A 52,169-nucleotide genomic window follows, 5' to 3' on the forward strand; every position below is an offset into this window, starting at 1 on the left:
CAAAGGTGTTGGGATATTGAGGCTATATTTGGAAATATCAAGCACAATATGAACTTTAAACGCTTTATGCTAAGAGGAATTGATAAAGTAGAAACCGAAATAGGACTCATCGCAATGGCACATAACCTGAAAAAAGTGACTCTAGCGATGTAAGGATCCCTAACCATACTTTTAGCTCTTAACGAATAACTCAATAACTGAGTTAAAAACTGAAAGAACCAAAATCTTCAAAATACAAAAGACCGCCTAAATTGTTTTTAGACGGCCTCTTTATTATATTATTCTTATAACACCTTCCTTAGAAAGGAAACTGAATCTATAGTTTACTAGCCGCCTCACGTAACAGCTCATTGCTATCTTCTTTGGCTTTCTCAACAAAGTCTTCGGCACCTGGAATGTCTTTAAGTGATTTTGAATGCGCTTTCGCGAAAGCGTACAGACTCTCAATCCCCGCCATACGAGTACCTATCTTCTTTGCCGATGTATTAAAGAATCCTATCACCTCCTCTTCTGTTAAATCTAGAGCTAGTTTTTGGATACTCTCCATAGTCGCTAGACGTTTTTCTTCTGGAAGATTTGCTAGTTTTTTACCTAACTTATTGATTTGACTCAACGCTGAAGCTTGTTGCTGTGGAGCCACTTTTTGCGGTTGTGCATTGTTTTGCTGTGGCTTCGGTTTTTGTTTTGCCCAAGAGTCACGCAATCCTACGGTGCGGTTAAATACTAATTTTTCTGGTGTACTGTCTATATCAACATTAAAATATCCCATACGCTGAAACTGAAAACGGTCTCCTATTTTGGCATCTGCCAGAAAAGGCTCTAGGTATCCCGTAATCACTTTTAGAGAGTCAGGATTGACGTATTGCATAAAATCGGTGTCCTTGTCTCCATCTGGTGATTCGTGGTTAAATAAACGATCATATAAGCGTATCTCTGCTGGAATCGCATGAGCGATAGATACCCAATGTAAAGTTCCTTTCACGTGTCGCTTAGAAGCCTCTGTATTGCTTCCTGATCTACTTTCAGGATCATAGGTACAATGAATTTCTGTGATGTTTCCGTTAGCATCTTTTACAACGCTTTCCCCTTTAATGATATAGGCATTTTTGAGACGTACTTCGTTTCCAAGCGTCAATCTGAAAAAATTTTTTCCAGCATCTTCTTTAAAATCTTCTCTTTCAATATACAACTCCCCACTAAAAGGTACTTGATGCTCTCCAGCATTTGAATCCTCAGGATTATTTTCGGCAACAACCATCTCTTCTTTACCTTTTGGATAATTGGTAATGATCAATTTTACAGGATCCAATACCCCCATCACACGTGTTGCAGTCTTATTAAGATCTTCTCGAATATTGAATTCTAATAGAGAGACATCTATAATATTTTCTCGTTTGGCAACACCCACAGTATCTATAAATTTACGAATAGCAGCGGGTGTATATCCTCTTCTACGTAATCCAGAAATCGTAGGCATACGCGGATCATCCCATCCAGAAACGATATTTTCTTCTACAAGGCGTAATAACTTACGCTTACTCATAATTGTGTAGCTTAAGTTTAAGCGGGCAAATTCACGTTGTTTTGTACGTACGTCTTCTCCTGTATACACCTGATCCAAAAACCAATCATAGAGTTTTCTATGAGGCTTAAATTCAAGCGAACATAAACTGTGTGAGATTTGTTCTATATAGTCGCTCTCACCATGCGTCCAGTCGTACATGGGATAGATACACCAATCATTTCCTGTGCGATGATGTTCTTTATACATAATGCGATACATCATAGGATCTCGCATCAACATATTGGGATCTTCCATATCAATTTTTGCACGCAATATATGTTCTCCAGCCTCAAACTCTCCATCTTTCATTCGGGTAAAAAGATCTAGGTTTTCTTCTACAGAACGATCGCGATAAGGACCTGCAACACCTGGTTGTGTTGGGGTTCCTTTTTGAGCCGCTATTTCTTCGCTCGTCTGACTGTCTACGTAGGCTTTTCCGTCTTTAATCATTTGGATTGCCCAGTCGTATAGCTTCTGAAAGTAATCACTAGAAAAACATACTTTATCCCATTGATACCCTAACCAAGCAACATCTTGTTTGATCGCATCTACATATTCCTGTTCTTCTTTGGCAGGATTGGTATCGTCAAAACGTAAGTTGACGGGAGCATTGTACTTCTCCCCTAGCCCAAAACTAATACAAATCGCCTTGCAATGCCCAATGTGTAAATATCCATTAGGTTCTGGTGGAAATCGAAATCGCAATTGGTCTTTTGTATACCCATTTGCCAGATCATCTTCTATGATTTGCTCTAAAAAATTAAGTGGTTTTTGTGATTCTGTCATCTCCCTAAAAATTGAAGACGTAAAATTACGGAAATTCCTGCTCTTGAAGTCAAAAAGAAATGATGGTGTTAAAAGCGCTATTGCCTTTAGGAAAGAATTAATTGTAACAAAGGTCTTATAACTGTTACTTATAAATAAACTACAACCTATGAAACATTTAAATTATAGCTGTCCAAAATGCAATCATCGTGAATATACTGTTGGTCAAATGAGAGCTACTGGAGGTACATTGTCTAAAATATTTGATATACAAACAGAAAAATACACCTCTGTTACATGTCAAAAATGCACGTTTACAGAGTTTTACAAATCAAAAACGAGTGCTATAAGTAATATCTTTGACTTGTTTGCTGGCGGATAAAATTATGCTTTCGCAAAAGCGTTTTACTAAAATCAAAAATCATTCTTTAATTTTTGAAGTAACTTTGTATTGAATCAAAAAAAGATTCCCGCCTGCTCGGGAAATAAATATGGGGAAAATTAGAGTCAGCAATATTAGAGTATATGCCTACCACGGATGCTTAACTGAAGAAAAAAAGATAGGATCTGATTATCGTGTAGATGTTGAGGTAGATGCAGATTTATCTAAAAGTGCACAAACAGATCAGCTAGGAGATACGGTAGATTATGTGCTTCTTAATCATATTGTCAAAGAAGAAATGTCTATGTCTTCTCACCTTTTAGAAACGGTTTGTGAGCGTATTTTGAAGCGATTTATAGATCAGGAGCCTTTAATTAATCATGCCACAGTGATGGTTTCTAAACTAAATCCGCCGATTGGGGGTGATGTAGAAATGGTTACTGTAGAACGGAGTAAAAGTCGGGTATAGGTAGTATGTAGTAAGTAGCGCTATAATTTTATTCTATATTCTTGATTCTATATTCTATACTCTTAAAAAATATATTACATTTGTAATCACCTTAAAAAAGGTATCGTGGCCGAGTGGCTAGGCAGTGGTCTGCAACACCATCTACAGCGGTTCGAATCCGCTCGATACCTCAATAAAAAAGCAACTTCGTTTGAAGTTGCTTTTTTGGTTTTACTCGATAATCGAGAATTAAATATGCCGAAGCTGCCTCAAAAGCAAATGGTTCTTTCCTTAAAATGCCTCGTGGGCTTGCAGCTTGCTCCGAAGTCGTTTACTAGATTTCACGAAAGTGAGAAAAAATTACCACGCAACCTTTCTAATATAAATACATCTTATCTGTAAACTACACATCATAATGAACAAATACATAATTATTCTGTTTTCTTCTATTTTTATTTTTTGCAGATGTTCAATGCCTGATGATGGAGAGTTGCCTAATCAAGAAGAAGATTTTGCTATGTTACAAGAATTGTTTACAGAGTTTTCGACTATAGCAAATGCGTCATGCACAAATGCCGAAGTATGGGAATTTGTCGCTTACGGATCTAAAGCGTGTGGTGGTCCTCAAGGATATATTGCATATCCTACCACGATTGATGTAGAAGCTTTCTTAATTTTAGTTGAAAACTATACTACCGAAGAAGCTATCTATAATGCTACTTATGGTATTGTTTCTACCTGCGATTTTGCAGTACCACCTGTAAATGTGGTGTGCGAAAACGAAGCGGCAGTACTTATTTATGAATAGTCTACTCTCTACTATCCCGAAAGTTTTCAAGACCTTTTTTGATATCCATTTTATCTTTTGGTAAAAAGCCTTTTATTGTAAGGATGAGTCCGCAGATAATTAAAATAAGCCCTAGCAATTTTTTTACTTTAAAGATACGTCTAGGTGTGAGGAATCTTTTCAATTGTTTGGCAAGTACAATCTTTCCTAAATCAACAACAAAATAGGTAGAAATCATAATTCCTAAAAAAGTAAACAGTCTCACAGGATCATTGTCTACTGTGGGTCCTACAACAATAATGACACCTAGCCAAATAACTAACACGCCTATATTGATAAAATTGAGAAAAAAACCTTTGATAAAGAGTTGCAGGTTTCCGTGTTTTCCACTTTTTACTCTGGAAGGATCTAGCATATCTCGTGTGGGTCTTTTTAAATACATCATCAGACCGTACACCATAAGTATAACACCACCAAAAACGTATAGTCCTGGTGCATTACTAAGATTTTCTAATAATTGATAACTACTTAAATAAGCGATCCCGATAAAGAAAATATCGGCAGTAAAGACTCCTAAGTTAAAGGTGATAGCGGCTCTAAATCCTTTGGTAGCTGCTGTTTCAAGAAGTACAAAAAACACTGGACCGATCATAAACGCTAGTATGAGACCAGAGGTAAGTGCAGCAGGAAAATCTTGAAACATAGTGTTAAATCCTTTTACACAAAGTTAGGGAATGCGTTTCAACCTCCAAAGAACTCTTTATTTTATCCTTTCGTTGAGTCATATACGCTATACAATGACAAATATATGCTTTCGTACTTCGAGGAGCTTAGTGTAAACTTTTAGGTTGTTTTATCCGCTTTCGCGAAAGCGTACCAAGTATCATAAAAAAATAAGGCATATACGAGATTGTATATGCCTTTATTCTTTTAAAATTTGTATGATTTACATCACTCTGATGCGTCCTCCAAAGGTTCTGCTTCGCTTTACTTCTGCTGGTTTGCCGTATACATCTACATCGCCTCCGGCACGTATGGTAATGTCTACTTTTTTAGAAGCATATACTTCTACTTCTCCCCCAGCCTGTACAAATACTTTAGCAAATTCTGTTTCAAAATCTCTGCCTTCATAGACACCCCCTGTATTCACTGTAATATCTTGTGAGGTTGCAAGTCCTGAGGCTTCTATAATCCCTCCTGTTACGGCACGCATCTCAGCATTTCGTACTTTTAATCCTACTTTGATACGGGCGCCTTCCTGCATTTTGATTTCAATTTCGTCCTGCTCTATGAGTTCGTTAGAAGTAATTTCTGCGCCTTCATTACCATCAATCGTTTTTAGGTTGTTATAATACACGTTGACAAACGTGTTATTTCCGTCAAAAATCAAATCAAATTCCATACGGATTTTTAATTTTCCATCTTTATTGATGACTTCTACCTGACTAGCGTCTGCTCCAGAAACGACTACTTTATTTTCTTCAGATTTGACGAGGTTAACGACAATACGGTCATATACTTTTACTTCTGTAAAATCATCTACATTTTTTGTGATAGGGTCTTGTGCAAATGTAATGGCTGATATACTTACAGCAATTACGATTATTATGATCTTCTTCATTGTGTGCTTGTTTGGTATAGAGACAAGAGAGACGCGAAAGTGTTACAGTTTTTAGAAAAAAAGGTTCCCACTAACCCCCAAGGGGGAATATTTTAGAACATAAAATAGAGTAGTGTTCTATTTTAGAGTACTACGCTATTTTTACATGGTATGCGTATGAAATGATATCTTTGTAAAATATAGATGTTTTGTTACTCACACGTGCTCAGTATAAGCTTCTCTATCATATATTCCTTGAAAGCATTTTTCTAACAATAAAAAATAGTGTTCCCCCTTTGGGGGTTAGGAGGATTAATGTCGCTTCCCTTTCCATGTACCACCATAGGTATATCCTGAACCTGTACGGTGAATATTACAACAGGATTCACAAACAAAGACCCAAGCTTTAGACGTAGCTATTCGGACACGATAGGCTACTGTAATTTCTTTTTGGCAGGTATGACAAATTTTTGTTTTCAAGAAGTCTTAAATATCTTAAAAGATACTTTTACTTAATTAAGTTCTAAAAATATGAGGTTCCCTTGCTTTGTGAGATTCCCTCCTTCGAGGGAATTAAATTACTCCTTCACTCCTATTAAATGGAAATCTAGATGTTTTTTTACCAGATCAGCTTCTTTTACTTTGACAATCACTTCATCTCCTAAGGTGATTTGCGTTTTGGTACGTTGTCCTATAATCGAATAACTTTCTTGATCAAATTCATAATGATCTCCTTTGATATCGCGTAAGCGAACCATGCCTTCACATTTATTAGAAATGATCTCTACATAGATTCCCCATTCTGTCACACCAGAAATAACGCCTAAAAATTCTTCATCCTTATGATCTTGCATAAACTTGACTTGCATATATTTGATACTGTCACGTTCAGAACTAGTTGCTAGCTGCTCCATGGAGCTTGAATGCTTGCACTTTTCTTCATATTCTTCTTCACTTGCCGACTTCCCACCATCTAAATAGTGTTGTAATAATCGGTGTACCATGACATCGGGATACCGACGGATGGGAGATGTGAAATGTGAATAATAATCGAAGGCGAGTCCGTAGTGTCCTATATTGTCTGTAGAGTACACGGCTTTTGACATGGTACGTATGGCAAGCGTGTCTACTAGGTTTTGTTCTTTCTTGCCTTGTACGTCTTCTAAAAGACTATTCAGCGAACTCGTGATGCTCTTACGATCTGTGAGATTAAGTTTATACCCAAACTTACCTACTACAGTTTCTAAAGCAGCTAATTTCTCATCATTGGGTTCATCGTGAATTCGATAGACAAAGGTATGTTTTGGTGTCTTTTTTCCTATAAATTCAGATACTTTACGATTGGCGAGTAGCATAAATTCTTCAATCAGCTTATTGGCATCTTTTGAGGTTTTAAAAAATACGCCTGTTGGATTGGCATCTTTATCTAAATCAAATTTTACTTCTACTTTATCAAAAGAGATCGCACCATCTTTCATACGTTGTCTACGCATGATTTTGGCTAATCTGTCTAACTCTAAAGTAGCTTCAACAAGGGTATCATCTACTTTATACGCTTTTCCAGTTAAGGATACTTCAGCTGGAATTACATTAGTTCTAGATTCAATGATCGCCTGCGCTTCTTCATAGGCAAAACGAGCATCGCTGTAGGTTACGGTACGTCCGAACCATTGGTTATGTATTTTCGCGGAAGCGGGATTCATTTCAAACACAGCAGAAAACGTATATTTCTCTTCATGTGGTCGTAAGGAACAGGCGCCATTACTTAATATTTCTGGAAGCATCGGCACAACTCTATCTACGAGATAAACCGAGGTTGCACGTTCATAAGCTTCATCATCTAGAATGGTTCCAGGTATCAAATAGTGACTTACATCTGCAATGTGGATTCCTATTTCGTAATTGCCGTTTTCTAATTTTTTAAAGCTTAAGGCATCATCAAAATCTTTGGCATCTTTAGGATCTATGGTAAACGTAAGCGTATCACGCATATCACGACGCTTAGCAATTTCCTCTTTTTTGATGGAAGTATCTATCTTATTAGCAAAGTCTTCAACCTCTTGAGGAAACTCGTATGGGAGTCCGTATTGTGCTAAAATAGAATGAATTTCGGTATTATGTTCGCCTGGTTTTCCAAGTACCTTAGTTACTTTTCCAAACGGAGAATCGGCTTTATCTGGCCAATCTTCTAATTTGACTACTACTTTATCGCCGTTTTCAGCTTTTCCAATTTTATTAAGGGGTACAAAGACATCTGTGTACATCTTGTTCCCTTCTGAGGTATGTACAAAGGCAAACTTTTTCTGAATCTCAATCACGCCGACAAATTCATCGGTTTTACGTTGTAAGATTTTTACGATTTCACCTTCGTGTTTCTTATTACGGCGTTGTCTGTATACATATACTTCGACTTCATCACCGTTTAATGCTTTGTTTAAGTGATGTGGAGGAACGTAAATATCCTGTTCCATATCTTCTACCATTACATAGCCACCGCCTTTACCAGAAACATCTAGGATGCCAGTATGGTAATTGCGGTTAGGGATGAGTTGGTATTTACCACGTTCAGGTTCTATAATCTGATCTTTGGCTTTTAATTGGGCTAATTTTTTGATCACCATATTCCGACTACTCGTATCATTTACGTCTAATTTTGCGCAAATTTGTTTGTAGTTGAATGTTTTATGGTGGTCTTCTTTAAGGATCTTCATGATCCTTTCTGTGAGGTTATTGATGGTTGCAGAACTGTTTCGTCTGCGTCTTTTTTTTGTCATTTAATTGTAATCATATTGTATTTCTATATAAAATAGAAATGTACTTATTTTTTGCTTAATGAATGTATGGTTATGCATGAGGAGAAGAATGCATTGATATCGTGAAGTTATTAAAAACTTGTATGAATTCATAGATACTAAATTCATTAAGATTGGTGCAAAGCTACGCTTTAAATATTAAATGATGTATTTAGATTATTATTTTAAGATTAAGAGACTGTTTTCTTAGTTTTATGAAAGAGAAAAGCGCACCTATTTTTAGACACGCTTTTGATTTTTTTAAAGTATTCGCTTTCGCGAAAGCGTACTTAGAATCTATAATTTTCATTGTTTGCCTAAAATCCTAAAGGATGGAATAAAAATTTCTTCAATTCGCCTATGTTATTACTCTATAATCAATTTTTTAGAAGCCATTCCTTCACTTGTAGTGACTTGAAGAATATAGATTCCTTTTGTAAATTGAGAAGTGTCTATGGTTGTATTTTGTGTAACAAAAACACGTTGACCTAAAGTATTATAAAGTGTGATTTTTTGAAGTACTGCTGTGTGTTCTCTTGGCAATTCTATAGTTACTGTAGAAGGTGCAGGATTTGGAAAAAATGTAAAACGAGAGGTGGCAGATTCTTTAACAGATAGTATAAATTCGTTATTAAGATCAAATATACGTACTTCACCTTTCCCAGCTTTACTCAAATTAGAACCTACAGCTATAATAGTACCATCTGAAGAAAGACTCACACTAATACCAGCTTGATCTCCGGACATTTGACCATCTATATCATTTCCAATTTGTTTCCAAACGTTATCTTCATTTTGAAAAATACGAGCATTGCCTGCAGCAAGTCCATTATCATTATTAAATCTTGCACCAATGGCAATTATAGTACCATCTGAAGAGAGGCTTAGTCCTCTTCCAAACTGATCGCCTGGCATTTCTCCACTAATAGTATCTCCTATTTGTACCCAATTTTCTTCTTCTTCTTCTTTATAAATACTCACCAAACCTATATCTTCTTGCTCAGAATTCATCATCATAGAGGATACAGCAAGTATTTTACCATCACCAGATAAACTAATTTCCCTTCCATACTGATCGCCATCTATTTGACTGCTAATATCTTGACCTGTCTGAACCCAAAATCCTCCTTGATTCTTATATATTCGAACATGACCAGATAAAATACCATTACCCAGATCAAAAGAGGTTCCTACTGCAATAACATTACCATTATCTGAAAGACTGACTGTAGTTCCTAAAACATTAACTCCAACAGCATTGTTAATAGTATTACCTATTCTATCCCACGTTCCTCCTTGATTTATATATACATCTACTTGACCAGAAACTGGAGAATTTGTATTGATATGATTTGCACCTATTGCTACAATACGTCCATCACAGGAGAGGCTTACGCTTCTTCCAAAAAAGAATTGTGATGGGATACCATCAATATCTTGACCAACTTGAGTCCAAAATCCACCATGGTTTTCATAGACACGTACATGACCTAAATTATTATTATTATTACTAGCTCCTATAGCTACAATGCTTCCATCACAAGAAAGACTTACACTGATTCCAGAAAGATCACCTATCGCTTCTCCATCTATATCTTGACCTATTTGGATCCAAGTACCATTAGAGTTTTCATAAACTCTTACGTGTCCAGAATTGGTACCATTACCATCATTATCAAAAGCGCCTATAGCTACAATGTTTCCGTCTGAAGAAAGACTGATACTAGTTCCGGAAAGGTCACCTATCGCTTCTCCATCAATATCTTCACCTATTTGGATTTGCCCAAAGGTCACAAAAGGAATTAAAATAAAAAGTAATGGAATTTTCATTTTACCATTATGTTTTTGTAAAGAACGGAAATATTTAGTATTAATAAAAAATTGTTCAACCAAATATCCAATTAACAATTCTATAATATGAATAATTTAAACAAAAAGAGATTAATTCTTAAAAAAAACTTAAATTTAGTGTAACATTAAGTAAAAAATTACGTCTCTATGAAGAGACTTTCTAATGGCTTCTATAAAAAAACTAAATAAAACCACTATTCTTTTTATCCTAATATTTGTATTAGGGCTTGTTGTTATTGGCATATATGTAAACAATTCTTTTAATGAATATGGTCATCATACCTCTACTACTACTACTCAAGTAGAAACTATTGCTAGTTAAAAATCGAGTCGTACTTTTATTCTTTATATGTATTTTTTTCACTAAATAATCCTCGACCATAACCACGAGGTATTTAAAGAACCATCATTTTTTAAGTTTTAAATGAACTTTATTAGATTAGCTTAACTAGCTGTTTAAAATTTATTACTTCACACTATTTTATAATAGCATTTCACTATTAAAATCAGTTATCAACATAGTATATAATTACATTTTCTTTTTCTTTAATAAATTTAAAAAAAATGATGGTTATAATAGTGTGTGAATAGCGGTATAACTTTTAGATCATTTTTTTTGATTTATCACTTACTATGAGTTGTTCACTATTTATGAGGTATAAAAAAAGAGTTAGATACCTTAAAATTAAGTGTTTTATGAATCGCTATTCACAATTGTTAAAAACTCTAATTGACAACGTTTTGAAGACAACTATTTTTGTGAGTTATTAAATTTGAGTTTAAAATAGACTCATATAATTGATAAGAACTAATCAAATAAAAAGTTGTGAGATTCTTATAGCCCCTGTATTGTAAAAAAAAGCATAGTATCCTATTTGAGTTATTACTAAATTTTAAAAGTTATTGACAATAGCTATACACAGTTTATAAACAGGATATAGGTTTACTACTATCGTAAAAGATCATTGTTTATTAAAAGTGTATACGCTTTCGCGAAAGCGTACCCTACAAACCTTATAGTTTATATAAATTTGCAGAAACAAATACGAGACACTCATGAAAATTGCTATTGGAAACGATCACGCAGGTCCAGATTACAAACATGCTATTGTAGCGTATCTAGAAAGTCAAGGACACGAGGTGACTAATTACGGAACAGATACAACAGACAGTGTAGACTACCCAGATTTTGGACATTTGGTGGCCAAAGATGTAGAAAATGGTGTTGTAGATTTTGGGATTGTTATTTGTGGAAGTGGCAATGGGATTGCGATGAGTGTAAACAAACACAAAAATGTACGCGCAGCACTTTGCTGGATAAAAGAAATAGCAGCATTAGCCAGACAACACAATGATGCTAACGTCATTAGTATTCCTGCGAGATATACGTCAAAAAATCAAGCAGTAGATATGGTAAAAACTTTTTTAACTACTGATTTTGAAGGAGGTCGTCATCAACGACGTGTCGATAAAATATCACAGTGTTAATTTTCTAAAAACCGCTTCACGGATTAATTATGAAAACCAAACCACTTCATTTTGAGGTAAAGTCTTATAATGAACTCACAACAGACGAGTTATATAATATGCTTCAATTACGTGCTGAAGTTTTTGTTGTTGAGCAAGACTGCGTGTATCAAGATATAGACGGTAAAGACAACATCGCTTTGCACGTACTAGGATATAAAGATAAAGAGCTAGTAGCGTATACACGTGTTTTTCCGCCAAATACCTATTTCGAATATGCGAGTATTGGTAGGGTAGTGGTACGCGCTTCAGAACGCAAACATAAATACGGATATGATGTAATGAAGGTATCTATAGAAGCTGTAGAAAAAGCCTATAAAACAACGACGATTAAAATTTCGGCACAAACGTATCTGAAATCATTTTACAATCATCTTGGATTTAAAGAAGTAGGCGAGGGGTATCTAGAAGATGGGATTCCTCATATAGGGATGATAAAAACCACTTAGAACTCTTTATTCTTTATAGTTTACACTCTTATCAAAAGGGAGTTTTAATTGATATTTTAGCACATCTGTTTGTGTCTCATCAATGATATCTAATCCAAATCTTACTTTACTAGGATCATCGTATAAAAAGGTGCCAAATAAACGATCCCAAATAGAGAGAATATTTCCATAATTTGTATCCGTCCACGGTAGTTCTCTATGATGATGAAAACGATGCATTCCTGGTGTCACGATGATATAACTTAATGCCCTGTCTATTCTTTTTGGAACATGAAAACTAGTGTGCGTCCAATACGTAAAAAAGATCGTAATAATCCGGTATAAAAGATAAAAAGAAATAGGCATTCCTGTGATGACCACGGCAAAAAGTGCGGCGAGTTCTCTCATGATAAAATCCATAGGATGATGTCTAGTACCAGAGGTGACATCCAGATGTGTATCACTATGATGTATGGTATGTAAGTGCCACAACCATTTATTTTTATGTAAAAAATAATGAACACCGTATTGAGCTATAAGATCTAGTAGTAATAAAGCAATACCAAGTTCTATCCATAAAGGCGCTTCAAACCAATGTAGTATTCCAAATTGTGCTTCTTGTCCCCATAAAAAAACACCTACTGTAGCGATTCCAAAAATAGTATTAATCACCATTGTAAAAGAAAGAAGTATCAGGTTTGTTTTAGCATGCTTCCATTTTTTATAGATAGCTTTTTGAAAAGGATAATAGCCTTCTAAGATCCAAAAAAGAGTGATTACCGCAACGAGCCAGATGAGTTTTTGCCAGATAGGCATTGTTTCAAAAAAATGAAGAAAAGCATCCATTTACTTTTTCTTAGATTTCTTTACATAGGTTACAAGAATCTCGACACGTCTATCTAGGTTTGTGTCACCGCCTAAGGGATATTTACTTCCATATCCTTCATACCGCATCCTTTTTTTTGCTACGCCATTTTTAGATAAATAATCATATACAAATTTTGCGCGAGAGACAGAAAGATTACGTTTTCCTGTTCTTAGATCAATTGCATCACGACCTCTGCCTACACAGCATACATGACCTTGTATTTTAAAAATGATATTATCATTTTCTTTAAGGAATTTTGCAAGTTCCCTTAAGCTTTTGTAAGAACTACTTCGGATATAACTGTAATTGATTTTAAAAAGAATATTTTCTAGTAAAATACGATCTCCTTTCTCAATCGTATCTGTAAAAGATTTATATCGTTTTTCTACAGCTGCGGTAACACGTTCTTTTTCAGAAGCTTCTTCTTCTGGTGTTACATTGCGAGGAGGGTCTTCTTTTATAGAAACAATGATCTCAACCTTACGATTGAGTTTACGTTGCACCTCGTTGGTAATATCATCGAGTCGAGTAAGTAATAATTCTCCTTTTCCATCAGAATTTTTAATGATGGTATCTGAGATTCCTTGTGCAGAAAAGATAGCTTTAATAGCATCTGCACGTTGTTGAGAGAGCTTATTATTATAGGCATCACTACCCCTGTCATCACAATATCCGTAAATAGAAATATCTTCTATTTTGTCTTTTGGTAAGCTTGTAATAAAACGGTTGAGTTTTGCTATTTCTGAAGGTGTAATATCATATTGGTCTGTATCAAAAAAAGTTTCGTGTGACCGATCTACTTGCGCCACAGCGATTACCGTATACAATAAAAAGACAATATGTATATAAAAATGCTTAATAGGCTTATTTTAAGGTGTTTTCATAACGCTTAGCATCATTTAAAATCGTAATTGCTTCGGCTATTTCTTTATTATTTGCTATTTGATATTCATACAATCCATCACGATAGAAATATCGTTTTACAATTTCGTCAACGAGTAAATTTTGAATCTCCTCTTGACGATCATCTAGTTCTTTATTTTTAGCTACCTCTATGGTTTTTTGTAACTGATTGTAAACAGATGCCACTTCATTTTTTAAACCGTCTTTTTCTGCTTGTTCTAACGCTTTCGCGAAAGCGGTTTCCGTCTCCGTTTCAAATGTAAATTGCGTCTTTTTTAAGAATTTTTTAAAATCCTCATAATCGGCATCACCAAAACGAAACTCTTCTAGATTTGAATACTGATGCTTATAATAATAATCTGTTGCATATTCAAAAATAGCATTGTCGTTATTCAGCGCTTTTGTAATGGGGCTCATCTTAGCAGATGTTATTTCTACATCTGGAAAAACACCACCTCCATCAAATACTTTACGACCATTTCTTGTTTTAAACTCGTTATAATTTTGAGATGCTGTACGGACTGCATTTCCTTTCTCATCTCTATTCCAATAATCTAATGCTTGTATACAGCGACCACTTGGCGTGAAATAGCGAGAGATGGTTACTTTAAGTTGTGTGCCATACGTTAACGGTTTGGGACGTTGTACGAGTCCTTTTCCAAAACTACGAGCACCTATCACTACCGCACGATCATAATCCTGTAATCCTCCAGTCACAATCTCACTAGCTGAAGCACTACTCCCATTTATTAATATCGCCAAAGGAATCTCAGTATCTACAGGTTCTTCTTTTGTTTTATAGGTTTTATTATACTTCTTTACCACAGATTTTGTCGTTGTAATTACCTCTCCTTTAGGTAAGAATAAATTACAAATACGAATGGCTTCTACCAATAAACCACCTCCGTTTCCTCTAAGATCTAGAATAATATTGTCAGCGCCATCATTTTTGAGACTGATGAGCGCTTCTTTTACTTGAGCAGAGGCTTTTTTATTAAATTTAGTCAATACAATATATCCTGTATTGCCATTAATTAACTTATAAAAAGGGACAGCATCTACATCGACCTCAGCTCTTTTTATGGTCGCTTGTGCTGTTTTACCTTGTCGGATGTAGGTCACATTAAGGTCACTTCCAGGAGCTCCTTTTAATAAATCACCAGCATCTCCTTCAAAATCTGTTAGGGAGATATCTCCAATTTTTATAATCTGATCTCCAGCTTTTAGACCTGCTTTATCAGCAGGATATCCTTTACGAGGCTCTATGATCGTCATCACGTTATCCTTTGTACGTACGGAAGATCCAATACCAGAATAGTCCCCGCTTCTATTAATCTTTGCATCCTCTACTTCTTGCTCTGTCCAGTATTTTGTATACGGATCCAGATCGTTGAGCATCCCTTCTATTGCCGCATCCATAAGTTCTGCAGGATTGGTCTCATCTACATAATTCATGTTAAGTTCCTTAAAAAGAGTGGTGAAGATTTCAATTTGCTTTGCAATCTCAAAGAAATCACTTTTAAAACTTACGGTTGTAAAAAGGATCACAACAGCAATAACGGAAATACTAATTTTCTTTTTCATAGATTCATTCTATCTTCTATATGACAAAGGATTACGTACATCATACACGTACGTATATGTAAAACCCAATATCGGTATTTATATTGTTTACACTTTCGCGAAAGCGTACTATTTCTTCTTTCTTTTCTTGAGCCAACGACGAATCATAAAAATGCTAAGAGCCACTAAGATAATAAAAGGCCAGATGTGTAGCAACCCAAGGAAAAATTCTGAGACGTTGCTCCATCCATTTTTAAACGCATTAATCATTTTACGTCCATAAGATACGGTAACGCCTCTTTCTGAACTTATTTTATAATAATAAATAGTGATGGTACTTTCTGAAACCTGACTCTGTAAGTATTTTAATCTTCCTTCTCGCGCTTCTATTTCCTCACGTATTTTTGATAGTTCGCGTTCTATCTCCAGCATTTCTTTTACATTCTTGGCTTTAGAAAGTAGTTCTAAATAACGCTTTTCTAAAGTCCGTTTGGCTTTAAGACGAGCGTTGAGGTCTACAAACTCTTCAGTAACATCACGTTGTGAAATCGTCTTTTCTTCAAAAAAAGAAACACCATCAGAGATGGCTGCAATGACAGTATCAAAGTTTTCTGAAGGGATTCTTACGGTGAGATTATGATATTGAGAATTGTAGTTTTTACCTGTATTATCACGTTGCACATATCCATTTACTTTTTGTACAGCAGCGAGTATTTTTTGATGTGTTTTTTCAAGTTCTTGTGTCTCAAAACGAAGGTTCCCTGTTTTAATGATTTTTTGAGAAGTCGTTTGGCTAGGCGGAGGTGGTGTTTCTAAAGCAACTTCTTCTGTAATTTCAGCTTCTTCATAATACACATCGTCAGCTTCTATAGAGGACATAAGTCCTAGAATACCATCAGAGTTTTTTGACTCCCAATTAGAAGTACCAGATTGTTCGCAAGAAACAAGGATAAAAAAACTAAGGGTGAGGAGTAGTAATCGCATCATTAAATCGTTTTAAGAGTTTGACCATGGTACGTTCCATTTCTTGATAAGTAATGACGTCACGTCCTGTATAGATGATAAGTATAGCAAATGTAGTGCCTTTTGTGTCTATCATATTTTTATGAATCCGATATGCTTCTCGCATTAATCGTTTGATACGATTACGTGTGACTGCTAGCTTATGATTGCGCTTTGACACAGAGACACTTGCTTGTATTGTAATTTCTGGATAGGGGAGTGGGGTTTCTATAAAAACGATACGCAATGGAAAAGCTTTTACAGATTGCCCCTCAATAAAAAGAGCATCTATTATCTTTTTAGATGTAAGCTTTTCTTTTTTTGGAAATGTGTGCTGTTGTATCATTCAATATCGTACGTAGAGAAATATATTTTTTATAGCGTTTTATTATCTAGGTAATTGAGCAGAGGTATCTAACGTAAGTGTTAGTTTATAGTACTTAGTAACACCATCTTGTACATAAGAAACTACAGCTTCATTTCCTGTTAATTCAAAAAGAGTTTGGATATTTTCTTGTTTAGGAGCCTCTTTTATTTCTGAAGTTCCTCCATAAACAGGCATTAAGACTTCCTTATTTTTTCCATTATCAATATAACCAGAATATAAACCAGCACCGTTTCCTACGAGAGACGCACTATATTTTTCAAAGTAAATACGATCAAGTTGTACGCTATCGTGAGTTGGATCTAATAATAGATTGATGGTATATCCAGCACCACCGCCTTTTACTCCAGCGACCCATTTTGCATACGTAGCTTTTTTGAAAGTTAAGGCATCTTGTTTTTCAAATAGAGAATTTTTTTGCCCTCCACAGCTAGCAAGAATGATTATAGCAACCATAACAATAGGTGAAATAACTAGTTTCATGAGTTGTTTTTTATAGTTTATAGGGTTCAATTTTGATGCCACAAAACAAATGAAAAAATACAGTATAAATCTAGCTGAAATTATATAGTCTGACAAGCCTTACATATAGTATTAGCAACTCTCTTAAGAAGGATACTATATCAGAGATATAAAGAGTATTTATTTGTGAATTTCTACTATACAGATGTATCTATAAATATTTCTGATAACTGATCAATAGTAACAGGTTTAATCAAAAAATCTTTAACTAAGTTAATTGATTTAGAACGTTCTATATCAGAGGGATTAATAGAAGAACTTACAATATATAAGGTAGCATTTTTTAACTCTGGGAAATTATATTCACTAAGACTGTTAAGAAATTGCCATCCATTCATAATGGGCATATTTAAATCTAAAAGAATGACTTGAGGTATTTTGCGTTCTTCTAGCTTTTTAAGTGCGCCTACAAAATAGTCTAACGCTTCTTTTCCGTTTTTAAATATGAGGAGATTTTTTACAAGGTTTTTCATATCGAGCACCTTGGTAATTAAGTTTACATACATATCATCATCATCAATAATGCATGCGATTTCTATAGGATATTTCATTTTAAGGGGGTTAATGAAATTTATAATTTAATTTTTAGTTTTCTATAGTTGTACTGTAAATTTTGAGCCTTTTCCAACACGACTTTCTACTGTAATTTTCCCTCCTAAAGATTCTACTTGGCTTTTTGTGAGGAATAATCCTAATCCAGTAGCATCTTCATTATTGTGGAAGGTTTTATACATCTGAAAAAGCTGACTTCCATGTTTTTCAAGGTCAATACCTAAGCCATTATCTTTTACGACAAGATAACTTTTATTATCTTCTTCGTATGTAAATATATTAATTTCTGGATCTCTATCCGGATGTTTGTATTTAATAGCATTTGTTATGAGGTTGTGTAATATACTTTCCAAGTAGGCAGAGACATAGGGAAACTCCTCTACTTCAGAGAATTCTGTATAATACACAACTTTATTTTGAAGACTTATCTGTCTAATAGAATCTATAACTCTTTTATAGACCTGTTCTATATTGATAATTTCTTTTTCTTTATTTACATTGGTTTGAAGCGTTACGATCTCATTAAGATGTTTTAGAGTAACGTCAAGATTGGTAGCGATTTTTGAGAAATTATCAAAAAGTTCTTTTTGATCTTGGTTTAAATTTTTGGTTTCAAAAAGAGCCGTAGTGAGCTGTAAATTACTTACGTGTGACCTTAGATTATGAGATACGATGTGTGCAAAATTATAAAGTCGCTTATTATGTCCTTCTATGATATCTAAAGAAGTTTCTATTTGAATTTCTTTTTTCTTTTCTTGATCTATACTTTGGAAGACTCCTCGTATACCAATGATTTCTCCTTTTTCATTTTTTACTGGTTTTCCATGTGCTTTTGCCCAAAAGACTTCTTTGGTATAAGTCACCATTTTGATCTCTGCAGAAAACGAATCTCCTTGTGCACATGTAAAAAATAAATCAGTTGCTTTTTGTAGATGCTCTTCGGCATAAAATAAATAAGACTGACTTAGTGTAGGTATGTAAGTGTCAGGAACTTTTAATATTCTTCTAGCTTGCTTGTCAAAATAGCTTTTCTTATTTACAAAATCTACACTCCAACCACCAGCTTGTGTGAGGTTAGATATTTCTTCATAATAGAAATTACCTATAGCAAAAGGGTTTACCTTTTCCTCAGGAATACGTTTTTGCGAGGGACGTAAGTGTTTTTTAATAGATCTTAACTCCATGACAATTCTGGATATTTAACAATCTAAGATAGTTTCTTTTTTTGTAAAAAATAGATTTTGTCGATAAATATGTGTTTTTTATCGGATTTTTGATTGCTTTTTTGTAGAAAGGGTAATCAAAAACAAAAAGTGTAAGTACTAAAATAAACAAATAATAAACACGTAAAACAAACTAATATATATACCCCTTTGTCGTGGATAAACAATAGTCTAAGGGAATATCTGTTTCGTCTGTATAGATTTCTTCCATTTCTGGTTCAAAAAATGAAACCCCCGCTTTTACAACTTCTTTTTTACATTCAGACAAAAATCGGTCATAAAACCCTTTTCCATATCCTATTCTATTTCCTTTTATATCGTAAGCAAGTAAAGGTATAAAAACAACATCTATTTTTTTTGAGTCAATTTCAATACCGTCATCAGGTTCTGGAATACCATACTCATTGACAACAAATCGGGTAGCGTCTGTTAATAAATAATGGTTCATAGTATTTGTTTTAAAATTGCTTTTAGAAACAACTACGTGTTTGTCTTTCCCTTGTAGAATATTCAAAATATAGGAAGTATCTACCTCTTTTTGTTTGACAATAGGTAAAAATATATGATAGTATTGATAGTCCCAGATATCTAACTCAAGAGCTTTATTAGCGATGTCAATACTTTTTTTATCTATAGCTTCTTGAGATAAATTTTTGCGAAGTTCTTTATATTTCTTCCTCAGCTTCCTCTTTTCCATTTGTTTTATCTGTAGAAATATTAAAAATTGCATCTCCTTGATACACTAGAGAAGCTTCGTTTACATTGATGACATAACCTTTATATGTTGCACTTACAGGATATCTAAATTTTCCATAAGGATCTGTAATGGTTGCAATATGTTGGCCTTTTTCTATAAGTTCACCGCAAACTACTTTTACGTGTAATAAGCCACTATAATTTGCGCGTAACCATTGTGTAGATTCTACTAGAACAGAAGGTATATGAACTGGTGGTACTACAATATCTGTCCCTAACATTTCTAAGTGATGTAAAAAGCGAATGGTACCCTCTACTCCGCTTCTAGCAATTTCTTTGTCACTCACTTTAGATTTTCCTCCTTCAAATAATAAAACAGGGATTCCTAATCTATCACAAGTAGCACGATATGATTTTGGAATTATTTTAGAATGTAATGTAAAAGGTGCATTAAAGACTTTTGCAAATCTTGCTGTTTCTTGATTTTGAGGATCTATGCGTATTTGTGCAGCATTAAATCGGCTGGCACCCCCTGTATGAAAATCCAAACAGTAATCTGCAATAGGAAGAATTTTCTTAACAAACTGATACGCAAACCTACTGGCTAGTGACCCTCGTGGGTTTCCGGGAAATACTCGGTTTAAATCCCTCCCGTCAGGAAAGACACGTTTCATATCTAAAAAGCCAAATATATTAAGAACAGGGATACAAACAATGGTTCCTTTTTTAGGTTTATTAATATTTTTTGAAATAAGTTGACGTACAATCTCTACACCATTTATTTCATCTCCATGTATGCCAGATGTTATTAATATGACAGGTCCTGGTTCTTTGGCTCGCTCTACAATAACAGGTATCTCAACAGATGAGGTTGTGTATAGCTTAGCGAGATTAAAATTAATAGTAACACTCTCCCCAGGAACAACCTGTTGTCCTAATAGCGTCAATATATTATCTGAATCTATAAATGCCATGTACTTTCTATATATTTCGCTCAATATAGGAAATAATTTCTCCCGCAATATCTGTTCCTGTAGCTCTTTCTATTCCTTCTAGTCCAGGAGAGGAATTTACTTCAAGAATAAGAGGCCCTCTAGCACTTTGAAGCATATCAACTCCTGCAACGCCAAGCCCTATGGCTTTAACAGCTTTAATAGCCGCCTGTTGCTCTTCTTCAGAAAGAGTAATAATTTTTGCAGATCCTCCCCGATGTAGATTGGATCTAAACTCTCCTTCTTTTGCTTGACGCCTCATAGCGCCCACAATTTTACCATCAACGATAAATGCTCTTAAGTCGGCTCCTTTTGCTTCTCTAATATATTCCTGTACGATTACTCTAGCTTCAAGTCCGTTAAACGCTTCTATGACAGATTCGGCAGCATTTTCAGTTTCGGCAAGTACAACGCCTAACCCTTGTGTACCTTCTAATAGTTTTACAACAAGAGGAGCACCCCCCACATGACGTATCGCATCTTTTATATCTCTAGAATAATTTGTAAAAATAGTTTTAGGAAGCCCCAATTTAGAGCTAGAAAGCACCTGTAAACTGCGTAGCTTATCTCTGCTCATAATAAGAGATTCTGAAGTGGTTGTTGTAAAAGCACCCATCATTTGAAATTGTCTTACAACAGCAGTCCCATAATATGTGATAGAAGCTCCTATACGAGGAATAATAGCTTCTGTAGTATGAAGATGTCTACCTTTATAATACACTGTTGGATTTTCTTTTTCAATAATAAGGTCACATTGCAATGGATCTACAACCTCTACACTATGACCTTTTTTTAATCCTGCCTCTAAAAGTCGTTTTGTCGAATATAGATGCGCATTGCAAGAAAGTATTTTTAAATTCATATAAGAGACATTTTAAAAATGTGATTGTAGATTCAGTATACAACGTTTACCAAAATCACTTTTGCAATTTACATATTTCTCATGAGTGTTTTTATGAAGTGCATCTAAGATGCTTTTCCAAATGTTTTAGCCTTTGAGAAAGGTTCTTTATGCGCTTTCGCGAAAGCGTACTTTTTATGCCTAACACTTAGTGTCTATCCATGAGAATCTATATCTTTGAGTATGGCGCTTTCTCAACTCGATATACAATTAAAAACACTCCCTACAAGTCCTGGAATATACCAGTATTATGACAGTGATAAAAAATTACTGTATGTAGGAAAAGCTAAGAATTTAAAGAAAAGAGTACTGTCTTATTTTAATAAAACCATTGATAACGGGAGAATCCGTACGATGGTAAAAAAAATACATGAAGTACGTCATATCGTGGTTGCTACAGAAACCGATGCATTGCTTCTAGAAAATAATTTGATTAAGAAATACCAACCTCGATATAATGTACTTCTTAAAGACGATAAAAGCTACCCTTGGATTTGTATTAAGAATGAACGTTTTCCAAGAGTATTTCCCACCCGTCGTTTGATCAAGGATGGAAGCGAGTATTACGGTCCTTATACGAGCATGAAAACGGTAAAGACCTTACTTGATCTTATTAAAAGCTTATATAAACTCAGAACCTGCAATTATGATCTGTCTAAAGAAAAGATAGAAGCTGGAAAGTATAAAGTATGTCTAGAATATCATCTCGGGAATTGTGAAGGGGGCTGTGAAGGAAAGCAAACCGAAGAAGACTATCATAAGCATATAGAACACATACGACAGATTGTGCGTGGAGATTTTAAAACATCTTTACATCAGTTTAAAGATCAGATGCAAAAGCATGCTGCGGCGATGGAGTTTGAAGACGCGCAACGTATCAAGGAAAAACTAGACATACTCGAAAATTATCAATCTAAAAGTACGGTTGTAAATCCAAAAATTACCAATGTAGATGTGTTTTCTATTATTAGTGATGAAGGGTATGGCTATGTAAATTTCTTGCAATTATCACACGGAGCTATTATTAGATCCCACACATTAGAGCTTAAAAAACGTCTTGACGAGACCGATAAAGAATTGCTAGAATTAGGGATTATAGAAATTCAGCAGCGATTTGATTCTCAATCTAAGGAGATTTATGTTCCTTTTGAGGTTGAGTTGGGGGATACTGTAAAAGTAACCGTCCCTAAGTTGGGCGATAAAAAACGCATACTAGAACTTTCAGAACGCAACGCCAAGTATTACCGAATGGAGCGTTTTAAACAAACAAAAATTGTAGATCCAGATCGCCATACCAACCGAATTATGGCACAGATGAAAGTCGATTTAAGATTGTCTGAAGAGCCTAGACATATAGAATGTTTTGATAATTCTAATATTCAAGGAAGCAATCCTGTTGCTGCTTGTGTTGTCTTTAAAAATGGAAAACCTAGTAAAAAAGACTACCGTAAGTTCAACATAAAAACTGTAGATGGTCCCGATGATTTTGCAAGCATGGAAGAGGTGGTTTTTAGACGGTACAGAAGATTACTTGAAGAAGAAGAACCTTTACCACAACTCATTATTGTAGATGGAGGAAAAGGACAACTTTCAAGTGGTTTGAAAGCATTAGAGACATTGGGACTACGAGGCAAAGTAGCTATTGTTGGTATTGCAAAACGACTAGAAGAAATATACTACCCTGGAGATAGTATCCCGCTATATCTTGATAAAAAGAGCGAAAGCCTTAAAATTATTCAACAATTACGTAATGAAGCCCATCGCTTTGGAATCACATTTCACAGAAATAAAAGAAGCAACGCTGCGTTAGGAACAGAGCTAGAAACCATTTCTGGTATTGGAGAAAAAACAATTGTTACATTATTGAAACACTATAGATCGGTATCTAAAATAAAAACCGCAAGTAAAAAGAGTCTTACAGAAGTTGTAGGAGATGCAAAAGCAACGATTATTTACAATCATTACCACACAAAAGAATGAAACTAACATGTACTTTTTTGCTATTTTTCTTCGCACTTTCTTTAGGCGCTCAGGTCACTGATGAGCAAGATGTAAAAGTAGGTGTTGTCTTAAGTGGCGGCGGAGCCAAAGGACTTGCCCATGTGGGTGTTCTTAAAGTATTAGAAGAAGCGGGTGTACGAGTAGATTACATCGCAGGAACAAGTATGGGAGCTATCGTAGGTGGGCTATACGCCTCAGGTTATAGCGCTAGGCAACTAGACTCTCTTTTTAGAGTGGTAGATTTTTCTACCATTATTCAAGATGAATTGCCTCGGAAAGCAAAGACATTTTATGAAAAAGAAGCCTCAGAAAAGTATGCTATTTCTCTACCATTTGACAATTTTAAACTTTCGCTTCCACAGTCCATTTCAAAAGGACAAAACACCTATAATTTATTAATGATACTGTTGGAACACGTAAGTGATACAGAAGATTTTACGCAACTACCAATTCCGTTTTTTTGTATAGCAACAGATATAGAAAAAGCAGAACAAGTGATACTTGACTCAGGATTTTTACCAGAAGCTATGAGTGCAAGCGGGGCTTTACCCACCTTATTTAAACCCGTCACTTTAGGAGATCGGATTCTCATAGATGGAGGTGTGGTGAATAATTATCCTGTAGATGAACTTAGGGCAAAAGGGGTAGATATTATTATAGGAGTTGATGTACAGGATGGACTTCGTAAAAGGGATCAACTTACGACCGCTCCTGAAATATTCTTACAGATTAATAATTACCGTACTATAAAAGAAATGAAGGGAAAACGTGATAGCACAGATGTGTATATACGTCCTGATGTAGCAGATTTTACGGTTGTTGACTTTAACGAAAAGAATACCATTATTGATAGAGGAGAAGCAGAAGCATTAAAACAGTTTGATGCGTTAAAAGAAATTGCTATGAGGCAACGTACGCTTTCGCGAAAGCGTATACAACCCAAACAAAAAGATAGTATTAGAATAGATGCTGTCGTTATAAACGGAAATAAAGATTATACCCGATCTTATATTTTAGGAAAATTACAGATTGACCCTCCTGTTACGTTAGATTATGAAAAGTTTAGTAATGGGATTAACAACCTTTCTGCTACAGAAAATTTTGATCGTATAGGATATCATTTTCAATCAATCTCTGAAGGGACGTTATTAAAATTTGATCTTCAAGAATCTAAAAGCAAACAATCTATAGGTTTAGGAATTCATTATGACGATTTGTATCGCAGTGCAGCACTGGTTAATTATACCAGAAAACGACTACTCTTTGATAACGACATTGCTACGTTTGATCTCATCGTAGGGGATAATATACGATATGCCTTTAATTATTATATAGATAAGGGATATTATTGGAGTGTTGGACTAAGATCTACTTACAATACCTTTGAAAAAGGAGTAAGTGCTCGGCTTGTAGAACAAGTCGGTAATATTGATCTAGAAGGGATTAATAGTGTTACCTTAGATTATCAAGATCTGACTAACCAGTTGTATTTACAAACCCTTTTTGTAAAGCAATTTTCTTTGGATTTGGGAGTACAACATAAATTTCTTGACGTAGAAACCGAAACCGTTAATGACGGTGACGATATTCCTGGTTTTGTTTTTGAAAAAAGCAACTTATTTGGAGCTTATGGTCAATTAAAATTTGACTCATTGGACAATAGATATTTTCCTCAATCAGGATTTTATTTTGACGGTGATTTTGATTTGATTTTGTTTTCTTCAAATTTCAATGCTAATTTTACTGAGTTTTCTATAGCAAATGCTTATTTTCTTTATGCAGCAAGTATTACTCAAAAATGGACTTTTCTCACAGAAATAAGCGGTGGATTTAAGTTAGGAGGAGAAGATGTACGGTCTTTAGATTTTTTTCTAGGTGGATATGGTAATAAAAAGATTAATAATCTCGTTCCTTTTTATGGATATGATTTTATAAGTATAGCAGGAGATGGTTATGTAAAAGCAGGGTTTTCTGTAGACTATGAATTTGCTAAAAAAAATCATTTGAACGCAGGAGTAAATATTGCTAATGCGGGTTATGATCTCTTTTCTTCTGAAGAATGGCTTACGAGTCCAGACTTTACAGGCTATGCATTAGGATATGGAATGGATACCTTTTTAGGCCCTCTCGAATTGAAGTACACATATAGCCCTGAAATAAAAACGGGAGAATGGTTTATTGCTATTGGCTTTAAGTTTTAACTAAAAGCGATATCGCTTTAGTTAAAATTTTGAATAATTATCAATTTTTTAACTAAAAAGATTAAAATAATGGCACGCTAAATGTGTTTCATAATAAAATGTTTAACTAAAACCTATTTATTATGAAAATTATCATCACAGCGATCGCCACAGCTACTATTTTACTTACCAGTTGCACAAACAAGGAGAAAAAAATTACAACAAACTTTGAAACGAATCCTTTAGAAACAAAAAACGAAGTTACTTCTCAAGAATCACTATTAGCACAATTAGATACTTCTCTTGAGGCTCCTGTCGCCTCTGTATTTTATGTAAATGCTACAAGTGGACTTTCATTAAGATCTGGCACCAATTTACGCTCGAAAAAGATATTGACACTCCCTTACGGGGCACAAGTAAAACACCTTAGTTCTCCTGCACATACAACAATGACTGTCTCAGGGATTACAGGTAATATGATTGAAGTAGTATACCAAGGTGCTGTAGGCTTTGTTTTTGATGGATATCTTACACGTCTGGCACCTCCACAAGATGGAGAATCTGTAGAAGGATATGCAAAGCGTATTTCTACAAAAGATCATGCAGTACAAGTTACTAAGACTAAAAACCCTAAAGGTGAGGGATACGGTATGACAACACGTATAGAACTACCTACATCTAACTGGACAGAAGCGTATAGAATTACCAAAGAACTGTTTGATTTACCTAAAAGCTTACAACTAGATCTTATATCAAAAAAAGAATCTGAAGTTATATCTAATAGTAATAAGAGAGAAAAAACATTTAAAGACGAAATTGCCGTCAATAGAGACACAGCATCAGAAATTACATCTATAGTTTACACCTATCAATTAAGAGATTATACGAGAAGTGTTACTATTGTAAAAGACAAAAATGGATTTATTGTAGATGAGGTAGAAACTTCAAAATAGGTCAATTCATTTGATGGTATAAAAAAAGCGTTCAAAATGAACGCTTTTTTGTTTTGCACCTATAAAATAGGGACTTATACTTCAGAAACACGTAATGTGTTTACCATTCCTTTATCTATAATAGGCATAGCAGCTAGATTAATAAGCATATCTCCTTTTTTTACAAACCCCATATCAAACGCCATTTTATTTACATCTTCTACGGTTTCATCGGTACTTACATATTTGTCATAAAAAATAGCTTTAACTCCCCATAAAAGGCTGAGTTGTGTTAAGATACGTTTATTTGATGTAAACACTAAAATATGTGATTTTGGTCTCCAAGCAGATATTTGAAAGGCAGTATACCCACTATTTGTTAGGGTTGAGATGGCTTTTGCGTTTATCTCATTTGCCATGTGTGCCGCGTGATAACAGATAGCTTTTGTAATATATCTTTTGGTACGAATATGTGGAGGGTCCTGAGGTACCTGAATAAGATCAGAATCTTCAACATTTTTAAGAATGGATGCCATTTTTTGAATGACTTGCACAGGATATTGTCCTACAGAGGTTTCTCCACTAAGCATTACAGCATCAGCACCATCCATTACAGAGTTTGCTACATCATTTACTTCTGCACGAGTAGGGGTAAGACTAGAAATCATAGTCTCCATCATTTGAGTAGCAATAATCACTGGAATACGTGCTTTTTTAGCTCTTAGTACAAGTTTTTTCTGAATAAGAGGGACTTCTTCAGCAGGAATCTCTACACCTAAATCTCCACGAGCAACCATCAATCCGTCACAATAAGCAACAATTGTATCTATATTTTCTACAGCTTCAGGTTTTTCAATTTTTGCTATAATTGGGATTTTATGATCCGAATGTTCATCTATTATTGCCTGAAGTTGTTTTAAATCATCAGCATGACGTACAAAAGAAAGTGCCATCCAATCTACTTTTTGACTAATAGCAAAAATGGCATCTTTTACATCTTTTTCGGTTAATGCTGGTAAAGAAATATTTGTATTAGGAAGATTCACCCCCTTTTTTGAGCGTAGTGGACCTCCTTGAATAACTTTGGCTTCTACTTCATATTTGCCATCAGTTTTTAGAACCTCAAACATAAGTTTACCATCGTCTAGTAAAATACGTTCTCCTTTTTTCACATCTTTAGGAAACCTCTTATAGTTCATATAAACTCTATCTTTGGTTCCTTCAAATTCTTCTTTTGTAGAAAATATAATTTTATGACCAGGTTTTACAACAACCTCTTCCTTCATACGCCCTACTCTTAGTTTTGGACCTTGGAGATCTGCAAGAATAGAAGTATTATACTTGTATTTTTCACTTAATGTCCTGATCATCTCAATGCGTTCTTTTACATCTTCATAATCTGCATGCGAAAAATTAATTCTAAACACATCAACCCCTTCTTTCATCATTTTTAGGAGTATCTCTTTAGTACTTGTTGCTGGACCTAGGGTTGCAACAATTTTGGTTTTTTTTCTAGTTGGCATTATTCAAAAATTAAGTTTTCTTTTGTTTTAAGTTGATTTATATCAACTGTATATGCGGTTACAATTTGTTGTATTTGATTAAGTGCTTTTAATGTTTTGGTTTGGACAAAACCACTTCCTTCTTCACTTATTTTTAATAAATAATCTACACGAGGTAAATCTTCTAAAAAGTAACGTATTTCTGTAGACGTTTTAGACTCAAATAGACTAGAAAGAGTGTCATCACGTTCTTTTGTTATTTTTGTAAGATTACTAAAAAGATGATAAGTTGCATATTGTTGCTCATTGTGATACTCATACAAAGGGAATTTTGCAGATATGACATCGTGGCTTATTGTTAAATCATTCCTACTTCTTTTAAGTCTAAGTTTTAGATGTCTATTAAGCAAATAAGCAAGGTAATAAGATTCTATAGCTCCGTGTATAGCAATAAGCGTAAAGTCATACCCAAAATCATCTTCTAATACTAGTTTGAATGTACCCATATCGTGACTACGAAATTTAAAGATACATAAAACTAACATTATTGTGTGTGGATATATAAGACAATCTTATATAAAAAGATACGCAAACGTTTGAATAATGAAATTGGTTAGAAAATTTTATAAGGGAAGCGTAAAAGAAGCTATAGTTCCTTTGTTTTGTATACTTTCTATAGATAAATTTCCATTATGAATTTCGATAAACTGTTTTGATAGAATTAAACCCAATCCAGATCCTTTTTCACGTAAAGTTCCTATCTGAGTCGTTACTTTAGTTACATCAAAAAGAGAATCGACATACTTTTCAGGGATACCGATTCCATTGTCTTCAATACTAAAAGATAAAAACGTATTTATTTTATTTAGTTCGACAACTATAATTCCGTTATTATGAGAATATTTAATTGCATTAGATAATAGATTACGTATCACAGTAGCGATCATGTTTTTATCGGCCATCACTTTGATATTAGTACTAGCTTCTATAATAATGTTTATATTTTTTTTAATAGATTGTTGTTTTTGAATCTTTATTTGATCTTTTACAAGAGCAAGAATATCTATTCTTTGTGGTTCGTAGTGAATTTTACCGGTTTGTATTTTTGACCACTTTAATAAATTATCTAAAAGAGAGAGGCTATTTTTACTAGAATCCCCTAAGGCATCTATGATTTGTATTGTTTGATTATTTTGGTTCTGCTCTTCTTTTAAAAGATCTAAAAAATTAATAACAGACGAGAGTGGGCTTCTAAGGTCGTGAGCTATAATTGTAAAGAACTTATTCTTTGTCGCAATGACTTCGGATAATTCCTTTTTTTGTTTAGCTATTATTCTGTTTTTATGCTTATAGATATATAATTGTATAATGATAAATAACATAAAACTTAAAAGCAGTATATACCATAATATCATCATAAGTAATACTGCTGGGTTCCTTTTGTAAGGTTCTTTGTAGGCTGTCTCTATGATAAACGTTTTATTAAAAAAGGGAATATGGGAATTTATAAAATAGTTGTCTTGTACTTCGAAGTTTCTCCAATATTGTAAATCTTCTTGAGTATTGTATATTTTTTTACCATCATAAACGCGTTCTCTGTCAAACTCGATACCTGTAGATGTTTTAAACCTAAAAACAAACTGAGAAGTATCTATATTACTATACACACGATCTATAATAGGCTTAAAATCCTTTATAATAGAAAAATAACCAACACACTCCTTTAGATTATTCTCAGCGATAAACCCAATAGGTAATCCTACACGCCCTTCTACTATATTATATGGATTAAAAGCTACATAATCATTAGCTTTTAGCTGTTTATCCATCAACTCAACCGATTTTTTATCTATAAGGTTTATAATTGATCTACCAATAAGCTTACTTGGATCAATTTGATCTTTAGTAAAAGAGTATTTAAAAACATGTGTTGTATCTACATAAGAAATAATGTAACTATCATCTATTGGGAGACTAGATAATTGATAGTTTATAAATTGATAAAGTTTTTGTTGCGATGGGAATTCATTAGAGATCTTAATATAAGAACGTATACCAGACATGAGCGTTGCATAATTATTAAGCGCATTTTGAAAGTCTGAAGCTGTTTTTTTATTTAACTTCTCTAAGCGTATTTGTCTGTTTTCTTTCTCTTTTTCAGTAATGTAAGAATCTGCCCCAAAAACTAGGATACCACTTACAATAGCAAAGAGCACAAAAATAGAATAATATTTTTTTGGTAAACGAAAATACATATAGAGTTAGAGACCTGTTGAGTAACAAATGTAAATAAAATCTTAACAAATATGTTTATTTACTCTCTATTTGTCGTTGAAATACATAAAAAGATCGCTTAGATGCTATTTCTTCAGCTTTTTTCTTGGACGTTGCTCTTGCTTTTGCTACAATTTTATCATCAATAAAAAGTCTAACAGCAAAATGTTTTACGGTATCTTTTCCAGTATCTTCAAAAGTATCGAACTTAAAAGTCTTTTTTTCTTTTTGACACCATTCAATTAATACACTCTTATAACTTATGATACGCCCCTCAAGCTTTTCAATATCGACATAAGGTTCTATAACTCGCTTATAAATAAACTTTTTACAATAGGTATATCCTCGATCTAAATAAATAGCACCAATAAGTGCTTCAAAAAGGTTTCCGTGTATGTTTGCTCCAAAGTTTTCTTTTGGAATGTTGGCTTTTATGTAACGTAATAAATTGAGTTCGTTACCTAACTCGTTTAAGTGTTTTCTACTTACAACTTTTGAGCGCATCTTTGTAAGATAGCCTTCATTACCCCCTTGTACAGCTTCAAAAAGATGTGCTGCAATAACAGCTCCCAGCATAGCATCTCCCAGAAATTCTAAGCGCTCATAATTTAAGGGGTTACCATCTTCCTTTTTAAGTCCTAATGATCGATGGGTAAAAGCCTTTTCGTAATGACTTATATCTTTAGGTTTAAACCCTAAAATACTTCGCATACGCATAAAAAAAATCCCGTTCGTATCTGAACGGGAAGAAAATATTTTTTTTATGGCGCTCATAGTATTAAGCGTCAATTTTTTTAAATAGCACACAAGCATTATGACCTCCAAAACCGAAGGTATTACTCATGGCAACATTGATTTCTTTAGGTTGTGCCTCATTTAAGGTAAGATTAAATGAAGAATCAATATGTTCATCTACAACACTATGGTTAATGGTAGGAGGCACCATGCTATACTTCATAGCAAGAATAGAAGCAATGGCTTCTATAGCCCCAGCAGCACCTAGTAGATGCCCTGTCATAGATTTTGTAGAATTGATATTAATATTCTTTGCGTGATCTCCAAAAACTTTAGATATCGCTTTCAATTCAGCAACATCTCCTAGGGGAGTAGACGTTCCATGCGTATTAATATGATCTACATCTTCTGGTTTCATTCCAGCGTCATTAAGACAATTATGCATGACTCTTTCTACACCAATTCCATCTGGATGAGGCGCCGTCATATGATATGCATCACTAGACATACCTCCACCTATAACTTCTGCATAGATATGAGCTCCTCTAGCTTTTGCATGCTCGTACTCTTCTAGTATTAATGCACCAGCACCTTCTCCTAAAACAAATCCATCACGGGTTGCATCAAATGGTCTTGAGGCTGTTTGTGGGTCTTCATTTCTAGTAGATAAGGCATGCATCGCATTAAATCCTCCCACACCTGCTTTTGTAACAGCAGCTTCACTACCTCCTGTTACAATAATATCACAATGCCCTAAACGTATATAGTTCATAGCATCTATCATTGCGTTTGCAGAAGAAGCACAAGCAGAGACCGTTGTATAATTAGGTCCCATAAAGCCATGCTTGATAGAGATATTACCAGGAGCAATATCTGCAATCATTTTAGGAATGAAAAAAGGATTAAATCTAGGAGTACCATCTCCTTCGGCAAAATTGATAACTTCATCTTGAAAAGTCTCTAGGCCACCTATTCCAGCACCCCAGATGACACCCACTCTGAATTTATCAACTTTTTCTAAGTCAATACCAGCATCATTGATGGCTTCGTCTGAAGCCACCAATGCGTACTGGGCAAATCTGTCTAACTTTCTAGCTTCTTTACGGTCAAAATGGTCTAGAGCGTTAAAGTTTTTAAGTTCACAAGCAAATTTTGTCTTGAACTTTTCGGCATCAAAATAGGTAATAGGAGCACATCCACTTTTTCCTGAAGATAGTCCATCCCAGTATTCTTGAATATTATTTCCTATCGGTGTAAGTGCACCAAGTCCAGTAACTACTACTCGCTTTAACTCCATAAGTTTAAGACTTATTTTGCGTCCTCTATATATGAAATTGCTTGACCTACCGTAGCAATATTTTCTGCTTGATCGTCCGGAATTTGAATATCAAATTCTTTTTCAAACTCCATAATAAGTTCAACAGTGTCTAGTGAATCGGCACCCAAATCATTAGTGAAGCTAGCTTCGGTTACAACTTCGTTCTCATCTACGCCTAATTTGTCTACGATGATCGCCTTTACTCTTGATGCAATGTCTGACATAATTTCTAAATTTAATTTTTAATTAAGTGGCAAAAATAACAAACCTTTATGGTTTGAACACTATTGCCACAAAAATATGAAGGTAATTTACGCAAATATTAAATAATTTCTCTAATAAAAACCTCCAAATTGTTAATAATAATCGTTTGTTTTGCACATTATAACAGGATCATAAATATATGAAACGTATTGTAATTTTTGCTTCGGGCAACGGTACAAATGCCCAGCGTATTATCGATCATTTTAAGGGTAGTACGGATGCTCAAGTTGTGCAGGTGCTCAGTAACAACAAGGATGCCAAAGTTTTAGAGCGAGCAAATAAGAGTCAGATAAGTGCTATTAGCTTCAATAGAACTGCACTCTATTATACAGATCATATTGCACATCTTTTGCAAGTAATCCAACCTGATTTAATTGTATTGGCAGGGTTTTTATGGCTCTTTCCAGAAAAAATAATTAATTTATTTCCTGACCAAATTATAAATATTCATCCAGCATTATTACCTGATTTTGGTGGAAAAGGGATGTATGGAAAGCATGTACATGAGGCAGTGTACGCTTTCGCGAAAGCGCATAAAGAACAAAAAACCTACACAGGGATTACTATACATAAGGTGACACCAGAATATGATAAGGGGATGTATGTTTTTCAAGAAAAAGTAGAAGTAACGCAAGAAGATACCCCAGAAACGATAGCACAGAAAGTACATAAACTAGAATATGAGTACTTTCCCGTTGTGATTGAGAAACTGTTGTTTGATACTAAATTATGATGAGATTTCCGCCTTCGCGGAAATGAAAAGATACCGCCTGCGCGGGCAGCACCATGAGTAAGAAAAAAGAAAAATTTTATGTAGTCTGGCAAGGCAAGAAACCAGGTATTTATCTTACTTGGAAAGATTGTAAGGCGATGATAGATGGATATGCAGGAGCGCAGTATAAATCTTTCTCTACGTTTGCAGAGGCAAAAATAGCTTATAATAAAGACTATGCAGATGTAAAAGGATCTTCTAAAAAAAAGAAAGTGCTTACTACTCAAGAAAAGGAAAAATATGGAGAACCTAACTTATATTCTATAGCTGTAGATGCAGCAAGTTCTGGAAATCCAGGAGTGATGGAGTATAGAGGTGTAGATACCCAAACAGTAAAACAACTTTTTCATCAAGGTCCTTTTAAGCAAGGCACTAATAATATAGGAGAGTTTTTAGCATTGGTCCACGGGCTTGCATATCTCAAGAAAATAGGAAGCGATCGTATTATTTATTCTGATTCACGTATTGCAATAGGATGGGTAAAAAAGAAAGCCTGTAATACAAAGCTTCAAGAAACGTCCCGAAATAAGGATGTGTATGATCTTATACGTCGAGCCGAAAAGTGGCTTAAAACAAATACGTACACAACTCCTATTGTAAAATGGGAAACAAAGGCGTGGGGAGAGATCCCTGCAGATTTTGGAAGAAAGTAGTTTTTTAAAGGATATTAATGCTGTAAGTTTTTTTGGTTTTTTCTACTAATGCCAACGATGAAAATACAATTATGAGAATGACACAACAAATTTCTTTTTCAGAAATAAAAGGACTCAAAATTGAGACTCGATTTTGAGTCTTTTCTTTTTTTTAAAAACGATATCTTTGCAAAAAAAATAGATGAGTAAATTAGTTATTGTTGGGACGTGCGCATTTGATGCTATCGAAACTCCTTTTGGTAAAACAGATAAAATTTTAGGTGGTGCTGCTACATATATAGGTCTTGCTGCCTCTCAATTTAAAGTAGACTCATCTATCGTATCTATAGTAGGAGAGGATTTTCCTCAAGAATATTTAGACTTGTTGACAAGTAGAAATATTAATGTAGAAGGACTCGAAATAGTAAAGGGAGGAAAAACCTTTTTCTGGAGTGGTAAATATCACAATGATATGAACACACGCGATACCCTTGCAACAGAATTAAATACACTAGCAGATTTTAATCCAAAGGTGCCTCCTGCATATCAAGATGCAGAGATTGTGATGTTAGGTAATTTACAGCCTACCGTACAATTGAGTGTAATAGAGCAGATGAGTGATCCTAAGTTGGTTATTCTAGACACGATGAATTTCTGGATGGATATTGCACTAGAGGAACTTATGACCACACTAAAAAAAGTTGATGTCATTACTATAAATGATGAAGAAGCCCGTCAATTAAGTGGGGAATACTCATTAGTCGCTGCAGCAAGAAAAATACACGAGATGGGACCTCAGTATGTAGTAATTAAAAAAGGAGAACACGGCGCATTACTTTTTCATAATGATGAAATCTTTTTTGCACCTGCGTTACCACTAGAAGAAGTTTTTGATCCAACGGGAGCTGGAGATACCTTTGCTGGTGGATTTGCAGGGTTTTTAGCAAGCAGTAGAGACATCACGTTTGAAAATATGAAACAGGCACTGATTTATGGATCTTGCCTTGCTTCATTTACCGTCGAAAAATTTGGAACAGAACGGCTGGAAAACGTAACTGCCGAAGAAATAAGAAAACGCTTGCAAGAGTTTAAACAACTTACGCAGTTTGAAATAGAACTTAATTAATATAAATACGCTCCAAAATTTGGGGCGTATTTGCTTTTACGATAAAGTAAAGTAACCTACTATGAGTGACGCAATAAAGCATGAATGTGGAATCGCCCTTATACGATTAAAAAAACCACTTACATTTTATAAAGAGAAGTATGGCACTGCTTTTTATGGAGTAAATAAAATGTATCTAATGATGGAAAAACAGCATAACCGTGGTCAAGACGGTGCTGGATTTGCAAGTATTAAATTAGATATGGCACCTGGAGAACGTTATATTTCTAGACAGCGCTCTACGGCTCAACAACCAATACAGGATATTTTTGCACAAATCAATGGTCGAATTAATGAAGTAATGACCGAAAACCCCGATCGAAAAGATGATGTTGAGTGGCAAAAAAGAAATGTTCCCTATGTAGGAGAAGTTCTTTTAGGACACGTACGATACGGAACCTTTGGTAAAAACAGCGTGGAGAGTGTACATCCTTTTTTAAGACAAAATAACTGGATGCACCGTAACCTTATTGTTGCGGGTAATTTTAATATGACCAATGTAAGTACGCTTTTTAATAAACTTGTTTCATTAGGACAACACCCCAAAGAGCAGGCAGATACGATCACTGTCATGGAAAAAATAGGACATTTTCTAGATGATGAGGTAGCAAAATTGTACAAGAAATTAAAAAAAGAAGGATATAATAAGCAACAAGCTTCTCCTCAAATTGCTGAACGTCTTAAGGTTGAAAAAATCTTAAAAAGAGCTTCCAAAGATTGGGACGGAGGCTATGCGATGGTAGGTCTTTTAGGTCACGGAGATGCCTTTGTATTAAGAGATCCAGCAGGTATTCGCCCAGTATATTATTATGAAGATGATGAGGTTGCGGTTGTTGCTAGTGAGCGCCCTGTAATTCAAACAGCCTTTAATGTTGATTTTGAAAGGGTAAAAGAACTAGATCCAGGTAGTGCACTTATTGTAAAGAAAAATGGACACCTAAGCATTGAAAAAGTAATAAAACCGCTTACGCGAAAAGCATGCTCGTTTGAACGTATTTATTTTTCAAGAGGTAGTGATGCTGAGATTTATAGAGAACGTAAATTGTTAGGAAGATTATTAATGCCAGAGGTACTTAAAAGTATAGATCATGATACCAAAAATACAGTATTCAGCTTTATACCAAACACGGCTGAAACCTCTTTTTATGGACTTGTAGAAGCAGCACAAGATGAGCTAAACAAACAAAAAGGGGCAGAAATACTAGCATCAAAAGAAAATCTAGATCAAGAATCCATAGAACGTATCCTTTCGCGAAAGCTAAGAACAGAAAAAATAGCGATAAAAGATGCAAAACTCAGAACGTTTATAACAGAAGACAGCAGTCGTGACGATCTGGTTGCTCACGTATATGATGTTACGTATGGGGTTATTCAACCTGAAGATAAACTTGTTATTATAGACGATAGTATTGTACGCGGCACAACACTTAAAAAGAGTATTATAAAAATGATGGCGCGCCTTAATCCTAAAAAGATTGTTGTTGTTTCATCTGCACCACAAATACGGTATCCAGATTGCTACGGTATTGATATGGCAAAACTAGAGGATTTTATAGCTTTTAGAGCCGCGATAGCACTTCTTAAAGAAAATGGGAAAGAGAATGTTATTACTGAAGTGTATGAAAAGTGTAAAACACAAATAAATTTTAAAGATAAAAATGTTCAAAATTTTGTAAAAGAGATTTATGAGCCCTTTACAGATAAAGAAATCTCTTTAAAAATTTCAGAATTATTAAGTGACGAAACAGTAAAACCAGAAGTCGAAATTATTTACCAAACAGTAGAAAACCTCCATAAAGCATGTCCTAAAAATTTAGGAGATTGGTATTTTACGGGTAATTATCCAACAAACGGAGGAAACCGTGTTGTCAACCGTGCTTTTATAAACTATATGGAAGGAAATAGTGCTAGAGCCTATTAGATTGATCATAAGTAAATCACAAATCATACATTTTTTGTGTAGTTGGTCTAAAAATCGTGTAGTTGGTCTAAAAGATGTTGCTCGGTTGTAAATCAGTGCTATATTAGCAAAGCCATAGCATAAGTAGGTTAAGTTCATGGTAGATTTGGGGCAAAAAAAGGTGGAACTTTCCGCCTTTTTTTATGCGCTAAAGTCAAATGTTTCAAAGAAGCAATCCAGCCAGGTTTCATCGAGTAAGTTCGCTACAATTTCTATACCTTTACACAAACAGCTTATTAAACTATGAGTCAACTCTTTTTCTGGGCAACCGTTTCTATTTTCTTTTCTTTTTTGTGCTCTATATTGGAAGCAGTACTATTAAGCATATCTCCTACATTCATTAATATTAAAAAGAATGAAGGAAAAGGATATGCGTCACGACTTGAAGAATTAAAAAAGGATGTAGATAAGCCTCTTATTGCCATACTTACCTTAAATACATTAGCACATACTGTAGGCGCGATGATGGTAGGGAAAGTCGCTGCCGATTTGTATCCTAATTTTGAATTTTTAAGCATCAATTTTGTAGGATTTGTTTCTGGAATCATGACATTTCTTATACTTGTAGCCTCAGAGATCATACCCAAAACGATAGGAGCAACCTACTGGAAACAGCTAGCAAACTTTACTGCAAAAGCACTTAGGGTGCTTATTTTTCCACTTAAGTGGACAGGGATTCTTTGGTTGTTACAACGCACGACAAAACTTGTTGGAGGTAAAGGACATGGTGCAAGTATTTTAAGTAGAGAAGACTTTACTGCTATGGCTCAAATGGCTAGTGAAGAAGGTGTTTTTGAAGAATCAGAGAGTAAGATTTTAACGAATTTACTTTCGTTTAAAGATGTGCTTACAAAAGATGTCATGACGCCACGTACAGTCATGAAAACAGCTTCATCTAAAATGACAGTAAGTGAATTTTTTAAAGAGAACCAAGAATTACGCTTTTCCAGAATCCCAGTTTACGATAAAAACATAGATGATATTACAGGAATTGTTTTAAAAAATGAAGTCTATAGAGAAATGGCACTTGATAATCATCAAAAAACACTAGAAGAGTTACAACGCCCAATTATAATTACAAATCGTGATTTACCTATTCCAGATCTTTTTGAAGAACTTATCTCTACAAAAAATCATATTACATTGGTGGTTGATGAATACGGAAGTACAAGAGGTTTGGTCACCATGGAAGATGTTATTGAAACGTTATTAGGACTTGAGATTATGGATGAAAGTGACCGTGTAGCAGATTTACAGACACTAGCTAGAAAAAATTGGGAAAAAAGAGCAAAAGAGCTAGGGTTATTCGATGAAAATACATTATCAGATGACTAAAACACTATTTGTATTACTTTCTTTAGTAATGACCGTTATGCATGGACAACAAGACAATGCAAAAGATGCTTTTCTTGAAAAATGGAATAACTCTAGAGACTATTTAATTGCTATTGCAGAGGCAATGCCAGAAGATAAGTATTTTTATGCTCCAACAGAAAGAGAGATGAATTTTGGAGCCCAACTCCTACACATGAGAGGTAATATGCTTTGGTTAGGAAACACCTATTTTTCTTCAAAGGCATTTGATAGGAAATCACTTTCTCAAAACATACCATTGGGCAAACAAGAGATCATTAATGCGTTAAGAAAATCTTTTGATGAAGTATATAGACTTGTAGATAAAACCCCTTTAGAAGAGTTAAAAACAACAGTAAGCTTTTTTGCAGGACCTAAATCTAAACTTCAAATATTAAATTTACTTCAGGATCATCTTACACACCATAGAGGACAAGTTGTCGTATATCTTAATCTAAATAATATCGTACCCCCAGACTACAGTGGTTGGTAAGTAAATTTAGGTTTTAGACTTCGTAAATGCATTGTTTAAATTACGCAATATCGTAGTTAAAAACTGAGAGATATCATAAGGCTTTAATATGATGTCATTCATTCCTGAATTCATAATAGTGGCTCTCATTTCATCTAGCTCTACAGCCGTAAGTGCTACAATAGGGACATCGGGATTAAATTTTCTAATGGCTTTTGTAGCTTGGACACCATCTACCTTAGGCATGTGTATATCCATAAGAATAAGATCATAATTATTTTCTTTTACTAGAGCAATAGCTTGCTCACCATCATCGGCAAGAGAACATTTAAACTGACGTTTTTCAAGAATTTTTTGAGTAATCTTTTGGTTAATACGATTATCATCTACTACGAGGATATGGACATTCTCAAAAATATGGATCGCGTCTCCTTCTTCATAATTTTGTTTTTCCTCTTTTTTCTCATCAGCTACATTAGCTTCCAGATTTATAGTAAATGTAAATGTTGAGCCTTTACCCATTTCACTCTCTACCATTATTTCACTATCATATAATGCTAAAAGTTTTTTTACGATAGGTAGTCCAAGCCCTGTTCCTTGATAGTTATAATTACGGTTTTCTACTTGAGAGAATTCTTCAAAAATTGTTTTTTGTTTACTTAAAGGAATACCAATACCATCATCCTTAACGATAAACCTTGTTTTATATAATCCTTCTTTAGTTTTCTCTATCAGATCAATCGAGACCCAGATATTTCCATCTTCATTAAATTTTATAGCATTTCCAATAAGATTCATAAGTATTTGGGAAAGCCTTACATAATCTCCAATTTGTTTATCAGGGAGATTTTCATCAATATGTAAATGAATTTTATTATTATTTTGCTCTAAGCTAAACTCAAAAGAGCGTATAATACTTTTTGCAAGACTAGATAATCGATATGATGTTTTTTCTAATGTAATCCCATTGGCATCCATCTTATTGATAAGAAGAACATCATTGATAAGCGCTAGTAAATAATCTGCCGAAAATTTTAAGGACTTAAGATCTTCCTTATTTTTGCTTGTAGTATCTTCTAGTAGTATAGAAGAAAGTCCAATGACCCCATATAATGGCGTACGCAACTCATGACTAACAGTAGAAAAAAATTGCGTTTTAAGTTTTGATAAGCGCTCAGCATTATCCTTAGCAGCCATCAACTGATTATTTTTTTCGTGTAAACGTTTAATATATTTTTTTCTGGATTTAAAAGCAAAAATGATAGCTATAAGAGCAATCAGTAGGATAAGAGATGCAATGATAAAAATATTACGTAAATCTTTAGATTTTTCAATAAGCTTATCATTTATAAGTTGCTCCTTCCTAGCAGAATCAATAGTACGCTCATATTCTTTAATATTAAAACGAGTATTAGCGGCTTGAATCTCTCTTAATTTATCAGCCTTAAACTTTTTTTCATCGAGTACTTTCGCTTTTTTTAATAGCCCATAAGCTTTCTCATAATCTTCTTGTATTTCAACAAGATTACCATAGTATTTATAAAATTCTAAAGCTTCAGATGGGAATTTTTCTTTTTCAAGAACTTTTTCCACTTCTATAAATGCTTCTTCAGCTAACGCATAATTCCCTTTTTGTGTATGATATCTACCAAACAGTAATTTTAAACCAACAATATCTCTAGGATATAAGGTATCTCTTTTAAATAAATTTTCAACTTGGAGAAGATAAGGAATAGCTTCATCTGCTAAATTTTCGTCTATGTACGTCCAAGCAATGTTTAAAAGAGGCGTGATGTTCTCAAGCTCATATCCCTGAATCGTATTGATCTCAATACTCTTTTTATAATAATCAATACCTTTTTGATAATTTTGTTTTTCGTCAGACTCTACGTTTCCTAAATTTATATATGCCCAAGAAAGTAAAGAATCCATTTTTTCTTCCTGTAAAATAGAAAGCGCTTTCTCATAATTCAATCTCGCTTGGAGCGTATCTTTCATTTCTGTGTTGACAGAACCCATCAAGTCATAGCCCATAAAAGTATAATACGCGTTATTCTGATCTTTTCCTTCAGAGATAATTTGAGTAGCAATCTCAATAGCATTTGTATACTCTAAATCATCTAAAATAGCGTACGCTCGATCACTTAAACGCTCAATACTATCTTTAGAAATAGGGGTTTGTTGTGCGTAAAATGAGTAACTAACACAAAGACAAAAGAAGAAGCTATAATAGAATTTACACTTCATATATGTATGATTATGGGGCTGTGACAAAATTACTTATAAACAATAGGATACACAAGAATAGATTTACCTCTCAAAAAACATATACTTTTTAACGAAATCCATACCTTTATATATGCACAAGGTATACATAAAGAGTCCATTAGGAACTTTGGAAATCGAAGGAGACAATCAAGGCATAGTAGCCATTACTTTTTTAGATCAAGAAGTAACCCCAACAGCTACGATACCTGAAATTTTACAAGAAGTCGTAAAACAACTTGATGAGTATTTCACAAAAAAAAGGACTGTTTTTGAGTTAAAACTAAATCCTCAAGGAACTAATTTTCAAACCCAGGTTTGGCGTACATTACAAACGGTTCCTTTTGGAAAAACAGCCTCCTATTTAGACATGGCAAAAATGCTTGGAGATTCCAAAGTGATTCGCGCAGCAGCAAGTGCAAACGGTAAAAACCCTATAGCGGTTGTTATTCCGTGTCATCGAGTGATAGGAAGTGATGGCTCACTAACGGGATATGCAGGAGGCTTACATCGTAAAAAATGGTTGTTAGAACACGAGAGTCCTGTACGACAAGGCTCTCTTTTTAATTAAAAAATCAATGCTAGTATTTAAATACAATATTTCGCTGTTATGAAGTACATAAAGAAGTTTTTAAAAGGATTCATTAGTATTATCCTCCTCCTTGTTATTATTGCTTATTTAACAGATTACGAGTACATTTTAAAAGGAGTTCGAGTGGTGTATATGACAGGACATGTAACAGCCTACATAGACGATTATTCTCATTTTGAAAATGAAGAAATAGCAAATGGCACAGCCCAACCATGGCCATTACACAAAGCATACAATACTACCAAGGCGACTTCTCAGCTACAAGAAACACACAATAAACTAGGAACTGTTGCTTTTCTTATCATAAAAAATGATAGTATCTGGTATGAAGACTATGCAGAAGAAGATGGAACAACGTATGGTCCCACGTCAAAAACAAATTCATTTTCCATGGCAAAAAGCATCACAAGCGCCTTATTAGGAAAAGCCATTCAAGATGGATATATAAAAAGCTTAGACCAGCCTTTAGGAGATTTTTTTGAGCAATATAACACCAGTGCTACCACGGTAGGAGACCTATCTTCTATGGCATCTGGGTTAGATTGGGAAGAAAGCTATACAAGCCCATTTAGTGTAACCGCAAGAGCCTATTATGATGACGATCTCGCCGAGACCATTCTCAATCAAAAAGTAACAGAAACTCCCGGAGTATCCTTTAAATACCTAAGCGGTAACACACAATTATTAGGGATGGTTATAGAAAAAGCGACAGGAAAAAAACTAGCAAACTACGTATCTGAAAGTTTTTGGAAACCACTGGGCATGGAGCAATCGGCGCTTTGGCAAGTAGACGATGAAGACAATAGACTTGCAAAAACATACTGCTGTATTGCAAGCAATGCTAGAGATTTTGCAAAATTTGGAAAACTCTATAAAGACCAAGGCAAATGGAATGGAGAACCGCTTCTAGACGCCGCTTTTGTCTCAAAATCAATACAACCTAGATTTCCAGAAGACGATATGTATGGCTATGGTTTCTGGCTTAGCAATCACAGAAATAAAGACATATTTGTGATGCGAGGCATCTTAGGTCAGTATGTAATTACCATTCCAGAAGACAATCTTATTATTGTGAGATTAGGTCATAAAAGAGGGAACTTTGTGCCAGGTGCTTCCTTTACAGAAGATTTTTTTATCTATGTAGATGAGGCGTATGCGATGCTTACTAATTCTTCAAAATCGTAAACGACCACTCTCTATTTATTGGGCGTGACCTTTATCCTGAAACAAGTTCAGGAATTAGGTCAGGCTTTCCGCTACAATTCCTCCCACACAAAAGTGTGGTGCGGGATTTTCACTACAATCCTTCACGCAAAAAAAATCTAAAATCGTATCTATGAGTGATATATAAAAACACTTTCTTATTTTAGAACTTTAAATAAAACGATGATATCAAAGTTAAAACTTGAAAATATTCTCTTTTTAGATATCGAAACAGTGCCTCAAGCCATTAGTTTTGATACGCTAGATGATACGACAAAAGCGCTTTATGCAGATAAAACTAAATATCTACGTAAAGAGGAGTTTACACCAGAAGACTATTATGAACGTGCAGGGATTTGGGCAGAATTTGGAAAAATAGTATGTATCTCTGTCGGTTATTTTAAAATAACAGGAGATAACAGATCCTTTAGAACCACTTCTTTCCATGGAGATGAGCAAACGCTTCTTGTAGAATTTAAAAACCTATTAGAAACACACTTTAATAGAACCAACCATCTATTATGTGCACACAACGGGAAAGAATTTGATTTTCCATACATAGCAAGACGTATGATCATACATGGGATTGAACTCCCTTACAAATTGAATTTGTTTGGAAAAAAACCGTGGGAAGTACCTCATCTTGATACGCTCGATTTATGGAAGTTTGGAGATTACAAACATTACACATCACTCAAGTTACTCACTCATATTTTAGGCATTCCTTCACCAAAAGACGATATCGATGGAAGTGAGGTTAGAGATGTATATTATGAAGAAGGAGATATCGACAGAATTATTGTTTACTGTGAAAAAGACACACTAGCAGTTGCTCAGATTCTGCTTAGATTACGTAATGAAGAATTACTAGAGCCACACGAGGTTATTTCCGTTTGATAAAAGCGATCAATTCTAATATGTATAAAACAAAAACCCCGGTCAACGACCGGGATTTTCTATTCATAATAAAATGGTTAGTGTCAAAGAATATGACTATTTTTTAATGAACCTTTTGATCATGGTATTACCATTTACCTCTATTTCTAGAACATAAACGCCAGCATCAAGGTTTGACACATCTACAGTTTCTGTAAATGCTCCTTTACGTACAACTTGCCCTAACATATTATATATGGTGAGTGTTTGTGCATCTGCACCTGTTACTTGTACATTAAGTTGTCCTCTAGTCACTGGATTAGGGAAGATTGAGAAGTCAAATACTGTGTTTTCAGAAATCTCATTTCCTGCTGGAGTTTGCCCAAAATTAGCTGAACTACTCACATTTACGATATAATCTTCTACTTCTCCATAAGTAAAGCTTTCACAAGCTGTAGGCGCTGCGTTATACTTCATGGATACTCTCATACGAGTAGGTCCTTGCGCTGCTCCTGCTGGCACAGTGATGGTACCTGTGATAGGAGTTGCTTGTGTGGGTGCTCTTGAGAATGCGGTTTCTCCTGTATCTGCAAAGTCACCATCTCTATTCCAATCTATAAATACAGCATACGCTTCATTATACACGGTACTTGTCCAAGTAGGCGTAATAGTGATAGAAGCACTTCCACTTAAATTAGTAGACAGGTTTGTAAAATCTTGGTATCCACCAGCACCTGTTCCAGAAGCATTATTAATACTTCCTATCTGTACTCGACTGATATATTCATCGTTTGTATTTTGTCCATTAGACGCACAATATCCTGAAGGTGGGTTAGGATCATTTCCTCCCCCTGCGACAAGACGTGTATTATCTATGGCAACATCCGACTGCCAAGTACCTCCAGTAATACGGTTGAAACGCAATTGAATTGCACCTCCCACATAAGCTGCAAGATCTATAGTCACGTTATTCCATTGGTTTCCTTGGTTTCCTGTTTGACTCCAAAGACTTGTCCAAGAAGTTGCGTTGTCTGTACTTACTTCGAGCGCTATATTTCCTCCATCAGTAGATCCAAACATGTGGTAATCAAAGATAAAAGAAGCATCTGTTTCTGCACTTAAGTCAAAACAAGGTGAGTTAATAATAGCGCGTTTGTTAGGGAATCCAGTTCCGTTACCTGATGCTTCTACATATAGATAGAAAGAACCGTTAGATCCAGAAGTAGGTCCTGTTCCGCTAGAAGGTGTTCCTGCCGAGTCACGCGTCCAGTTAAGATCGTCTCCACTTGCTTGTGACCATAAGCCTAAGTTAGCTTCAAAGCTTTCGCCGTAAGGCAAGGAGTTAACGCCTCCCGTACATCCTCCAGAAGGAGGAGGTGTTGTACTAGTTGTTGCAGAGACTGCATTGCTATTTGCAGATACATTACCAGCAGCATCTTTCGCTCTAACAGAGAATTGATAGGTAGTTCCTTCTGCAAGTCCAGTTACATTCGCTGTTGTTGCGGTTACTTCTCCTAAGTTATTCGCTCCTTGGAATACATCATAAGCGGTTACGCCTACATTATCAGTAGAAGCCGTCCACGAAAGAGCTACCGAGCTAGTTGTGACACCTGTTACCGATAAGTTTGTCGGTACGGTAGGTGCTTGCGTATCTCCTGCTTGTGCTCCTGAAATACCAAAAGCATCGATAGCGATATCTCCAGCCCAAGAGGTGTTAGTTGTTGCTTTAAAGCGCAATTGCACAGTATTTCCGCTATAGGCAGCAAGACTTACATCCTGATTTACCCAAGCGGCACCTTGATCTCCTGTTTGCGACCATATTTCTGTCCAAGTGTTTTCTCCATCTAATCTTGCTTCAAGTCTTACAGTTCCTACAGAAGTACCTGTCATTTGATAATGGAAATTAGCTGTTGGAGAACTTACTCCTGCTAAGTTGAAACAAGGAGAGTTTAAGATAGTTGTTTTTCCTCCGAAGTTAGGATCAGAAGCTTCTACGTATACATAGTATGATCCTTGAAACGCTGCGGTAGGTCCTGTTCCAGTAGACGGTGTTCCACCAGTTCTTAGTGTCCAATCAAAATCATCACCTGATCCTTGTGACCAAGCACCTAAGGTGTTTTCAAAACCTTCATTGTATGGGAAACTAGCTACCGTAGAATCACACGTTGCTGGTGGTGGTGGACCAGAACATCCGCTTACAAAAGAAGCCGTTTGATCTGTATTTGTATTTGTACCTCCATTGGTGTTTTCAACAGCATCAACTCCTACACCTCTTCTTGCAAAAGCATCCCAGATTAAACAGTTATACTGTCCTCCATAAAGGTCTTGATCTGCTTGAAGAATACCATCACGTCCAGAAACATATCCTGGATTATTAGCGGTGTTTTTAAGTCCTTCTGTAACAAGAGCCATGGCAATGTTATTTCCTCCTGTTCCTGTGTATTGATTATTGTCATATCCTTCAAGATCAATTAGATCCCAAGTCATATCCCATAATATAGTAGCAAATCCATATCCTACTCCGTGAGGAACAACCAGACTTGACACATCATTGTAATCTGTACCGTTTACAGCTAAATCTGTAGAATATCTGGTTGGACGAATTCCAGGGCCATCGGTAGCTTGTCCAATAGCATAGGTGCCCACGCCTCTTGCCGTATTTCTATCGTCACCTGGACGAATTGTCATGACTAAACCAAACCAGTCAGACCATCCTTCTCCCATTTGTTCGGATCCTCCTAAAGCATTTGTTCCTGGACCTCCTACAAGACGTGTAGAAATACCATGACCATACTCGTGCGCAATGATTACATTATCTAAATCTCCATCTCTTGTTGGGTTTGTAAATAAGAACATTTGCATTCTCGGATTTTGACCATCTGGAGGTGTACCGAAGTTAGCATTATTTGTTCCACTACCATCTTGCGCATCTGCATTTACAGAATCACTTCCAGCACCTCCGTTTCCATAGTTATTTTCTTGAAAGTTTCCAGAAGCTTCGTTGAATCCGTATTGGTACCAAACATCATGCATGATATTATTCCAGTAGAATAAGTTAGTTGTTGCAGCAGGCAAGAATGTAGATGGCGCATTGTTTAAATTTAAAGGAAAATCAAAATTTAATCCGCTACCTCCATTAGGGCGTGTTCCTGAACCATTGTTACCGTTTGTATCTTCTTGGGCTAGGACATTGTTACCTACGGTGGTTGTGAATTCTGCACCAGCAGCACCATTTGTATCATGCCATCCAAAAGGAGATGCAGTTGCATTAGCAGGGTCTGTTACAATAGTACGATTTCCATGATTAGGACTTTCTATTCCTAATGGATATACATTGTAAGATCCTCCTCCTACTAAAGTTGCATCTACAGATGTCATTGTATATGCTATAGGTCCCATCTCAACAGTTTCTTCTGTTGAAGCGCTTTCATGACCATGCTCAGCATGATCTGGCGTTCCAAAACTACAAGAAACAACCCAGTCTTCTGTTTTTAAAATAGTTCCTGAAGTAGCATCTACATGAATATTCCACCAATGTTGTCCGTCTAATGGAGAAATAGAAACTCTCCAAGTTAAAGACAAAGCTCCATCTTGATATAGATATACTTTTTCTACTTGAATAGGTTCAATGCTCACCCCAGAGTTCTCATATACAAATACGCCTTTCGACTTTTGAGTTGAATTCAGGTTTGAGGGTGCTGAGATTCGGTGTGCATTAATAACAGTCATAATAGCACTTTCTGGTGTCATTGAAGTCTGTGTAATGCTAGCTTTTGCTCCTAAGTCATTTATAAATTGATTGATTTCCCAAGTTACTTTACCATTCGTAACCGTTAATTTATACCTACCATTTTCAATAGGTATTCCTTGATACATCTGTTGCACATATACGTGTTGTACTTGTGGGTTTAAAGATGGAACAACATCTGTGACTCTCCATTCAGAAGCATCCTGAGACGAAAAGCCAACTTCAGACTTTTCCGCATGTTTGCTCAGATAGCTCTGGACAATCCCGTCCATATTCTGTGCAATTGCAGTGAATCCTAGCAGAAAAGCTACTAAGAAAAGTGTGTACATTTTCTTCATAATCATTAATAATTTATTAGTTAATTAGGAACTTGTTTGAAAAAAACTCAATTTTTTGTCTAAAAACGCGATAATCTTTCAATAAATGAAATTTAATCGATGAAAAGCACAATTTTTTTTAAGATTTCTTTAAGATTTAATTTTTTACCAAAAAGGTTAAACAAAAACCCACTAATTCTATAGAGTTTATGAAAAAAAGATATTGTAAAAACAAAAGCCCCGATATTATAAAATATCGAGGCTTTTTAACACTTCGTTTAAAGTGTTCAAGTAGTATTACTTTTTAATAAATCGCTTAGCCTGTGTTTCACCACCTGTCGCAATTTCTATAATATACATTCCAGCTTTGAGTCTAGATATATCTAGGGTATTACTAAAGGCTCCTTTATTTACAACTTGACCTAGCATATTGTAGATAGTATAGTTCTCTACATCTGCTCCTACAACTTGAATTGAAAGTTGCCCTCTTGTTACAGGATTAGGATATACGCTAAATTCAAATGTAGTATTTGAACTTATGTCAAAAGCATTAGATGTGTTAGTTCCATCTGAGAATGCACTACTAGAAGCATCTATATTCACAATATAATCTTCTACCTCTCCATACTGGAAGCTTTCACAAGCAGTAGGTATTCCGTTATATTTCATAGATACTCTCATACGTGTAGCTCCTAAAGCTGCTCCCGAAGGAACATTAAATGTACCCGTAATAGGAGTCGCTGTTGTTATACTTCTCGTATATACTGTCTCACCAGCATCTCCAAAATCACCATCACGGTTCCAATCTACAAATACAGCATATCCTTCATTGTAAACAGTTCCAGTCCAAAGCGGTGTAATCGTAATCGTATTATTTGCAATTAGTACTGTAGAAAGGTTTGTAAAATCACCATATCCACCAGCAGAAGCACCTGTACTATTATCAATACTTCCTATTTGTACTCTTTGAATATACTCATCATTTGTATTATTTCCATTTGAAGAGCAGTATCCCGTTGGAGGAATTTGATTTGATCCAGCCGCTAATGTTGTCGCATTTACAGGAGTACTAATTGCAGAAACATTTCCAGCGGCATCTTTTGCACTTACAGAAAACGCATATGTTGTTTCTACGGTCAATCCAGATACATTTGTTGAGTTTGTTGTTGTCGTATTATAAAGAACACCATCTAAATATACCTCGTATTCTGTAACACCTACATTATCTGTAGATGCGTTCCAAGTTAGGTTTAGTGACGTCTCTCCAATATTTGAAGCACTTACATTCACAGGTGTAGAGGGCGCCACCGTGTCTATAAATGTTCCTTCAGATATTTTTAAATCATCTATAGCAATATCCCCTTGCCAAGAACTTCCAGAAGTTCCATTAAATCGTAATGTAACAGTTCCTCCTACGTAGGCATCAAGATTTACAATAGCGTCAAGCCAGTTTGCTCCTTGATTTCCAGATTTAGACCATACTTCAGTCCAAGTGATACCGCTATTAGTACTTGCTTCTAAGCGAATCGTACCTACGGCACTTCCAGTCATTTGATATTTAAACGTAGCTTGTGCTTCCGTCATTCCGGTAAAGTCTAAACATGGAGAGTTTAAAATAGCCACTTTTGCTGGGCTATTAGGATTTGAAGTCTCCATATATATATAATGAGATCCTTCTGCTGCTCCTGTAGGTCCTGTTCCGTTAGAAGGTGTACCTCCAGTTCTTACTGTCCAATTAAAATCGTCATTAGTTTCTTGTGACCATTGTCCAATAGTATTGTTGAATCCTTGAGTATATGGAAAAGCAGTTACTTGTGCTGTACAGTCATTTTCTGGTATGACAGGTGTATCTATTGTCGTTACAATAAGGGTGTAATTTTGACTTCCGGAGAATAAACTTCCTTTATGAGTTACTGTAATTGTATACGTTCCATCAGCATCTTCAACATCTATACGCTCATAAGGATCTACTACATTATCTTGTTTTGCATTAGAATCAACGCCTGTTAATCTCCAAGGCAAGAATGTGTCTGTATTTTGAGTTACACGGATGTCAAGGTCATTAATAAGTACTGGGGTAGGATCATTTGTTCCTGTTACTGGAGTTCCTGGTGCATCAGTCCAAGAGATAGATGCTTGTAGGATTTTACCAGCAGGTACTGTAGTTTGGATTTGATAAGAACCTCCATCGGTTAATGTGCGTTCATCAATGATTGTAGTTGTTCCGTTGGCAGTAACGGTTTCTGCCATTCTTTTTGCATTTAATAATCCCCAACCGAAGATTGCGTCAGGACCAATAGCTCCTGCATCATCTGCCGTATGTAAAGCAAGACCTTTTAATGTGGCCGCTTTCGCGAAAGCGCCATTTACATCATTATAATGTTGTTGTATTAATAATAAAGAACCCATTACATTAGGAGCTGCCATAGACGTTCCTGTAATTGAGTTATAGGCAGTATCACTATTTTGGTAGGTAGAGTAAACAGCAGTTCCATTACCAGCGATATCTGGCTTAATACGAAAATCATCTGTAGGTCCTTCACTACTTCCACTATTAATATTTACACTGATTAAAGAACCATCTGCTGCAATACTAGCATCTTGAGCATTTGCAACCACCAAGTTATTTTTTGTTATCGCTTTTCCAGTAAGTTTGTCATAAGCAGCATTACCTTCTAAGGGAGCGCCATTGTATGTATTTATATTTCCTTCATTACCAGCAGCAGCCACCATAAGATAAAATGGTGCGTTATACATAATTTGATCCCAGCTTTGAGATTCGCTTGAATACGATCCAAACCATTGGTCAGGAATATTTGTTCCTAATAACCCATAAGAGTGATTAGAAATAAGCATACCGTTACTAGCGGCAGCAGTTGCTTCGGCAACATCGTCATTCCAACGGTATCCGCTTACTTGCGCATACGGAGCCATTCCTTTTGCATTTGCGTTAACTCCAGATGCCATCACTGTTCCAGTAACGTGTGCAGAGTGATAATTAAGTTGTAACCCTTCACTTGCTATATCTTGTACCGTATAACGATCTGTTCCTCCAGCACCATCATATTCTTGATGAGAAGCTCTTGCGTGGCCACCATCCCATACATAAGCTGTCATATTTTGACCCATTAAGTTTAATCCTAATGAACCTCCAGCATTAATATGAGTGGTTCTGGTAGAGATTGCAGCATCTGCATTAAAAGTGCTGTAGTAAATAGGAGTTCCATCTGGAAGGATCCGTTGTAGTTCTGTAGTTCCTCCGTTTTCCAATTTTAATTGTGTCGGAATTCCTCTTTGAGCAGCTTGTTGCTTTGCAAATTGGCGTTGTTGAGTGCTTACTTGCAAAAACTGTTGTTCTAATTGAGCAAGACGTTCCTGATTGTTTTCTTTGGTAATTTGTGAGATTTGATCTGGAGTTTGCGCATACATTTGTGTTGCACATAATGCCAAACCTAGAGATAAACCTCTTAGGTAATTTGTTTTCATGGTTGTTGTTGTTTTTATGTTTTGGGGTAAGTAACTACGTTACAATGTTTTTACTACGGTGGCGAAAATCAATTAAAAAATCAGAAACAAAAAAACTTTTCGATCAAATGCTTAAAAATCACTTTTATGGGTAAGTATGTGTACGTTTTTATCGATGAAATACCATGAGGAATTGCCGTTTTGGGTAAAAAACAATAACCTATATAAGGTTTTGCCTCAAAATGAGAAGACTATGATAGGAGTATGCGTGTTGTATGAAAAGAAGTAAGAAGTGTTTTATTTGAAAAATAATGCTTTCGCGAAAGCGAATATAAGAAGACACTATATTTTAAAGTTAAAGAGCGTGCTTTATTCGATAATCGAGATTTAAA

General features: G+C 35.2%; 43 protein-coding genes and 1 tRNA gene. 19 read left to right on the forward strand and 25 right to left on the reverse strand.

Annotation, left to right across the window (positions count from 1 at the left end; genetic code table 11):
* The coding region (locus Q0505_RS04795) for a transposase (protein ID WP_299209730.1) at positions 1–153 on the forward strand (153 nt) is incomplete at its 5' end.
* Between the two features lie 163 nt (positions 154–316).
* Here Q0505_RS04795 and Q0505_RS04800 read toward each other — a convergent pair.
* On the reverse strand, positions 317–2,350 hold the full coding sequence (locus Q0505_RS04800; protein WP_299209602.1) for a glutamine--tRNA ligase/YqeY domain fusion protein: 2,034 nt from the start codon (positions 2,348–2,350) through the stop codon (positions 317–319).
* Between the two features lie 148 nt (positions 2,351–2,498).
* On the opposite strand from Q0505_RS04800, the gene Q0505_RS04805 reads away from it, so the two are divergent.
* The 4 genes from Q0505_RS04805 (at position 2,499) to Q0505_RS04820 (ending at position 3,967) form a co-directional block, all read left to right on the forward strand.
* On the forward strand, positions 2,499–2,711 hold the full coding sequence (locus Q0505_RS04805; protein WP_299209605.1) for a zinc ribbon domain-containing protein: 213 nt from the start codon (positions 2,499–2,501) through the stop codon (positions 2,709–2,711).
* 109 nt (positions 2,712–2,820) lie between these two features.
* Positions 2,821–3,180, forward strand: a complete 360-nt coding sequence (gene folB, locus Q0505_RS04810) for a dihydroneopterin aldolase (protein WP_299209608.1) — start codon at positions 2,821–2,823, stop codon at positions 3,178–3,180.
* Positions 3,181–3,279: 99 nt separating this feature from the next.
* Positions 3,280–3,350 (forward strand) — tRNA-Cys (locus tag Q0505_RS04815).
* A gap of 224 nt (positions 3,351–3,574) precedes the next feature.
* Entirely contained in the window at positions 3,575–3,967 is a 393-nt protein-coding gene (locus Q0505_RS04820; RefSeq protein WP_299209613.1) for a hypothetical protein, read from the forward strand.
* 1 nt (position 3,968) lies between these two features.
* On the opposite strand, the gene Q0505_RS04825 is transcribed toward Q0505_RS04820, so the two are convergent.
* The 4 genes from Q0505_RS04825 to Q0505_RS04840 form a co-directional block, all read right to left on the reverse strand.
* On the reverse strand, positions 3,969–4,649 hold the full coding sequence (locus Q0505_RS04825; RefSeq protein ID WP_299209617.1) for a LysE family transporter: 681 nt from the start codon (positions 4,647–4,649) through the stop codon (positions 3,969–3,971).
* A gap of 243 nt (positions 4,650–4,892) precedes the next feature.
* Complete coding sequence (locus tag Q0505_RS04830; RefSeq protein ID WP_299209620.1) at positions 4,893–5,567, reverse strand: head GIN domain-containing protein; 675 nt, start codon at positions 5,565–5,567, stop codon at positions 4,893–4,895.
* Between the two features lie 557 nt (positions 5,568–6,124).
* On the reverse strand, positions 6,125–8,320 hold the full coding sequence (gene rnr, locus Q0505_RS04835) for a ribonuclease R (protein WP_299209623.1): 2,196 nt from the start codon (positions 8,318–8,320) through the stop codon (positions 6,125–6,127).
* A 384-nt stretch (positions 8,321–8,704) separates the two neighbouring features.
* Positions 8,705–10,168 (reverse strand): T9SS type A sorting domain-containing protein, encoded by a 1,464-nt coding sequence (locus Q0505_RS04840; protein ID WP_299209626.1) that lies wholly within the window; start codon positions 10,166–10,168, stop codon positions 8,705–8,707.
* Between the two features lie 1,077 nt (positions 10,169–11,245).
* Between Q0505_RS04840 and rpiB the strand changes: the two genes are divergently transcribed.
* Both rpiB and Q0505_RS04850 read left to right on the forward strand, forming a co-directional pair.
* Positions 11,246–11,677, forward strand: a complete 432-nt coding sequence (gene rpiB / locus Q0505_RS04845; RefSeq protein WP_299209629.1) for a ribose 5-phosphate isomerase B — start codon at positions 11,246–11,248, stop codon at positions 11,675–11,677.
* Positions 11,678–11,706: 29 nt separating this feature from the next.
* Positions 11,707–12,165, forward strand: coding sequence for a GNAT family N-acetyltransferase (locus tag Q0505_RS04850; RefSeq protein ID WP_299209632.1), 459 nt, complete (start codon positions 11,707–11,709; stop codon positions 12,163–12,165).
* Between the two features lie 6 nt (positions 12,166–12,171).
* Here Q0505_RS04850 and Q0505_RS04855 read toward each other — a convergent pair whose 3' ends face one another.
* From Q0505_RS04855 to rimK, 11 genes are all read right to left on the reverse strand, one after another.
* Positions 12,172–12,990, reverse strand: a complete 819-nt coding sequence (locus Q0505_RS04855; protein WP_299209636.1) for a sterol desaturase family protein — start codon at positions 12,988–12,990, stop codon at positions 12,172–12,174.
* The gene (locus tag Q0505_RS04860; protein WP_299209639.1) at positions 12,991–13,839 is read right to left on the reverse strand and encodes an OmpA family protein; all 849 of its coding nucleotides are present in this window, start codon (positions 13,837–13,839) and stop codon (positions 12,991–12,993) included.
* Positions 13,840–13,876: 37 nt separating this feature from the next.
* On the reverse strand, positions 13,877–15,499 hold the full coding sequence (locus Q0505_RS04865; protein ID WP_299209642.1) for a S41 family peptidase: 1,623 nt from the start codon (positions 15,497–15,499) through the stop codon (positions 13,877–13,879).
* A gap of 108 nt (positions 15,500–15,607) precedes the next feature.
* Positions 15,608–16,465, reverse strand: coding sequence for a DUF4349 domain-containing protein (locus tag Q0505_RS04870; protein ID WP_299209645.1), 858 nt, complete (start codon positions 16,463–16,465; stop codon positions 15,608–15,610).
* Positions 16,437–16,826, reverse strand: a complete 390-nt coding sequence (rnpA, locus tag Q0505_RS04875; RefSeq protein ID WP_299209648.1) for a ribonuclease P protein component — start codon at positions 16,824–16,826, stop codon at positions 16,437–16,439. Before rnpA ends, Q0505_RS04870 begins: the two co-directional genes overlap by 29 nt.
* 42 nt (positions 16,827–16,868) lie before the next feature.
* Complete coding sequence (locus tag Q0505_RS04880) at positions 16,869–17,348, reverse strand: hypothetical protein (RefSeq protein WP_299209651.1); 480 nt, start codon at positions 17,346–17,348, stop codon at positions 16,869–16,871.
* A 176-nt stretch (positions 17,349–17,524) separates the two neighbouring features.
* On the reverse strand, positions 17,525–17,938 hold the full coding sequence (locus Q0505_RS04885) for a response regulator (RefSeq protein ID WP_299209655.1): 414 nt from the start codon (positions 17,936–17,938) through the stop codon (positions 17,525–17,527).
* A gap of 42 nt (positions 17,939–17,980) precedes the next feature.
* Positions 17,981–19,123 carry a HAMP domain-containing sensor histidine kinase gene (locus Q0505_RS04890; protein ID WP_299209658.1) on the reverse strand — a complete coding sequence of 381 codons (1,143 nt, stop codon included), beginning with the start codon at positions 19,121–19,123 and terminating at the stop codon, positions 17,981–17,983.
* A 172-nt stretch (positions 19,124–19,295) separates the two neighbouring features.
* Positions 19,296–19,859, reverse strand: a complete 564-nt coding sequence (locus Q0505_RS04895; protein WP_299209661.1) for a 5-formyltetrahydrofolate cyclo-ligase — start codon at positions 19,857–19,859, stop codon at positions 19,296–19,298.
* A complete protein-coding gene (locus Q0505_RS04900) occupies positions 19,828–20,832 on the reverse strand; it encodes a succinylglutamate desuccinylase/aspartoacylase family protein (RefSeq protein WP_299209664.1) in 1,005 nt (334 codons plus the stop codon). The genes Q0505_RS04895 and Q0505_RS04900 overlap by 32 nt, the downstream gene beginning before the upstream one ends.
* 7 nt (positions 20,833–20,839) lie before the next feature.
* Positions 20,840–21,712 (reverse strand): 30S ribosomal protein S6--L-glutamate ligase, encoded by an 873-nt coding sequence (rimK, locus tag Q0505_RS04905; protein ID WP_299209668.1) that lies wholly within the window; start codon positions 21,710–21,712, stop codon positions 20,840–20,842.
* Positions 21,713–21,934: 222 nt separating this feature from the next.
* On the opposite strand from rimK, the gene uvrC reads away from it, so the two are divergent.
* The 3 genes from uvrC to Q0505_RS04920 all read left to right on the forward strand — a co-directional run bounded on the left by uvrC (position 21,935) and on the right by Q0505_RS04920 (position 26,885).
* Entirely contained in the window at positions 21,935–23,731 is a 1,797-nt protein-coding gene (gene uvrC, locus Q0505_RS04910) for an excinuclease ABC subunit UvrC (RefSeq protein ID WP_299209671.1), read from the forward strand.
* Entirely contained in the window at positions 23,728–25,953 is a 2,226-nt protein-coding gene (locus Q0505_RS04915) for a patatin-like phospholipase family protein (protein ID WP_299209674.1), read from the forward strand. The genes uvrC and Q0505_RS04915 overlap by 4 nt, the downstream gene beginning before the upstream one ends.
* A gap of 122 nt (positions 25,954–26,075) precedes the next feature.
* Positions 26,076–26,885, forward strand: a complete 810-nt coding sequence (locus Q0505_RS04920) for a hypothetical protein (protein ID WP_299209677.1) — start codon at positions 26,076–26,078, stop codon at positions 26,883–26,885.
* Between the two features lie 74 nt (positions 26,886–26,959).
* On the opposite strand, the gene pyk is transcribed toward Q0505_RS04920, so the two are convergent.
* The 6 genes from pyk to Q0505_RS04950 form a co-directional block, all read right to left on the reverse strand.
* Positions 26,960–28,387: a pyruvate kinase gene (pyk, locus tag Q0505_RS04925; protein ID WP_299209679.1), complete on the reverse strand. Its 1,428-nt coding sequence runs from the start codon at positions 28,385–28,387 to the stop codon at positions 26,960–26,962.
* Entirely contained in the window at positions 28,387–28,872 is a 486-nt protein-coding gene (locus Q0505_RS04930; protein ID WP_299209682.1) for an IPExxxVDY family protein, read from the reverse strand. Before Q0505_RS04930 ends, pyk begins: the two co-directional genes overlap by 1 nt.
* A 117-nt stretch (positions 28,873–28,989) precedes the next feature.
* Positions 28,990–30,621, reverse strand: a complete 1,632-nt coding sequence (locus tag Q0505_RS04935) for a HAMP domain-containing sensor histidine kinase (protein ID WP_299209685.1) — start codon at positions 30,619–30,621, stop codon at positions 28,990–28,992.
* A gap of 55 nt (positions 30,622–30,676) precedes the next feature.
* Positions 30,677–31,414: a ribonuclease III gene (rnc, locus tag Q0505_RS04940; protein WP_299209687.1), complete on the reverse strand. Its 738-nt coding sequence runs from the start codon at positions 31,412–31,414 to the stop codon at positions 30,677–30,679.
* A gap of 4 nt (positions 31,415–31,418) precedes the next feature.
* Positions 31,419–32,672, reverse strand: a complete 1,254-nt coding sequence (gene fabF, locus Q0505_RS04945) for a beta-ketoacyl-ACP synthase II (protein ID WP_299209692.1) — start codon at positions 32,670–32,672, stop codon at positions 31,419–31,421.
* A gap of 11 nt (positions 32,673–32,683) precedes the next feature.
* Positions 32,684–32,917 (reverse strand): acyl carrier protein, encoded by a 234-nt coding sequence (locus Q0505_RS04950; protein ID WP_027394586.1) that lies wholly within the window; start codon positions 32,915–32,917, stop codon positions 32,684–32,686.
* Positions 32,918–33,096: 179 nt separating this feature from the next.
* Between Q0505_RS04950 and Q0505_RS04955 the strand changes: the two genes are divergently transcribed.
* The 6 genes from Q0505_RS04955 (at position 33,097) to Q0505_RS04980 (ending at position 39,332) form a co-directional block, all read left to right on the forward strand.
* Complete coding sequence (locus Q0505_RS04955; RefSeq protein ID WP_299209695.1) at positions 33,097–33,690, forward strand: phosphoribosylglycinamide formyltransferase; 594 nt, start codon at positions 33,097–33,099, stop codon at positions 33,688–33,690.
* A 53-nt stretch (positions 33,691–33,743) separates the two neighbouring features.
* Entirely contained in the window at positions 33,744–34,382 is a 639-nt protein-coding gene (locus Q0505_RS04960; RefSeq protein WP_299209698.1) for a ribonuclease H family protein, read from the forward strand.
* A 181-nt stretch (positions 34,383–34,563) separates the two neighbouring features.
* A complete protein-coding gene (locus Q0505_RS04965) occupies positions 34,564–35,487 on the forward strand; it encodes a PfkB family carbohydrate kinase (RefSeq protein WP_299209701.1) in 924 nt (307 codons plus the stop codon).
* A 61-nt stretch (positions 35,488–35,548) separates the two neighbouring features.
* The gene (locus Q0505_RS04970; RefSeq protein WP_299209704.1) at positions 35,549–37,447 is read left to right on the forward strand and encodes an amidophosphoribosyltransferase; all 1,899 of its coding nucleotides are present in this window, start codon (positions 35,549–35,551) and stop codon (positions 37,445–37,447) included.
* 282 nt (positions 37,448–37,729) lie between these two features.
* The gene (locus Q0505_RS04975; protein WP_299209707.1) at positions 37,730–38,821 is read left to right on the forward strand and encodes a hemolysin family protein; all 1,092 of its coding nucleotides are present in this window, start codon (positions 37,730–37,732) and stop codon (positions 38,819–38,821) included.
* Positions 38,814–39,332 carry a DinB family protein gene (locus tag Q0505_RS04980; RefSeq protein ID WP_299209709.1) on the forward strand — a complete coding sequence of 173 codons (519 nt, stop codon included), beginning with the start codon at positions 38,814–38,816 and terminating at the stop codon, positions 39,330–39,332. Before Q0505_RS04975 ends, Q0505_RS04980 begins: the two co-directional genes overlap by 8 nt.
* A gap of 6 nt (positions 39,333–39,338) precedes the next feature.
* Here Q0505_RS04980 and Q0505_RS04985 read toward each other — a convergent pair whose 3' ends face one another.
* A complete protein-coding gene (locus Q0505_RS04985) occupies positions 39,339–41,558 on the reverse strand; it encodes a response regulator (RefSeq protein ID WP_299209712.1) in 2,220 nt (739 codons plus the stop codon).
* 112 nt (positions 41,559–41,670) lie between these two features.
* Between Q0505_RS04985 and Q0505_RS04990 the strand changes: the two genes are divergently transcribed.
* From Q0505_RS04990 to Q0505_RS05000, 3 genes are all read left to right on the forward strand, one after another.
* Positions 41,671–42,147 carry a methylated-DNA--[protein]-cysteine S-methyltransferase gene (locus Q0505_RS04990; RefSeq protein WP_299209715.1) on the forward strand — a complete coding sequence of 159 codons (477 nt, stop codon included), beginning with the start codon at positions 41,671–41,673 and terminating at the stop codon, positions 42,145–42,147.
* A 39-nt stretch (positions 42,148–42,186) separates the two neighbouring features.
* Positions 42,187–43,353, forward strand: coding sequence for a serine hydrolase (locus tag Q0505_RS04995; protein WP_299209718.1), 1,167 nt, complete (start codon positions 42,187–42,189; stop codon positions 43,351–43,353).
* A 201-nt stretch (positions 43,354–43,554) separates the two neighbouring features.
* Positions 43,555–44,268 carry a 3'-5' exonuclease gene (locus Q0505_RS05000; protein WP_299209721.1) on the forward strand — a complete coding sequence of 238 codons (714 nt, stop codon included), beginning with the start codon at positions 43,555–43,557 and terminating at the stop codon, positions 44,266–44,268.
* Between the two features lie 96 nt (positions 44,269–44,364).
* Here the strand turns inward: Q0505_RS05000 and Q0505_RS05005 are convergent, their stop codons facing one another.
* Together Q0505_RS05005 and Q0505_RS05010 are read right to left on the reverse strand one after the other, a co-directional pair.
* Positions 44,365–48,333 (reverse strand): M36 family metallopeptidase, encoded by a 3,969-nt coding sequence (locus tag Q0505_RS05005; protein WP_299209724.1) that lies wholly within the window; start codon positions 48,331–48,333, stop codon positions 44,365–44,367.
* A gap of 276 nt (positions 48,334–48,609) precedes the next feature.
* Entirely contained in the window at positions 48,610–51,798 is a 3,189-nt protein-coding gene (locus Q0505_RS05010) for a S8 family serine peptidase (protein WP_299209727.1), read from the reverse strand.
* Positions 51,799–52,169 lie beyond the last annotated feature (371 nt).

Origin of the sequence: uncultured Dokdonia sp., from assembly GCF_937910895.1 — a bacterium.
Classification (GTDB): Bacteria; Bacteroidota; Bacteroidia; order Flavobacteriales; family Flavobacteriaceae; genus Dokdonia.

Coding starts and splice junctions, on each gene's coding strand:
- Q0505_RS04800 (WP_299209602.1), bottom strand. CDS start 2,350: ATGACAGAATCACAAAAACCACTTAATTTTTTAGAGCAAATCATAGAA.
- Q0505_RS04805 (WP_299209605.1), top strand. CDS start 2,499: ATGAAACATTTAAATTATAGCTGTCCAAAATGCAATCATCGTGAATAT.
- folB (WP_299209608.1), top strand. CDS start 2,821: ATGGGGAAAATTAGAGTCAGCAATATTAGAGTATATGCCTACCACGGA.
- Q0505_RS04820 (WP_299209613.1), top strand. CDS start 3,575: ATGAACAAATACATAATTATTCTGTTTTCTTCTATTTTTATTTTTTGC.
- Q0505_RS04825 (WP_299209617.1), bottom strand. CDS start 4,649: ATGTTTCAAGATTTTCCTGCTGCACTTACCTCTGGTCTCATACTAGCG.
- Q0505_RS04830 (WP_299209620.1), bottom strand. CDS start 5,567: ATGAAGAAGATCATAATAATCGTAATTGCTGTAAGTATATCAGCCATT.
- rnr (WP_299209623.1), bottom strand. CDS start 8,320: ATGACAAAAAAAAGACGCAGACGAAACAGTTCTGCAACCATCAATAAC.
- Q0505_RS04840 (WP_299209626.1), bottom strand. CDS start 10,168: ATGAAAATTCCATTACTTTTTATTTTAATTCCTTTTGTGACCTTTGGG.
- rpiB (WP_299209629.1), top strand. CDS start 11,246: ATGAAAATTGCTATTGGAAACGATCACGCAGGTCCAGATTACAAACAT.
- Q0505_RS04850 (WP_299209632.1), top strand. CDS start 11,707: ATGAAAACCAAACCACTTCATTTTGAGGTAAAGTCTTATAATGAACTC.
- Q0505_RS04855 (WP_299209636.1), bottom strand. CDS start 12,990: ATGGATGCTTTTCTTCATTTTTTTGAAACAATGCCTATCTGGCAAAAA.
- Q0505_RS04865 (WP_299209642.1), bottom strand. CDS start 15,499: ATGAAAAAGAAAATTAGTATTTCCGTTATTGCTGTTGTGATCCTTTTT.
- Q0505_RS04870 (WP_299209645.1), bottom strand. CDS start 16,465: ATGATGCGATTACTACTCCTCACCCTTAGTTTTTTTATCCTTGTTTCT.
- rnpA (WP_299209648.1), bottom strand. CDS start 16,826: ATGATACAACAGCACACATTTCCAAAAAAAGAAAAGCTTACATCTAAA.
- Q0505_RS04880 (WP_299209651.1), bottom strand. CDS start 17,348: ATGAAACTAGTTATTTCACCTATTGTTATGGTTGCTATAATCATTCTT.
- Q0505_RS04885 (WP_299209655.1), bottom strand. CDS start 17,938: ATGAAATATCCTATAGAAATCGCATGCATTATTGATGATGATGATATG.
- Q0505_RS04890 (WP_299209658.1), bottom strand. CDS start 19,123: ATGGAGTTAAGATCTATTAAAAAACACTTACGTCCCTCGCAAAAACGT.
- Q0505_RS04895 (WP_299209661.1), bottom strand. CDS start 19,859: ATGGAAAAGAGGAAGCTGAGGAAGAAATATAAAGAACTTCGCAAAAAT.
- Q0505_RS04900 (WP_299209664.1), bottom strand. CDS start 20,832: ATGGCATTTATAGATTCAGATAATATATTGACGCTATTAGGACAACAG.
- rimK (WP_299209668.1), bottom strand. CDS start 21,712: ATGAATTTAAAAATACTTTCTTGCAATGCGCATCTATATTCGACAAAA.
- uvrC (WP_299209671.1), top strand. CDS start 21,935: ATGGCGCTTTCTCAACTCGATATACAATTAAAAACACTCCCTACAAGT.
- Q0505_RS04915 (WP_299209674.1), top strand. CDS start 23,728: ATGAAACTAACATGTACTTTTTTGCTATTTTTCTTCGCACTTTCTTTA.
- Q0505_RS04920 (WP_299209677.1), top strand. CDS start 26,076: ATGAAAATTATCATCACAGCGATCGCCACAGCTACTATTTTACTTACC.
- pyk (WP_299209679.1), bottom strand. CDS start 28,387: ATGCCAACTAGAAAAAAAACCAAAATTGTTGCAACCCTAGGTCCAGCA.
- Q0505_RS04930 (WP_299209682.1), bottom strand. CDS start 28,872: ATGGGTACATTCAAACTAGTATTAGAAGATGATTTTGGGTATGACTTT.
- Q0505_RS04935 (WP_299209685.1), bottom strand. CDS start 30,621: ATGTATTTTCGTTTACCAAAAAAATATTATTCTATTTTTGTGCTCTTT.
- rnc (WP_299209687.1), bottom strand. CDS start 31,414: ATGAGCGCCATAAAAAAAATATTTTCTTCCCGTTCAGATACGAACGGG.
- fabF (WP_299209692.1), bottom strand. CDS start 32,672: ATGGAGTTAAAGCGAGTAGTAGTTACTGGACTTGGTGCACTTACACCG.
- Q0505_RS04950 (WP_027394586.1), bottom strand. CDS start 32,917: ATGTCAGACATTGCATCAAGAGTAAAGGCGATCATCGTAGACAAATTA.
- Q0505_RS04955 (WP_299209695.1), top strand. CDS start 33,097: ATGAAACGTATTGTAATTTTTGCTTCGGGCAACGGTACAAATGCCCAG.
- Q0505_RS04960 (WP_299209698.1), top strand. CDS start 33,744: ATGAGTAAGAAAAAAGAAAAATTTTATGTAGTCTGGCAAGGCAAGAAA.
- Q0505_RS04965 (WP_299209701.1), top strand. CDS start 34,564: ATGAGTAAATTAGTTATTGTTGGGACGTGCGCATTTGATGCTATCGAA.
- Q0505_RS04970 (WP_299209704.1), top strand. CDS start 35,549: ATGAGTGACGCAATAAAGCATGAATGTGGAATCGCCCTTATACGATTA.
- Q0505_RS04975 (WP_299209707.1), top strand. CDS start 37,730: ATGAGTCAACTCTTTTTCTGGGCAACCGTTTCTATTTTCTTTTCTTTT.
- Q0505_RS04980 (WP_299209709.1), top strand. CDS start 38,814: ATGACTAAAACACTATTTGTATTACTTTCTTTAGTAATGACCGTTATG.
- Q0505_RS04985 (WP_299209712.1), bottom strand. CDS start 41,558: ATGAAGTGTAAATTCTATTATAGCTTCTTCTTTTGTCTTTGTGTTAGT.
- Q0505_RS04990 (WP_299209715.1), top strand. CDS start 41,671: ATGCACAAGGTATACATAAAGAGTCCATTAGGAACTTTGGAAATCGAA.
- Q0505_RS04995 (WP_299209718.1), top strand. CDS start 42,187: ATGAAGTACATAAAGAAGTTTTTAAAAGGATTCATTAGTATTATCCTC.
- Q0505_RS05000 (WP_299209721.1), top strand. CDS start 43,555: ATGATATCAAAGTTAAAACTTGAAAATATTCTCTTTTTAGATATCGAA.
- Q0505_RS05005 (WP_299209724.1), bottom strand. CDS start 48,333: ATGAAGAAAATGTACACACTTTTCTTAGTAGCTTTTCTGCTAGGATTC.
- Q0505_RS05010 (WP_299209727.1), bottom strand. CDS start 51,798: ATGAAAACAAATTACCTAAGAGGTTTATCTCTAGGTTTGGCATTATGT.